The 56,707-nt window shown below is 66.4% G+C and carries 53 protein-coding genes (1 of these 53 cut by a window edge); 32 read left to right on the top strand and 21 right to left on the bottom strand.

The window, feature by feature from the left end; genetic code table 11:
• The 3 genes from CHB99_RS04915 to gcvA all read right to left on the bottom strand — a co-directional run.
• On the bottom strand, positions 1-408 hold the beginning of the coding sequence (locus CHB99_RS04915; protein WP_377697372.1) for a methyl-accepting chemotaxis protein. Its footprint begins 651 nt before the window's first position; the window shows 408 of its 1,059 coding nt (coding positions 1-408); it begins with the start codon at positions 406-408; the stop codon falls past the left edge of the window.
• A 1,335-nt stretch (positions 409-1,743) separates the two neighbouring features.
• Positions 1,744-2,427 (bottom strand): alpha/beta fold hydrolase, encoded by a 684-nt coding sequence (locus CHB99_RS04910; protein ID WP_084703035.1) that lies wholly within the window; start codon positions 2,425-2,427, stop codon positions 1,744-1,746.
• Complete coding sequence (gcvA, locus tag CHB99_RS04905) at positions 2,417-3,322, bottom strand: transcriptional regulator GcvA (RefSeq protein ID WP_042130724.1); 906 nt, start codon at positions 3,320-3,322, stop codon at positions 2,417-2,419. The genes CHB99_RS04910 and gcvA overlap by 11 nt, the downstream gene beginning before the upstream one ends.
• Before the next feature lie 106 nt (positions 3,323-3,428).
• Between gcvA and CHB99_RS04900 the strand changes: the two genes are divergently transcribed.
• Positions 3,429-4,133: an SDR family oxidoreductase gene (locus CHB99_RS04900; RefSeq protein ID WP_042130722.1), complete on the top strand. Its 705-nt coding sequence runs from the start codon at positions 3,429-3,431 to the stop codon at positions 4,131-4,133.
• A 39-nt stretch (positions 4,134-4,172) separates the two neighbouring features.
• Here CHB99_RS04900 and CHB99_RS04895 read toward each other — a convergent pair whose 3' ends face one another.
• Positions 4,173-6,074: a M14 family metallopeptidase gene (locus CHB99_RS04895; RefSeq protein WP_042130720.1), complete on the bottom strand. Its 1,902-nt coding sequence runs from the start codon at positions 6,072-6,074 to the stop codon at positions 4,173-4,175.
• Between the two features lie 73 nt (positions 6,075-6,147).
• Here CHB99_RS04895 and CHB99_RS04890 point away from each other — a divergent pair, with 73 nt between their 5' ends.
• Positions 6,148-6,474, top strand: a complete 327-nt coding sequence (locus CHB99_RS04890; RefSeq protein ID WP_042130718.1) for a cupin domain-containing protein — start codon at positions 6,148-6,150, stop codon at positions 6,472-6,474.
• Between the two features lie 531 nt (positions 6,475-7,005).
• Here the strand turns inward: CHB99_RS04890 and ureG are convergent.
• The 15 genes from ureG to CHB99_RS04815 form a co-directional block, all read right to left on the bottom strand.
• On the bottom strand, positions 7,006-7,626 hold the full coding sequence (ureG, locus tag CHB99_RS04885) for an urease accessory protein UreG (protein WP_042128532.1): 621 nt from the start codon (positions 7,624-7,626) through the stop codon (positions 7,006-7,008).
• A gap of 10 nt (positions 7,627-7,636) precedes the next feature.
• Positions 7,637-8,311 carry an urease accessory protein UreF gene (locus CHB99_RS04880; protein ID WP_042128530.1) on the bottom strand — a complete coding sequence of 225 codons (675 nt, stop codon included), beginning with the start codon at positions 8,309-8,311 and terminating at the stop codon, positions 7,637-7,639.
• The gene (locus CHB99_RS04875; RefSeq protein ID WP_042128528.1) at positions 8,311-8,856 is read right to left on the bottom strand and encodes a HupE/UreJ family protein; all 546 of its coding nucleotides are present in this window, start codon (positions 8,854-8,856) and stop codon (positions 8,311-8,313) included. Before CHB99_RS04875 ends, CHB99_RS04880 begins: the two co-directional genes overlap by 1 nt.
• Before the next feature lie 20 nt (positions 8,857-8,876).
• Positions 8,877-9,362, bottom strand: coding sequence for an urease accessory protein UreE (gene ureE / locus CHB99_RS04870; RefSeq protein WP_042128526.1), 486 nt, complete (start codon positions 9,360-9,362; stop codon positions 8,877-8,879).
• A gap of 15 nt (positions 9,363-9,377) precedes the next feature.
• Positions 9,378-11,081 (bottom strand): urease subunit alpha, encoded by a 1,704-nt coding sequence (gene ureC / locus CHB99_RS04865; protein ID WP_042128524.1) that lies wholly within the window; start codon positions 11,079-11,081, stop codon positions 9,378-9,380.
• Positions 11,078-11,398 (bottom strand): urease subunit beta, encoded by a 321-nt coding sequence (locus CHB99_RS04860; RefSeq protein ID WP_042128523.1) that lies wholly within the window; start codon positions 11,396-11,398, stop codon positions 11,078-11,080. Before CHB99_RS04860 ends, ureC begins: the two co-directional genes overlap by 4 nt.
• 23 nt (positions 11,399-11,421) lie before the next feature.
• Positions 11,422-11,724: an urease subunit gamma gene (locus tag CHB99_RS04855; RefSeq protein WP_042128521.1), complete on the bottom strand. Its 303-nt coding sequence runs from the start codon at positions 11,722-11,724 to the stop codon at positions 11,422-11,424.
• Between the two features lie 10 nt (positions 11,725-11,734).
• Entirely contained in the window at positions 11,735-12,568 is an 834-nt protein-coding gene (locus CHB99_RS04850; protein ID WP_042128519.1) for an urease accessory protein UreD, read from the bottom strand.
• A gap of 361 nt (positions 12,569-12,929) precedes the next feature.
• A complete protein-coding gene (locus tag CHB99_RS04845; RefSeq protein ID WP_042128517.1) occupies positions 12,930-14,720 on the bottom strand; it encodes a dipeptide ABC transporter ATP-binding protein in 1,791 nt (596 codons plus the stop codon).
• Entirely contained in the window at positions 14,717-15,535 is an 819-nt protein-coding gene (locus tag CHB99_RS04840; protein ID WP_042128515.1) for an ABC transporter permease, read from the bottom strand. The genes CHB99_RS04845 and CHB99_RS04840 overlap by 4 nt, the downstream gene beginning before the upstream one ends.
• 13 nt (positions 15,536-15,548) lie before the next feature.
• A complete protein-coding gene (locus tag CHB99_RS04835) occupies positions 15,549-16,607 on the bottom strand; it encodes an ABC transporter permease (RefSeq protein WP_042128513.1) in 1,059 nt (352 codons plus the stop codon).
• The gene (locus CHB99_RS04830) at positions 16,600-18,168 is read right to left on the bottom strand and encodes an ABC transporter substrate-binding protein (RefSeq protein ID WP_042128511.1); all 1,569 of its coding nucleotides are present in this window, start codon (positions 18,166-18,168) and stop codon (positions 16,600-16,602) included. The genes CHB99_RS04835 and CHB99_RS04830 overlap by 8 nt, the downstream gene beginning before the upstream one ends.
• Positions 18,169-18,178: 10 nt before the next feature.
• Entirely contained in the window at positions 18,179-19,354 is a 1,176-nt protein-coding gene (locus CHB99_RS04825) for an LLM class flavin-dependent oxidoreductase (RefSeq protein ID WP_042128509.1), read from the bottom strand.
• 12 nt (positions 19,355-19,366) lie between these two features.
• The gene (locus CHB99_RS04820; RefSeq protein ID WP_042128507.1) at positions 19,367-20,101 is read right to left on the bottom strand and encodes a class II aldolase/adducin family protein; all 735 of its coding nucleotides are present in this window, start codon (positions 20,099-20,101) and stop codon (positions 19,367-19,369) included.
• A gap of 1 nt (position 20,102) precedes the next feature.
• Positions 20,103-21,167: an ABC transporter substrate-binding protein gene (locus tag CHB99_RS04815; protein ID WP_042128505.1), complete on the bottom strand. Its 1,065-nt coding sequence runs from the start codon at positions 21,165-21,167 to the stop codon at positions 20,103-20,105.
• A 307-nt stretch (positions 21,168-21,474) separates the two neighbouring features.
• Between CHB99_RS04815 and CHB99_RS04810 the strand changes: the two genes are divergently transcribed.
• The 30 genes from CHB99_RS04810 (at position 21,475) to CHB99_RS04665 (ending at position 47,878) form a co-directional block, all read left to right on the top strand.
• Positions 21,475-22,692: an acyl-CoA dehydrogenase family protein gene (locus CHB99_RS04810; protein ID WP_042128540.1), complete on the top strand. Its 1,218-nt coding sequence runs from the start codon at positions 21,475-21,477 to the stop codon at positions 22,690-22,692.
• A 50-nt stretch (positions 22,693-22,742) separates the two neighbouring features.
• Entirely contained in the window at positions 22,743-24,509 is a 1,767-nt protein-coding gene (locus CHB99_RS04805) for an ABC transporter ATP-binding protein (RefSeq protein WP_042128503.1), read from the top strand.
• Positions 24,502-26,346, top strand: coding sequence for an ABC transporter ATP-binding protein (locus CHB99_RS04800; RefSeq protein WP_042128501.1), 1,845 nt, complete (start codon positions 24,502-24,504; stop codon positions 26,344-26,346). Before CHB99_RS04805 ends, CHB99_RS04800 begins: the two co-directional genes overlap by 8 nt.
• Before the next feature lie 222 nt (positions 26,347-26,568).
• Positions 26,569-27,717, top strand: a complete 1,149-nt coding sequence (locus CHB99_RS04795) for an LLM class flavin-dependent oxidoreductase (protein WP_042128499.1) — start codon at positions 26,569-26,571, stop codon at positions 27,715-27,717.
• Positions 27,718-27,792: 75 nt separating this feature from the next.
• Positions 27,793-28,851, top strand: a complete 1,059-nt coding sequence (locus CHB99_RS04790) for an ABC transporter substrate-binding protein (RefSeq protein WP_042128497.1) — start codon at positions 27,793-27,795, stop codon at positions 28,849-28,851.
• A 225-nt stretch (positions 28,852-29,076) separates the two neighbouring features.
• Positions 29,077-29,340: a flagellar biosynthetic protein FliQ gene (locus CHB99_RS04785; protein WP_042128495.1), complete on the top strand. Its 264-nt coding sequence runs from the start codon at positions 29,077-29,079 to the stop codon at positions 29,338-29,340.
• Between the two features lie 36 nt (positions 29,341-29,376).
• The gene (locus CHB99_RS04780; RefSeq protein WP_052419527.1) at positions 29,377-30,120 is read left to right on the top strand and encodes a flagellar biosynthetic protein FliR; all 744 of its coding nucleotides are present in this window, start codon (positions 29,377-29,379) and stop codon (positions 30,118-30,120) included.
• Positions 30,117-31,193, top strand: a complete 1,077-nt coding sequence (locus CHB99_RS04775; protein ID WP_042128494.1) for an EscU/YscU/HrcU family type III secretion system export apparatus switch protein — start codon at positions 30,117-30,119, stop codon at positions 31,191-31,193. The genes CHB99_RS04780 and CHB99_RS04775 overlap by 4 nt, the downstream gene beginning before the upstream one ends.
• Entirely contained in the window at positions 31,193-33,277 is a 2,085-nt protein-coding gene (locus tag CHB99_RS04770; protein ID WP_042128492.1) for a flagellar biosynthesis protein FlhA, read from the top strand. Before CHB99_RS04775 ends, CHB99_RS04770 begins: the two co-directional genes overlap by 1 nt.
• The gene (locus CHB99_RS04765) at positions 33,274-33,984 is read left to right on the top strand and encodes a flagellar hook-basal body protein (RefSeq protein WP_042128490.1); all 711 of its coding nucleotides are present in this window, start codon (positions 33,274-33,276) and stop codon (positions 33,982-33,984) included. Before CHB99_RS04770 ends, CHB99_RS04765 begins: the two co-directional genes overlap by 4 nt.
• Positions 33,985-33,991: 7 nt before the next feature.
• Positions 33,992-34,765 carry a flagellar hook-basal body protein gene (locus CHB99_RS04760; RefSeq protein WP_052419525.1) on the top strand — a complete coding sequence of 258 codons (774 nt, stop codon included), beginning with the start codon at positions 33,992-33,994 and terminating at the stop codon, positions 34,763-34,765.
• Between the two features lie 2 nt (positions 34,766-34,767).
• A complete protein-coding gene (flgA, locus tag CHB99_RS04755; RefSeq protein WP_042128488.1) occupies positions 34,768-35,457 on the top strand; it encodes a flagellar basal body P-ring formation chaperone FlgA in 690 nt (229 codons plus the stop codon).
• Positions 35,444-36,022, top strand: a complete 579-nt coding sequence (locus CHB99_RS04750) for a flagellar basal body L-ring protein FlgH (protein ID WP_042128486.1) — start codon at positions 35,444-35,446, stop codon at positions 36,020-36,022. Before flgA ends, CHB99_RS04750 begins: the two co-directional genes overlap by 14 nt.
• Positions 36,019-37,128, top strand: coding sequence for a flagellar basal body P-ring protein FlgI (locus CHB99_RS04745; RefSeq protein ID WP_042128484.1), 1,110 nt, complete (start codon positions 36,019-36,021; stop codon positions 37,126-37,128). Before CHB99_RS04750 ends, CHB99_RS04745 begins: the two co-directional genes overlap by 4 nt.
• 9 nt (positions 37,129-37,137) lie before the next feature.
• The gene (locus tag CHB99_RS04740) at positions 37,138-37,515 is read left to right on the top strand and encodes a flagellar biosynthesis protein FlgB (protein ID WP_042128482.1); all 378 of its coding nucleotides are present in this window, start codon (positions 37,138-37,140) and stop codon (positions 37,513-37,515) included.
• A 2-nt stretch (positions 37,516-37,517) separates the two neighbouring features.
• A complete protein-coding gene (locus tag CHB99_RS04735) occupies positions 37,518-37,913 on the top strand; it encodes a flagellar basal body rod protein FlgC (protein ID WP_042128480.1) in 396 nt (131 codons plus the stop codon).
• Position 37,914: 1 nt separating this feature from the next.
• On the top strand, positions 37,915-38,220 hold the full coding sequence (gene fliE, locus CHB99_RS04730; protein WP_042128479.1) for a flagellar hook-basal body complex protein FliE: 306 nt from the start codon (positions 37,915-37,917) through the stop codon (positions 38,218-38,220).
• 3 nt (positions 38,221-38,223) lie between these two features.
• Positions 38,224-39,618 carry a flagellar basal-body MS-ring/collar protein FliF gene (gene fliF, locus CHB99_RS04725; protein ID WP_042128476.1) on the top strand — a complete coding sequence of 465 codons (1,395 nt, stop codon included), beginning with the start codon at positions 38,224-38,226 and terminating at the stop codon, positions 39,616-39,618.
• 3 nt (positions 39,619-39,621) lie between these two features.
• Positions 39,622-40,071 (top strand): hypothetical protein, encoded by a 450-nt coding sequence (locus CHB99_RS04720; RefSeq protein WP_042128474.1) that lies wholly within the window; start codon positions 39,622-39,624, stop codon positions 40,069-40,071.
• Positions 40,064-40,789: a FliH/SctL family protein gene (locus CHB99_RS04715; RefSeq protein WP_042128472.1), complete on the top strand. Its 726-nt coding sequence runs from the start codon at positions 40,064-40,066 to the stop codon at positions 40,787-40,789. Before CHB99_RS04720 ends, CHB99_RS04715 begins: the two co-directional genes overlap by 8 nt.
• Complete coding sequence (locus CHB99_RS04710; RefSeq protein ID WP_042128470.1) at positions 40,773-42,119, top strand: FliI/YscN family ATPase; 1,347 nt, start codon at positions 40,773-40,775, stop codon at positions 42,117-42,119. Before CHB99_RS04715 ends, CHB99_RS04710 begins: the two co-directional genes overlap by 17 nt.
• Positions 42,109-42,570: a hypothetical protein gene (locus CHB99_RS04705; protein WP_042128468.1), complete on the top strand. Its 462-nt coding sequence runs from the start codon at positions 42,109-42,111 to the stop codon at positions 42,568-42,570. The genes CHB99_RS04710 and CHB99_RS04705 overlap by 11 nt, the downstream gene beginning before the upstream one ends.
• Positions 42,560-43,339: a hypothetical protein gene (locus tag CHB99_RS04700; protein WP_042128467.1), complete on the top strand. Its 780-nt coding sequence runs from the start codon at positions 42,560-42,562 to the stop codon at positions 43,337-43,339. The genes CHB99_RS04705 and CHB99_RS04700 overlap by 11 nt, the downstream gene beginning before the upstream one ends.
• A complete protein-coding gene (locus CHB99_RS04695; protein WP_042128465.1) occupies positions 43,339-43,755 on the top strand; it encodes a flagellar hook assembly protein FlgD in 417 nt (138 codons plus the stop codon). Before CHB99_RS04700 ends, CHB99_RS04695 begins: the two co-directional genes overlap by 1 nt.
• Before the next feature lie 10 nt (positions 43,756-43,765).
• Positions 43,766-44,950, top strand: coding sequence for a flagellar basal-body rod protein FlgF (gene flgF, locus CHB99_RS04690; protein ID WP_042128462.1), 1,185 nt, complete (start codon positions 43,766-43,768; stop codon positions 44,948-44,950).
• A 3-nt stretch (positions 44,951-44,953) separates the two neighbouring features.
• Positions 44,954-45,685 (top strand): FliM/FliN family flagellar motor C-terminal domain-containing protein, encoded by a 732-nt coding sequence (locus CHB99_RS04685; protein ID WP_042128460.1) that lies wholly within the window; start codon positions 44,954-44,956, stop codon positions 45,683-45,685.
• A gap of 19 nt (positions 45,686-45,704) precedes the next feature.
• Positions 45,705-46,010 carry a FliM/FliN family flagellar motor switch protein gene (locus CHB99_RS04680; RefSeq protein ID WP_042128458.1) on the top strand — a complete coding sequence of 102 codons (306 nt, stop codon included), beginning with the start codon at positions 45,705-45,707 and terminating at the stop codon, positions 46,008-46,010.
• Positions 46,007-46,366, top strand: a complete 360-nt coding sequence (locus CHB99_RS04675) for a flagellar biosynthetic protein FliO (RefSeq protein WP_245655653.1) — start codon at positions 46,007-46,009, stop codon at positions 46,364-46,366. Before CHB99_RS04680 ends, CHB99_RS04675 begins: the two co-directional genes overlap by 4 nt.
• 56 nt (positions 46,367-46,422) lie before the next feature.
• Entirely contained in the window at positions 46,423-47,148 is a 726-nt protein-coding gene (gene fliP / locus CHB99_RS04670) for a flagellar type III secretion system pore protein FliP (RefSeq protein WP_042128456.1), read from the top strand.
• Positions 47,149-47,158: 10 nt separating this feature from the next.
• Positions 47,159-47,878 (top strand): sigma-70 family RNA polymerase sigma factor, encoded by a 720-nt coding sequence (locus CHB99_RS04665; protein ID WP_042128453.1) that lies wholly within the window; start codon positions 47,159-47,161, stop codon positions 47,876-47,878.
• 736 nt (positions 47,879-48,614) lie between these two features.
• Here CHB99_RS04665 and CHB99_RS29405 read toward each other — a convergent pair.
• The gene (locus CHB99_RS29405; protein ID WP_141137241.1) at positions 48,615-49,331 is read right to left on the bottom strand and encodes a hypothetical protein; all 717 of its coding nucleotides are present in this window, start codon (positions 49,329-49,331) and stop codon (positions 48,615-48,617) included.
• Complete coding sequence (locus CHB99_RS04655; protein WP_212555903.1) at positions 49,328-56,518, bottom strand: LysM peptidoglycan-binding domain-containing protein; 7,191 nt, start codon at positions 56,516-56,518, stop codon at positions 49,328-49,330. Before CHB99_RS04655 ends, CHB99_RS29405 begins: the two co-directional genes overlap by 4 nt.
• Positions 56,519-56,707 lie beyond the last annotated feature (189 nt).

Raw genomic sequence — 56,707 nt, 5'->3', positions numbered from 1 at the left:
GGCGCTGGCGGCCTCCTCGGAGTTGCGCGCGACTTCCTGCACGGTGGCGGCGATTTCGTTCATCGCCGTGGCCACCATGTCGGTCTCGTTGCGCTGGCTGTCGATGCCTTCGCGGGTGGTGCTGGTGATCGCCGCCAGTTGCGAGGCCGAGGCTGCCAGTTGCTGCGAGCCGCAGCCGATCTGGGAAATCACTTCACGCAGGCTGCTGTTCATGCTGTTCAGCGCACGCAGCAGCACGCCCAGCTCATCGCCGCGCGCGGAGGGGATATCCACGGTCAGGTCGCCATTGGCGATACGCTGCGCGGCCTGCACCGCCTGGCGCAGCGGGTAGACGATCTGCCGGCTGATCAGCAGGGCGACGATGATGCCGCAGACGATCGCCACCAGGGTGATCGCCGCCAGCAGCATATGGGTGCTCTTCACCTGTGCCGAAGCACGCGCCTCTTCGGCGTAGTACAGCGCGTTGGCACCGTCCTGCAACTGCGAGAGCAACTGGTTGGCGGCGGTCAGTTCGGCCACCGAGCGGGCCTGGTCACGCGCCTTGCTGTAAGCCTCAAGGCCGCTCTGGAGCTTCTCCGCGGCCGCCAGATCCTGTGCCGGCCAGCGCCCCTCGCGGGCATCCAGGACCAGTTGGTCGAAGCCTTGCTTGAGTTTTTCGTGGTGTTCCCGGTGCAGCGCCTGGTGGCTGGCGTCGTTGCTCAGGGCGAAGTTGTAGTTGGCCTCGCGGGTGAAGACGATCTCGTCGAACAGGCCACTGATGAAACTGATGCGCGACAACGATGCACTGCTGTTCTGCAGCCCGAAGCCGCCGAGCAGCGACAGCAGCAGGGCGAAAACCAGCAGCAGGCCAAAGCCGAGGCCCAGTTTGCGAGTAACGCTGAGGTTCTTCAGCGTGAATGCCTGTGACATACCTTTCTCCAACCTGTGAATTCGCCCTCGCCGGCCCGCAGGTAACGGTGACCGGCAAGCCCCTGTACATCCGGGAATGCTGTCGTGACGCCGACGCCATTGGGGAACCGAACCGGTGCCGATGGCACAGGCCCTGGTGCACAGGAGTGTTCCGAAGGGGGTTCACGCGCTGGGCATCCATGCGGCTCCCCAAGGGCGGGAAACCTCTATTTGCCCGGGCGTCCACTGCCCGGCATTACCCTACTTAAAGTAAGGGAATGGTACATCCGCAAACGATTGATCTCAATATGACATTAATGTCTGTTTGCCGCTATCGTCCCTCTCGATCAGTTGCACGCGATTCGTAGGAGCTGGCTTGTCCTTTCGCAGCATGGGTATCTACACATCTTCGAAGGCTTGTCGGGGGACCGCATCAAGGCCGCCAGGTGCCTGCCTTGAGTGTTGTAGCGCCTGTGAGATCGAGCGCCGCCCGCGCGGCGCATCGCGAGCGCGCTCGCTCCTACATTTTTTGCAACGTGCCTATGTCTGTCAGGCCATGGTTGACCGCCTTGTGTGTACGACGCGGTATCGCGTCGACCCCAACAGCTTCCCCGCGATAAATCGCCAAGCGCCAAAGGCTGGCAACGCCGCTCTCACAGGCCATGGCACGTTGCAAAAAATGTAGGAGCGAGCGCGCTCGCGATGCGCCGCGCGGGCGGCGCTCGATCTCATAGGCGCTACAACACTCAAGACAGGCACCTGGCGGCCTTGATGCGGTTCCCCGTCAAGCCGTCAAAGATGTGTAGATACCCATGCTCATCGCAGGCAAGCCAGCTCCTACGCGGGCCCAGCCAATCAATCGAAAGCGTGAAACAACCGCTCCAGCAACCGCGGCCGCCATTCCCGGTCGCCCAGCATCCGCTCCAGCAAGCCCTTGTGCGGCGCCCCCGGTACCACCAGCAGCGAGCGCCATTGCGCATTGACCGCCTCGTCGTACAGGCGTCGGGGGATTTCCAGCGGCACGACCTCGTCGCCACCGGCGGCGATGACCAGCAGCCGCCCGCGATAACGCGAGAGGATGCCCCAGGCATCGCTGCCGTCCCAACTGCGCGGCTGACGGATCAGCGCGGAAAACGCCGGACCGAAGGGCACGGCGTGGGCATCGGCGTGATAGATGCCCGGCACCACCAGCACCAGGGCCGACGGCTGGCAGGTTTCGCTCAGGCGCACGGCGTTGTACGCACCCATGCTCGCGCCGATGATCGCCGTGGGCCTGCGCGTGGCCTCGATCACCGCGCGGGCCTGCGCTTCGCGCTCGCGCAGCGACGAGCCCTGCTTGACCCCGCCGGTCACACCATGGCCGATGCAATCGAAGGCGGTGGAACCGATACCGCGTTGCCAGAGTGCCTGGCGAACCCCGGCGAACACCCCCAGATGCCCGTCGCCAGCGCCGTGGATCGCCAGCAGATGGGCGTCGCCGTCACCCGGCCGGTGATCGACATGCAGCCGCTGACCGGCATACCGCACCTCAATACTCATGTGCCCCCTTCGCCGCCTGCGCCAGCAGCCAGTCCTGCACCAGCGCCAGGGTCGCCTCGTTGCGCGCCTTGCGTGGCGCCACCAGATAGAAGCCCGCGTCAGCACGCAGGACCTTGTCGAAAACCCGCAGCAGCCGCCCCGCGTCGATATCGGCCTGCACGAACACGCGACTGGCCAGCGCCAGGCCCTGCCCCGCCACCGCGGCATCGATCGCCAGGCTGGTCTGGTTGAAGCGCAGGTTCTGCGCCGCCACCGGCAGGGCCTGGCCGAACACCTGCTGGCAGAACCACGGCCAGGCGTTGTGGGCATCGTGCAACAGCGCGAAGCGTTGCAGATCCGCAAGCGTAGCCGGCCTGCCCAGGCGCTCCAGCAAGTCCGGACTGGCGACGGCGACGATGCCCTGCTCGAACAGCAAGCGGGTCTCCAGCCCCGGTCCGAACGGCGGCTGGCCGAAACGCACCGCCAGGTCCACCGCATCGGTGTGAAAACTGGACAGGCGCTCGGTGGCCAGCACCCGCAGGTCGATATGCGGCCACGCCGCGGTGAAATCGGGCAAGCGCGGGATCAGCCATTTCGAGGCGAAGGTCGGCGTCACGCTGATGGTCAGGTGCAAGGGCTCCGGGCGCAGCGCGCGGGTGGCCTCGGCGATCAGTTCGAAGGCGCGGCGGATGCTGGCCTGGTAGCCGCGCCCGGCATCGGTCAGCGCCAGGCTGCGCGGCAGACGCTCGAACAGGCGAATTTCCAGGTCCGCCTCCAGCCCGCGGATCTGCTGGGCCACCGCGCCCTGGGTGACCCCCAGCTCCTCGGCGGCGCGACGGAAATTCAGATGGCGCGCGACCACTTCGAACACGCGCAGGGCATTGAGGGACGGCAAGCGTTCGGACGGTTCACTCATGACGATAGATTTTCTACAGGATCGAAGAGGTAAAACTGACTCTCTCGGCCAGCCTGATCGCTGCTAGCCTTGATCCAGCTTAAACCTTCAGACAGGAGAACGCGCAATGACAGTAGAAAAAGTGGCGATCATCACCGCCGGCGGCAGCGGCATGGGCGCGGCGGCGGCGCGGCGCCTGGCGGCGGACGGGTTCAAGGTCGGCATCCTCTCCTCCTCCGGCAAGGGCGAGGCGCTGGCCCAGGAACTGGGCGGAATCGGCGTGACCGGTTCCAACCAGTCCGACGACGACCTGCGCAACCTGGTGGACCAGGTGGTCGCGCGCTGGGGGCGCATCGACGTGCTGGTCAACAGCGCCGGCCACGGCCCGCGCGCGCCGATCCTGGAGATCAGCGACGAAGACTGGCACCGCGGCCTCGACACCTACCTGCTCAACGTGATTCGTCCCACCCGCCTGGTGACCCCGGTGATGCAGCGCCAGCGCGACGGCGTGATCATCAACATCTCCACCGCCTGGGCCTTCGAACCGAGCGAGATGTTCCCCACCTCGGCGGTGTTCCGCGCGGGCCTGGCCTCCTTCAGCAAGATCTTTGCCGACACCTATGCCCGCGACAACCTGCGCATGAACAACATCCTCCCCGGCTGGATCGACAGCCTGCCGGCCACCGAGGAACGACGCGCCAGCGTGCCATTGCAGCGCTACGGCAGCAGCGAGGAAATCGCCGCCACCGTGGCCTTCCTCGCCTCGACGGGGGCGGCGTACATCACCGGGCAGAATCTCCGGGTTGACGGCGGGATCACCCGTTCGGTGTGAGCCTCATTCGCGATGGGCGCCGCCGGCGTCCGTCGCGGCTCAGAACACCGTCCCCACCGGATACACAAACGCATTCACGTCATAGAACGGCGTGCGCTGATAGAACCAGTTCAAGCGCGCCTTGGGATCCGCGGCGAATGCCGGGTCGTCCTTCAGCTTCTTGTCGAACGCGGCCTTCAGCGCCGCATCCTGCTCCAGCATCTTGCGCGCCATCGGCTCCATCACGTACTCCTCCGGCTCTTCGGCGGCGATCAGGGTGGAGTTGAAGAAGCCCCACGACCAGAACGAATCCGGGCTTTCCGGATGCAGCAGGTTCACCGCCAGCACGCCCAGCGGCTGGTCGACATCGATCAGCACCGAACCCGCCGGGAAGGTCTGCAGACGCTGGAACGGCTTGCCCGTGCCGCTGACCAGCAGATGCCCCTCGTAGCCGGGAATCTGGTTGACCGCGGCGCGGTCCGGCTCGAAACCGCCCGCCACCTTCACGTCATCCATGCGGTACAGGGTCACCGCCACGGCCGTGGGTTTGTCGAGGGTGCGCATGGCGATGCCGTGGGCCTTGAGGCGGGTGATGACCTCGCGCCACTGCGCCGGGACGATGTACTGCTTCGGCCGCTTGACCACCAGGTCCGGCTCGGTGTTGCCGGTCACCGGCACGTCGAGCTGCTTGGGCTGGTTGCTCCAGACGATGCTCTTCGCCCCGGTGATCGGCGAGGTTTCGTAGCGGTAGTCGCCCACGGTGAACGGCACGGTCTCGGCCTTGCCGGGTTTCCAGGTGAGGATCACGTCCTGCTGCGCGGCGAGGCGCGCGCGGTCCTGGTCGATGGCCGCGCGCAACGACCCGGCCTGCTCGCCGATGACCTGGAACATGGCCTTGAGCATCACGTAGTTGCCCAGCACCTGGGTGCGGTACGGATGCAGGGCATGCTGCTCGATGAGGATCGAGGGCACGTTGCGGATATCGCCGTACTGGTTGGAGAAACGCGCCAGGTCGCTGCGGTAGGGGTAGTAGCCCTGGGTCGGGTCCTGGTTGTCGTTGAAGCTGATGCATTCGTGGACCACATGGCCCTCGTCCTGCAGCGCCTTGTACACCGGGGCGCGCAGGGTCTGGTCCATCCACGCGCTGCTGGCCGGCGACCAGCCGTTGCCGTTGTGGCAGTACGAGCTGTCGTAGGGGTACATGGCGCCGTCGGTGGAGTGGGTATCGGCGAAGAAGCTCAGCTCGTAGGTGTTGAACACCCAGGCGACGTTGCGGATCTCGGCGCTGTCGAGCTTGGTGAAGTCGCGGTTGAGGTTGTAGTTGAGGCCGTTGACCCGCCAGCCGGCGATGTCCGGGCCGTTCTGGTTGATCCGTCCGTAGGCGCTGCGGCGCACGTCGCCGTCGATGTTGACGGTGGGGATGAAGAGGATATTGACCTGCTCCAGCAGCGCGGCCAGGGGCTTGTCGCCGCTGGTCATGTCACGCAGGAGCATGAACATCGCGTCCTTGCCGTTGGATTCGCCGGGGTGGATCTCGGCTTCGACGAAGATCGTCGGCTTGCCGGTTTTCTTCAGGCCGGCGGGGGATTTGTCGCTGGACAGGGAGACCACGGCGAGGACCATCGGGTAGCCTTCGGCGCTCTTTTCCGGCAGTTCGCTGAGGGCGACCTTGCCACCGGAGGCCGCCGCCAGCTTGCGCAGCCAGGCACGGGTTTCCTCGTAGGTGCTGGTCTGTCTGAAGTCGCTGGCTTCGGCGGTGGTGATCAGCGGGTTGTCGGCCTTGGCGATGTAGCGGGTGCTGGTGAGGTGCTGTTCGAACATCGGCGGCAGGATGCGCTGCTTCGCCGCCGGCGGATAACCGCTGTCGTCGATGTAGGCTGGCGCCGAGGGCAAACTGGCGGCGTGCACGGACTGGCTGGCGCCGAGCAGCAGCGCGGCGAAAAACAGGTTCGGGTGGGGCATGAGGAGTTCCTTCTCGCACAGGAACTGGCAACCTTAGAACACATTGCAAAATCATACGAGGGGCGTTTCAGCCATGTTGAGCAACCTGTTCAGCGGTATTACCGACTCAGCCACGGAAGAACGTTTCGACGATCTGCTGGCCCGGCCCGGCGTGCGCATCGAGCGCATCGTGTCCACCGGCCAGTGCAGTCCGCCGGACTTCTGGTACGACCAGGACGAAGGGGAATGGGTGCTGCTGCTGAGCGGCTCGGCGGGGCTGCGCCTGGAGCATGAAGCAGAGGCGCGGGTCTTGGGGCCGGGGGATTTCCTGGATATCCCGGCGCACTGCCGGCATCGGGTGGAGTGGACGGATGCCGGGCAACCGACCGTGTGGCTGGCGGTGTTCTATGCCATGTCTTGAGGGCCTCATGGCGGCATGGGTATGTACACAACTTTGAGGGTCTGGCGGGGAAACGCATCAAGGCCGCCAGGTGCCTGTCTTGAGTGTTGTAGCGCCTGTGAGATCGAGCGCCGCCCGCGCGGCGCATCGCGGGCAATGCCCGCTCCCACATCGGTTGCAACGTGCCTATGTCTGTCAGGCCATGGTTGACCGCCTTGTTGGTTCGACTCGATACCGAGTCGAACCCAACAGCCTCCCCGCGATGCATCGCCGAAAAACAAAGACTGACAACTCAAATCCAACAGGCCATGGCACGTTGCAAAAGATGTGGGAGCGGGCCGGGCGGCGTTCCGATTGCCCGCGATGCGCCGCGCGGGCGGCGCTCGATCTGGAAGGCGCTGCAAGGCTCAAGACAGGCACCTGGCGGCCTTCATGCGGTTCCCCGCCAGGCCGTCAAAGCTGTGTAGATACCCATGCTCATCGCGGGCAACGCCCGCTCCCACAAGGTCCGAGTACGCCGCAGGGCGTTGCCCGCGATGAGGCCAATGGGCTTCACACCGCCCGCAACATCCCCCGATCGACGATGAAGTCGATCAGCGTCTGCAGACCATGCCCGGTCTTCAGGTTGGTGAACGCCCACGGCCGCTCCGGGCGCATGCGCCGGGTGTCGCTCTCCATCACTTCCAGCGACGCCCCGACATAGGGCGCCAGGTCGATCTTGTTGATCACCAGGAAGTCCGACTTGGTGATCCCCGGCCCACCCTTGCGCGGGATCTTCTCGCCTTCGGCAACGTCGATCACGTACACGGTGAGGTCGGCCAGTTCCGGGCTGAAGGTGGCACTGAGGTTGTCGCCGCCGCTCTCGACGAAGATCACTTCGAGGTTGCCGAACTTGCGCGCCAGTTCTTCCACCGCCGCCAGGTTCATCGAGGCGTCCTCGCGGATCGCCGTGTGCGGGCAGCCACCGGTCTCCACCCCGACAATGCGCTCCGGCGCCAGGGCCCCGGCCTCGGTGAGGATGCGCTGGTCTTCCTTGGTGTAGATGTCGTTGGTCACCACGGCGATTTCGTAGTGGTCGCGCATGGCCTTGCACAGCGCTTCGAGCAGCGCGGTCTTGCCGGAGCCGACCGGGCCGCCGACGCCGACACGCAGGGGTTGCTTGTAGCTTTGCATAGGGAATTCCTCAGGAGCGGAACAATCGGGTGTATTGGGTTTCGTGGCGCGACGAGGCGATCGCCAGCAACGGCAGGCCACCGCCCAGTGCGTCATCGGGCAGCGCCAGGGCACGCTCCAGCACCGCCGGCAGTTCTTCGCAGAGATCACGCAGCAGGCTCTGCGCCGCCTGCTGGCCGAACGGCACCAGCTTGACCCCGGCCATCACCGCGCCCTCCAGCCAGGCGAAGCCATGGCCCAGGGCCAGATCGCGCAGCGGGATGCCCCAGTGCGCGCCGAGCCAGGCCATGCCGCCCAGCTGGCTCAGTTCCAGGCTGGGGCGCCACCGGGGCGCCTGGCCCAGTTGCCAGCCATCCAGCAGGCGGGCCAGGGCCGCGCCGCGCTGGCGCTCCTCGGTGCGCAGTTCGGCGGTTTCGCGGTTGGCCAGGAGGAAGCGGCTCCAGTGGGCGAAGGCTTCCGCGTCATCGGCCTCGCAGGCGCGGTACAGGCGCGCCAGCAGCGGCCAGTCGAGATGGCCGAGGGTGTCGTCGATCTGCTGCCGTTGCCAGGCGCGAAAACCCTCGGCGCCTTGCACCCAGCCCGCCTCCACCGCCCATTCCAGGCCCTGCGAGTAGGTGAAGCCACCCACCGGCAGGCCGGGACTGGCCAGTTGCAACAGGCGCAGCAGTTTCAGCTCGCTGTTCATCAGCCCGCCACGAGCATCGCCGCGCCGGCCAGCAGGCCGCCGCCGAAGGCTTTCTGCAGGCCGGTATGACGACGCAGCAGACAGCCGACGGCGAATCCGGCCACCAGCAACAAGGCGCTGACCGTGACGAAACCGGCGCTGAACAGCCAGAACGCCCCCGGGCTGGCTTCGACGCCATGGGCCCAGCCGTGGAACAGGGCGAACAGCGGCATCAACAGCGACAGCAGCAACTGGCGCTGAGGCAGCAGCAGCGCGGCGGCGGCCACCAGCAGCGAGCCGAGAATCATCTGTTCCATGCCGATCACGCCACCGAACAGATGCCCCAGCAGCGCCCCGCCGAACATCGCCGCCAGGGTCAGTGCCGGCAGCAGCAGGCGGCGACCGGTCAGCGCGGCGAGGATGCCGGTACCGAGCAGCATCAGCAGGTGGTCGGGACCGGTCAGCGGGTGCAGCAGGCCGTCGTGCAGGGGGTTGCTGTCATGCCCGGAGTGGGCCATGGCCGGAACGGCCACCAGCAGCAGGGCGAAGGTCAGAAACGCTTTCATGGATCTCTCCTTGTTGGAATTCACAACGCCGCCTGGGCCGGCAGGCGGACGAACAGGTGGTCGGAATGCGTGTGGCTGTGCGGTGCGCTCTGGTAGGCGCCCGCTTCGGGCTCGAAGGGTGCCTGCTCGACGACGACGTCGAGGCCGAAGCCGCGGACCATCTCGTCCAGTACATGGTCATGCTGGTAACGCAGGAAACCGGCCTCGACCTGCAACGGCACATGGCGGTTGCCCAGGTGATAGGCGGCGCGGGCCAGGGCCAGCGGATCGCTGCAGTACACGCTGGACACCTCTTCCGAGGCGGCCACGACCCGCACCAGCGTCTCGCCCGCGTCGTCCGCCAGCAGCTCGCCGCCGCGGATCAACTGCCCGCGCTCCAGCATCAGGCCGGCATCGCGGCCATCGTCGAGGGTGATGCGCACCCGGCTCTTGATCCGTGTATCCAGGCTCAGCGTGGCCGTGGCGGTGGGCTTGCCGTCGCTCGCCCTGCGGGTCAACAGAATCATCGGGGTCCTCCTTGCTCAGAACAGAAAGTAACGCTGCGCCATCGGCAGCACCGTGGCCGGCTCGCACACCAGCAGCTCGCCGTCGGCGCGCACCTGGTAGGTCTGCGAATCCACTTCGATATTCGGCATCAGGCCGTTGTGGACCATATCGTCCTTGCGCACCGTGCGGCAGCCGTGGGCCAGGCCGATCAGGCTGCGCAGGCCGAGCTGCTCGTGCACCCCGCGATCGAGGGCCTCGCGGGACAGGAAGGTCATCCGCGTGGCATGCCGCGCCGCGCCCAGGGCGCCGAACATCGGCCGGTAATGCACCGGCTGCGGCGTCGGGATCGAGCCATTGATATCGCCCATGGGCGCGGTGGCGATCATTCCGCCCTTGATCACCAGGGCCGGCTTGACGCCGAAGAAAGCCGGCGACCACAGCACGATATCGGCCAGCTTGCCGGCTTCCAGCGAACCCACTTCATGGGCGATGCCATGGGTCAGCGCCGGATTGAGGGTGTACTTGGCGATATAGCGCTTGACCCGCGCGTTGTCGCTGTACGACGAATCGCCCGCCAGCGCGCCGCGCCGCAGCTTCATCTGGTGCGCCACCTGCCAGGTGCGCAGCACCACCTCGCCGACCCGGCCCATGGCCTGGGAGTCGGACGAGGTCATGGAGAAGGCCCCGAGGTCGTGGAGGATGTCCTCGGCGGCGATGGTCTCGCGGCGAATGCGCGACTCGGCGAAGGCCACGTCCTCGGCGATGCTGGTGTCCAGGTGGTGACAGACCATGAGCATGTCGAGGTGCTCGTCCACGGTGTTGACCGTGTACGGCAGGGTCGGGTTGGTCGACGACGGCAGCACGTTGGCGAAACTCGCCGCGCGGATGATGTCCGGGGCATGACCACCGCCCGCGCCTTCAGTGTGGAAGGTGTGGATGGTGCGGTCGCCGATGGCCGCCAGGGTGTCCTCGATGCAGCCGGATTCGTTGAGGGTGTCGGTATGGATCGCCACCTGCACGTCCATCTCCTCGGCCACGTTCAGGCAGCAGTCGATGGCCGCCGGGGTCGAGCCCCAGTCTTCGTGCAGCTTGAGGCCCACCGCGCCAGCGGCGATCTGCTCGCGCAGGGCTTCGGGGCGCGAGGCGTTGCCCTTGCCCAGCAGACCGATATTGATCGGCAACTCGTCCGCCGCCTGGAGCATGCGCGCCAGGTACCAGGGCCCGGAGGTGCAGGTGGTGGCGTTGGTCCCGGTGGCCGGCCCGGTGCCGCCGCCGATGAAGGTGGTGATGCCCGAGGTCAGCGCTTCTTCCACCTGCTGCGGGCAGATGAAATGGATATGCGAGTCGATGCCGCCGGCGGTGACGATCTTGCCTTCGGCGGCGATCACCTCGGTGCCCGGCCCCACGGGCAGGGTCACGCCGGGCTGCACATCGGGGTTGCCGGCCTTGCCGATGCCGAAGATGCGGCCGTTCTTCACGCCGATATCGGCCTTGACGATGCCCCAGTGATCGATGATCAGGGCGTTGGTCAGCACCAGGTCCATGGCCTCGGCGGCGAGCATCTGGCCCTGGCCCATGCCGTCGCGGATCACCTTGCCGCCGCCGAACTTGACCTCCTCGCCGTAGATCGTGAAGTCCTTCTCCACCTCGACCCACAGTTCGGTATCGGCCAGGCGCACGCGGTCGCCGACGGTGGGGCCGAACATGTCGGCATAGGCCCGACGGGAAATCCGGCTCATGCGTCCACCTCCAGCTTGCCCATGACCTTGCCCTGGAAGCCGTAGACCTCACGCTTGCCCGCGTAGGCCACCAGGTTCACGCTGCGCGACTGGCCCGGTTCGAAGCGCACCGCGGTGCCGGCGGGGATGTCCAGGCGATAGCCGCGGGTGGCCTCGCGCTCGAACACCAGGGTGTCGTTGACTTCGAAGAAGTGATAGTGCGAGCCGACCTGCACCGGGCGGTCGCCATGGTTGGCGACGCTGACGCTGATGCTCGCGCGGCCGGCGTTGAGTTCGATATCGCCGCTGGCGGCGACCTGGATTTCTCCGGGAATCATCCTGTTCTCCTCGTTATCCCGACTCAGACGATCGGATCGTGGACGGTGACCAGCTTGGTGCCGTCGGGAAAGGTCGCTTCGACCTGGACGTCGTGGATCATCTGCGCCACGCCGTCCATCACCTGCTCGCGACCCAGGACCTCACGGCCCAGGTTCATCAGTTCGGCCACGGTGCGCCCGTCGCGGGCGCCCTCCATCACCGCCGCGCTGATCAGCGCCACCGCTTCCGGGTAGTTGAGCTTGAGGCCACGGGCCAGGCGGCGCTCGGCAAGCAGCGCGGCGGTGAACAGCAGCAGTTTGTCTTTCTCTCTCGGGGTCAGCTCCATGGTCGTTCTCTCAGGTGGCCCAGATCCGCGGCGGGCAAGGCGCCAGGCCCGTGATGGCCGGGCGCAGCGCCTGCCACAGGCGCAGCAAGGTGGATTGAAGGCGTTGGTTGTCGTGGTCCAGCAGGCGGACCACCAGCAATTGGCCGAGCAGGGTCGCCCCGGCGGGTACGGCGAGGTGCTCGATAAGGGTGCGCGCCTGTTCCAGCAGTTCCGGGTTGGCCGGGGCGGCACAGAACGTGGCTTGCAGCGGATAGCCGGCGAGCTTGTGCAGGCTGTCGCCGTCGATGCGCAGGCGTTCGTGCAGGCCGGGGTCGTCGGGCAGGTCGATGCGCAGCAGGCTGTCCACCGCGCCGTGGCTGAAGCGCTCGTCCATCACCGGGCGGCCCAGGCACAGGGTTTCCCAGGCCAGCAGACGGGCGCCGGGGGCCAGGCTGAAGCGGTTTTCCAGGCGGGCGCGGGCACCGGGGAAGCAGATATTGCCGTGGGGCAGCCACTCCAGGGTGGCGCCTTCGCTCAGGTGGAAATGCTGCTTGAGCACCGAAACGGGGCCGGCGCTGCGGTAGAACTTGGTCGCCCCGGGCATGGTCAGCAGCGCGTGGCTACCGGTTTCCAGGTGCACGTCGAGGGTCAGGCGATCGCCACCGACCACGCCACCCGGGGGATGCAGCACATAGACGTGGCACGGCGCGCCCTCGGGGTAGAAGGGTCGCTGCACCAAAAGAGGTCCGAAGTGACGCCGCGCACCAATACAGGTCCTGCCATCGCGTTGCACGAAGCGCAGCATCAGCTCGGCGCTCCAGCCCGTGGCGTCGTACGCGGGTGGCAGTTGTTCGGGTAGAGACATTCCAACGTATCCGGTGAAACGCCGCGTTTATTGGGTAATCCCATGCTTTCGCGGCGGTAGGAAAATGTCCGCGACGCTTGGTTCTGGCGCGGCGCAGCGGACCTGATCGATCGATCAGCAATCGTTGGAAGGGGTAAAAGCACATTGCGGGCCAGAATGGCGCATGTAGGGGGATTCTGGCTGATGTGTAGCTGTAGGAGCTGGCTTGCCTGCGAAAGGACCGCGTAGCGGTCCCGGTTCCCAATCTTCAACCGGGGGAAGATCATAGGCCTGGCTGTAGATCAGGAACCGGGACCGCTACGCGGTCCTTTCGCAGGCAAGCCAGCTCCTACAGAATCTGCGCAAGATCAGGTGGTTAAGATCACCGCTGGAACTTCGCCTGCGCCACCAGCCCTTTCACATAGTCGCTACCGGGCCGATCCAGCACCTCGGCACTGCCGCCCTCCTCGACGATCCGCCCCTCCTTCACCACCACAATCCGGTCGGCAATCGCCCGCACCACCCCAAGATCATGGGTGACGAACACCAGGGTCATGCCCTCCTCCTGCAGCTCGCGCAGCAACGCCAGGATCGCCGCCTGCACCGACACATCCAGCGCCGAGGTCACTTCGTCGCAGATCAGCACCTCGGGCTCGCACACCAGCGCCCGGGCGATCGCCACGCGCTGGCGCTCGCCGCCGGACAGCTGATGGGGATACTTGCCCGCCGTTTCCACCGGCAACGCCACCCGCGTCAACGCGGCCTCGATCCGCTCACGGCAGGCCGCGCCCTTGAGCCCGAAGAAATGCTCCAGCGGCGCCTGCAGGCACTGGAACACCGACTGCCGCGGGTTCAAGGCACGATAGGGATTCTGGAAGATGTACTGGATGCGGTGCCGGGTCGCCGCCTCGCGCTTGCGCGCCAGCAGGCTCAGCGGCTGACCGGCGAAACGCAGTTGGCCGATCCCGCCATCACCCAGCCCGGCCAGGGTCCGCGCCAGGCTGGTCTTGCCCGACCCGGACTCGCCGACCACCGCCAGGCATTCACCGCGATGAACCTGCAGCGACAGGTCGAACAGCACCTGACGGTCATAACTCAGGTTCAGCTCACGCAGTTCCAGCAAGGGCTCCCGCGCCGACGGCAGCACGCGCAGCGGCACCGTCTCCGCCGCCGGCAAGGCACTCAGTTGCGGCTGCACGCAAGCCACCTGCTGCGTCCCTTCCAGCACCTGCAATGCCGGCTCCACCACCAAGCACGCCGCCGTACGCCGCGAGCAACGCGGCGCGAAGCTGCAGCCGGACGGCCGCTGCCCTGGCGCCGGCGCATGCCCGGCGATCGCCCGCAGCACCCGTTGGCGCCCCACGTCCGGAATCGCCGCGAGCAACCCGAGGGTGTACGGATGCGCCGGGCGCTCGAACAGCCGCTCACGGCTGGCGACTTCGACGATGCGCCCGGCGTACATGACCATCACCCGGTCCACCAGGTCCTTGATCACCCCCAGGTCATGGGACACGTACACCGCCGCCACGCCCTGCTCCTTGCACAGCCGGCGCACGGTTTGCAGGATGTGCGCGCGGGTGCCGACGTCGAGCGCGGTGGTCGGCTCGTCGAGGACGATCAGCTTCGGCCGCAGGACGAAGGCCAGGGCCAGCATCACCCGCTGCTGCTGGCCACCGGACAGTTGATGGGCGAAGCGCCGGAGAAACTCGCGCTCCCCCGGCAGGCCGACATCCGCCAGGGTCTGCCGCAGACGCAGTTCCCGCGCCTGGCGGTCCAGCCCCGGTTCATGGGCCTGCAGGGTTTCCAGCAACAGCTTGCCGATGCGGATCGCCGGGTTCAGGGCCAGCGCCGGGTCCTGCGCGACATAGCCGATCAAACCGCCACGGGCACGGCGCAAGGCCGCGCCATCGAGGGCCAGCAGATCGCGCCCCGCCACCCGCACCCGCCCACCGGCGATGCGCGCGCCACGGCGGGCATGGGCGAGCAGCGCGGTCGCCAGGGTGGTCTTGCCGGAGCCCGACTCCCCCACCAGGCCGAGGATTTCCCCCGGCGCCAGACTGAAGTCGATGTGCTCGATGACATCGGCGCCGCTGTCCAGCTCGACCCGCAGCCGCTCGACCTGCAAGGCCGCGATGCCCGCCTGCGTAGGCGTGGAAAGTACGAATGCATTCATGTGCGCGCTCCCGCGCTGTACCGGGCGACGCCTTCGGCCAGCAGGTTGGTGCCATAGGCGAACACCGCGATCAGCAGCGCCGGGGCCAGCACGGCCCAGGGCTGGATCAGCAGGCCGGCCTGGTTTTCGTTGATCATCAGGCCCCAGTCCGCCGCCGGTGGCGCGACGCCGTAGCCGAGGAAGCTCAGGCCCGAGAGCATGCCGATGCCCCAGGTGAGCATGTTGCCGAAGTGCACCAGCAGCGGGGTCAGCACGTTGGGCAGGATCTCGCGCAAGAGGATGCGCGTGCGCGAAAAGCCCATCATCTGCGCCGCCTCGACGAACTCCTGGCTGGCCACCGCCACCGCGCTGCCGCGGGCCAGGCGGATCACCCCGGGGGTGAAGGCAATGGCCACGGTGAGCACGATCAGCCACGGCTGGCGCCCGAGCATGGAGACGATCAGCAGCACCAGGATCAGGTCGGGAAAGGCCAGCCAGATATCCGCCAGCCAGGTGATCGCCTGGTCCAGGCGCTGCCGCGACAGCCCGGCGAGCATGCCCAGGGCACTGCCCACCAGCAGCGCCAGGGCGGCGGCGGCCACCGACATCCAGAGGATCGACAGGCCACCGGCCAGCAGCCGCGACCAGACATCATGACCAAGAAAATCATGCCCCAGCGGCGCCCCGGCCGCCGGCGCGCCATACACACCGCCGAGCATGTCGGTCGGCGCATGGGGTGCCAGCCAAGGCCCGAACAGGGCCAGCAGGACCACCGCCAGGGTCACCAGGGCGCCACGGCGAATCGAGGGTTCACGCCAGAATCGTGCGCTGAACATAGAACATTCCTTATCAAGGGGCCTTGGCCGCGGGACGCCGCCACCAGCTCTGGATGCCACGGCGACTGCGCTGGATCAGCCCGGCGCGGCGCGCCGTGCGCAGTTTCGGGGTGAGCAGCACGGTGAGCAGGTCGGCCAGCAGGTTGATCGCCACCACCCCGAGGGTGATGACCAGTACCGCGCCCTGGATCAGCGGCAGGTCGCGCATCTGGATCGCGCTGTTGAGCAAGGTGCCGACACCGGGGTAGCTGAACACCACCTCGGCCAGCAGCGCGCCGCCGATCAATACCCGCAGGGTCAGGGCCACGCCCTGGATCGCCGGCACCAGGGCGTTGGGCAAGGTGTGGCACCAGACCAGACGACGTTCCGGGATGCCGCGCAGGCGCGCGGCGCCAACGTAGTCGGAGTCCAGGGTCTCGATCATCGATGCGCGCACCAGCCGCGCCAGGTACGGCAGCGCCGACAGGCTCAAGGCCAGGACCGGCAGCGCCAGGTACTCCAGTTGCCGCCACAGCGGACGGTCCGGGTCGAGCAGCGACACCGCCGGCAGCAGGTCGAAATGCGGCATGGAGAACAGCAGCACCAGGCCGATGGCGATCAGGTAGCCCGGGGTGGCCTTGAGCACGATCAGGCTGGCCAGGCCCCAGCGGTCCAGGCGCGAGTCGCGGCGCAGGGCCAGGCCGACGCCGATCACCAGGGCCAGCGGCACCACCAGCAGCAACACGCCCAGGAGCAGCGCCAGGGTATTGCCGAAGCGGATGAACAGCAGATCGGCCACCGGCTGCGCGGAGTCCAGCGAGACACCAAGATCGCCGCGCAGCACCTGGGCCAGCCAGCTCAGGTATTGCACCAGGATCGGCCGGTCCAGGCCGAGCTGCTGGCGCAGGGTGAGGATGCTCTCCAGCGGCGCCTCGGGTCCGAGGATCACCCGCGCCGGGTCGGACGGCAGCGCCTGGGTGGCGACGAACACCACCAGGCTGATGACCCAGGCGGTGAGCAGGCCATAACCGAGGCGTCCGAGAAACCACGGCAGCCAGGCAGGCAGACGGGACGTGCGGATAGGCTCAGGCATGGTTCAACCACAGGCTGTCGAAGCGCCAGGAGGCGAAGGTGGTCTGTTCGCCGTGCAGGCCGCCGACCTTGTTCGAGGCGGCGTCGAGCACGTCGGTGAAGCCCCAGATCAGCAGGCCGCCGCGCTGGTGCTGGATGGTCTGCGCTTCGTGCACCAGTTCGCGGCGCAGGGCCAGGTCGGGCTGGCCGAGGGCCTGGGTGAACAGCTGGGAGAAACGCTCGTCGCGGAAATTGCTGCGGTTGTAGATCGCCAGCGGCGCGTCGTTGTGCAGGCCGGTGGCGAGGAAGCCGCGGGCCGGGGTCGAGCACGGCGACACCAGCCACTGCTCCTTCTGCGGGCCGTTGAACACCGAGTTGTCCACCGGGGTGACCTTGATCTCGATGCCGGCCTTCTTCGCCTGCTGGGCGAAGACCAGCGCGGCGTTGACTTCATTGGCGGTGGTGGTCAGTTCCAGGCGCAGGTCGCTGGCGCCGGCCTGGCGCAGCAGCGAACGGGCCTGGTCGAGATCGTAGGGACGCTGGGCGATGGCGTGGTTGTAGGTCGGGTCCTGGGGCGAGTACAGGTCGTTGGCAACCCGGCCGAAACCGTTGAGACCACGGCCCACCAGTTCCTGGCGGTCGGCCAGCAGGCGGAAGGCCTGGCGCACCCGTTCGTCCTGGAACGGCGCCTTGGCGGTATTGAGGTTGAAGCCGCTGAACGAGGTGGTCGGCGATGCCACCAGCTGCAGGCGCGGATCGGCCTTGATCAGCGCGCTGTGCTCGGCCTGGATGCCGCTGGCGATATCGATCTGCCCGGCACGCAGGGCCGCGACCCGCGACACCTGGTCCTTGAATTCGATGATTTCCAGCTCGTCGGCATAGGGCTGGTTGGGCTTGAAGTAGTTCTCGAAACGGGTGAACAGCGCCCGCTGGCCCGGCACGAAGCGCTTGAGCCGGTACGGCCCCGCCCCCACCGGGTTGTTCGGGTCGTAATCGGTGGGCACGATGCCGCCGAAGGCGATCAGGGTTTCGTCCAGGGGGAAGAAGCTGCGGCCTTCCTTGAAGCGGATCTCGATGGTCCTGTCGTCGAGCTTGCGCAGCGCCTGGCGATCGATGGCGCCGACCAGCCCGGCATAGGGCGAGGCCAGTTTCGGGTCGGTCAGGCGCAGGATCGAGAACAGCATGTCGTCGGAGGTGATGGTCTTGCCGTTGTGGAACTCCAGGCCCGGACGGATACGGACGGTCCAGGCACTGGCATCGGCATTCGGCTCGGCGAACTCGGCCAGGCCCAGGCGCGTGCTGACGTCGTCGTTCCATTCCCAGAACTTGCTGTACAGCGCCCAGCCGCGAATGATCCCGCCGCCGGACGGCTTGTGCGCGTCGAGGTTGCCGGCCTGGTCGCCGTCGATGATGCCGACCCGCAGGCGTCCGCCACGCACCGGGATACCGGGTACGGCGCTGGACACCACGGCGGCGGGATCACCGCTACCGCAGCCGCTGAGCAGGCTGGAACCGAGGAGCAGGCCGCCGCCGACGGCAAGGCTGTTGCCGAGGAACACCCGGCGGGAAAATTCGTTGCGCATGGGTACTTCCTCAGGCCGGTTCGGCGGCCGTGCGGGCGTTGAGGCGCGGAACCTCGAAGCCGTGGTCCAGATCGAGCAGAGGGAACAGCAGGTCGGCGACCCGGTGCGCTTCATCGATCAGCGGGAAGCCGGAAAGAATGAAGGCGCTGGTGCCCTGGGCCTCGTACTCGCGAATGCGCTCGGCAACCTGCTCGGCACTGCCCACCAGGTAGGTCCCGGCCGCCGGGCCGAGCAGGTTGAAGCCGAACAGGCTCGGGCCGGTCCATACGTTGGGGTAGATCTCCAGGTCACGGGCGCTCGGCAGGCGGCCCTGGCGGATCGCCTCGACGTTGGCCTGGATGCGCGGGTCGTCGCTGTGGAAGCTGTCCAGGGTCTGCCCCGGCGGCAACTGACGCTCGATGGCGGCGCGGGCGGTGGCCAGCGAGGTGTTGTCCAGTAGCTTCTGCGCGTGGGCCCAGGCTTCTTCCTCGGTTTCCCGGACGATGATCTGCAGGCGCGTGCCATAGGTCAGCTCGCGCCCGATCTTCGCCGCCTCGGCGGCCACCTTGCGGAACTTGGCGCCGAGCCTGGGCGGGGTGTCGGCGAAGCTCAGGTAGACGTCGAGCAACTGCACCGAATGGGCCACGCCCGGATCGGACGTACCGGCGCCCCACAACGGAACCGCAAGACGCTTCGGCGGATGCCAGCCCCCCAGCGGATGGCGCGCGGCGGCGGCCGGACGTGGCGCCAGCTTGACGAACTGGCCGTCGTAACCCTCGGTGCTGCCGGCGTAGATGGCCTGGAACGCGCGCCAGTATTCGAGGCTGAACCGGTAGCGCTCGTCATGCGGGTAATGCACGCCCAGCGTGGCCAGCCCGGCATCGCTGCCATTGACCACGTTGAACAGCAGGCGTCCGTTGGAGAACTCGTCGAAGGTCAGCGCCCACTTGGCCAGCACCGCCGGCGAGACTTCGCCCGGGTGCTGCGCCACCAGGAAGCGCAGGCGCTCGGTGGCGTCGATCAACGACGCGGCCACGGTCAGGCTCTCGTTGGGGCTGGTGCCCAGCAGCGAGCCGTAGTAACCCAGGCGATCGGCGCTCGTCGCCAGGTGCTTGAGGTGGTTGAAATCGGTGCTCCAGCGGCCCTTCTCTTCCCACGGATACGGGCCGTCGGGGCTGGTGAGGTACCAGAGAATCTTCACTGCCATGGTCGAATGTCCTTATCCGCGTGGGCTGTCGTTGGCGGGCACCAGGCCCAGTTCACGCGCCTGGTCGAGCAGCTTGCTCATGGACCATTGCTGGGTCAGCACCCCCGGCCCGTAGGGGCGCGAGCCGCCGAGGGATTCGGCGAGCAGTTGCAGTTGCGCGCCCTCCTCCAGCAGCAGGATGAACTCGGCGGTCTGGCGCAGGCCCTGGCTGCCCCACACGGTGGCGCCGCCGTTGGCTTCGAGAATGGCCGGGGTGAAGGGGTTCTCGGCCAGGCGGTCGAGGATGAAGTCCACTTCGTCCTGGCGCCGGTCGATGTACACCGGCAGCTCGCGAGCGAGCTGGAAACGCTGCACCGGCACGTAGTGGAACGGCAGGGTGCGCTGGGTCTGGGCCCAGGCACCGAGGTACGGGCTGTGCACATGGGACACGGTGGTGATCCGCGGCTGCTGCTGGAACAGCCGGGTATAGCGGTTGAGGCCGCCCTTGCCCTGGCCCAGCAGCAGATTGCCGGCGAAGTCGGTGACGCTGGCCTTGAGCGGCTTGTGATGGTTCCACGGGCCCGGGTAGTTGACCGAGACCAGCAGGTCGCGGCCCGGCACGCGCTCGATGAAGCCGACGGTACCGTTGGCGGTGATGGTGTTGGTCTCGCGGTAGACACGGAAGGCCTCGCCGGCCTCACGGGTGACGTCCTCGACGAAGTCTTTCAGCTCGGCGTCGATCAGCGATTCGGTGGTCAGTACGGTCATCTCAGCGGTCCTTGTCTTGGTTGCGTTGCGCGAGCAGTTCGCGGGCGGCTTGCAGCGGGCGGTGGTCGACCCAGTCGGCCAGGTCGAAGTCGGCTTCGAGGAAGCCATGCAGGTTGAGGAAGGTCTTCTGCAGGTCGAGGAAGGCCAGGCGCTGCTCGGACAGGTCCGGGGCCAGGGTGGTGTGGAAGTCGCCGCGGTAGGCCTGGTCGACCCCCGCGGCGCCGGCACGGGTTTCGTCCTGCAGGATGCGCAGCACGCCGTCACGGTTGTCCCGCGCCCAGTCGGCGGCGCGCAGGGTCTGGGCGAGGAAGCGCACCACCAGGTCGAAATGCTCGTCGAGCAGGTTCTGGTGCACGGTGATCGGCCGCGGCGTGCCGTTGTTGATGCGGTAGCGCGGGTCTTCGATCCGGTCGAGGTCGATGCCCACTTCCAGGCCCAGACGGCGCGCCGCGTCGGCGGCGGAGGCGCCCTTGACGTAGACCGCGTCGACCTTGCCGCGCACCAGGTAGTCCAGGCCCGACCACAGGCGTTGCAAACCTTCGTTCGGATTCGGCGCCTGCTCCTGGTCGTGCAGCGGCACTTCCACCAGGGTCACGTCGTCGAAGCCCAGGCCGGCCAGGCTCAACGCGCCCTTGTAGCCATGCAGGCTCATGGCCCGGGCGATGCTGCCAGGACGATTGGCGCCCCAGGCCGGCAGGGCCAGGCGCTTGCCCTTGAGGTCGGCGGCGCTGCGGATGCCGGAGCCGGGACGGACGAGGATGGTCTGCCATTCCTCGATCCAGGTCAGGCCGATCAGCCGGCTCGGCGAACCGGCGGCGCGGGCGGCCAGGGCCGGGACGTTGCCGCCCTCGCGAAACAGCCCGGGCAACTGGTGATCGTAATGGTGATGACCGAGCTGGCGGGCCTCCTGCAGGGTCAGCAGCGGCAGGCCGTCGGCGGCGAATTCCTCGCCGAGCCAGCCGAGGGTGTAGGCGATGCCGGAGGCGGTAGGCACCGGGCAGCGGGTGAACCAGAGTTGCTCCAGGGGCGCCGAGGTGAGCGACGGCAAGGTAGCGGCAAGTGACATGAACGGGCTCCATCAGGGGATCGAACGGGCCGGGTGGCCTTTGCCTGGGGTATTGCAGCGCCCGTGCCAACTCAGTAAATCATTGATTTTATTGAGTTTTATATTCTCGCCAAGTGACGATTGCTGATCTGCCAACACCCGCGCAGCGTCACTGCTGCTGCCTGAGCAACAACCCCCCGCGAACTGCTGCTGGAGCAGCAACGGCTTTCCATGAAATCGCTGCAGGCCACGGCCGGCAAGGCCTGCAGGGCACTGGCACAGAACCTGCTCTGGTCCGCGCACCTGCTCATTCAAGGAAGCGTTGATCGTGACTACCCTGCCCCGCCGCCTGGAAAGCCAAGCCCAGGCCATTACCGTTGCCCATGAAGTGGCCGGCGAGATCGCCGCCATCGCCGCCGATCCGCGGAACAACCGCAGCCTGCCGCGCCGCCAGGCCGAACTGCTGTCCAGCAGCGGCCTGACCGCCATCGGCGTACCCGAGGCCGATGGCGGTCTTGGCGCCTCGGTGGAAACCATCGTCGAGACGGTGCGCATCATTTCCCGCGCCGATGGCGGCGTCGGCCAGTTGCTGCAGATCCACAACGTGATGCTGCGCGGCGTGCTCAGCGGCTACCCGGACGAGGTGCGCCAGCGCCTGCTCGCCGACGTGCTGGCCGGCAAGCGCCTGGGCAATGCCCTGGCCGAAGTCGGCGGGAAGAACAAGTTCGCCCTCAAGACCCGGGTCGAGCGCCGCGAGGACGGCGTGCTGGTGCTCAACGGCAGCAAGTTCTACTCCACCGGCTCGTACCTGGCCGAATGGATTTCCCTCACCGCCGCCAGCGACGACGGTGGCGCCGGTGTGCTGCTGCACCGCGACACCCCGGGCCTGACCCTGGTCGACGACTGGGACGCCTTCGGCCAGCACAACTCGGTGAGCGGCACGGTGCGTTTCGACAATATCGAGCTGGACGAGCGCTACGTGCTGCGCCGCCAGGGGCCGATGAAGCGCACCGGGCTGACCTTCCCGCAGATCCTCCACGCCGCGATCGACACCGGCATCGCCGCCGGCGCCCTGCAGGCCGGCATCGACTACCTCAACCAGCACGCGCGGCCGTGGGTCGAGAGCGAGGTGGAGCGGGCCAGCGACGAGCCGCACATCATCCGCCAGATCGGTGAATACGCCGTGGCCCTGCGCGCCGCCGAATCGCTGCTGCGCGATGCCGCGCGGACCTTCGACGCCCACGAGCGCGATCCGGAAAACAAGGCCCTGCAGGATGAACTGATCCTCGCCGTGGCCACCGCCCGCGCCCACTCCGACGGCGCCTCGCTGAAAATCTCCAGCGACATCTTCTCCCTGCTCGGCGCCAGTGCCTCGCTGAGCAAGTGGAACCTCGACCGCTTCTGGCGCAACGCCCGGGTACACACCACCCACGACCCGATCCGCTGGCGTCTGCACCATGTCGGCAACTACTACCTCAACGGCGTCGACCCGGGCGAATACACCGCGATCCTCACCGCCAAGCAGAAGGCCGGTGCCAGCCGCTGATTCCATCGCGCGGGTCCACCCGCGCTTCTTCGTCCCGTTTCGAGTCCTTCATGAGCCATCGATATCCGCTGCTGCGCAGCCTGGCGATCTACCGCGAAATGCCCTGGCGTTTCGCCCTGGTCGCCGGGCTTTTCGTGCTTATCAACCTGGGCCTGGTCTGGCAGCAATGGCTGATCGGCCACGCCCTCAACGACGTCACCGCCGGGGTCGCGGTCCGCCGTCTCGACGACGGCGGCCTCGATGCCCGGGTGGCCTGGCAGTGGTTCTGGGCCATTCTCGCCGTCGCCTTCGCCCGCGCCGTGCTGCAGTACGCGGCGGCCCTGGGTTCGCTGATCCTCGGTCAGGAACTGCTGACCCGCCTGCGCGAGCGCATCCTCGAACAGGTCCTGCGCCTGCACCTGGGCTACCACTGGCAGCACGGCATGGGCGAGATCGTCACCCGCACCACCCGCGATGCCGACAAGGTTCGCGATGCCCTGGTCAGCTTCTGGCGCCAACTGGTGGAAACCCCGCTGGTGGTGCTGGCCACGGTCGGCCTGCTCGGCTGGTATCACCCGCTGCTGGCCCTCGGCCCGCTGCTGCTGACCCTGCTCGGCCTGTACATCTTCGTGCTGCAGACCGAGCGCCTGGTGGAACTGGACCGGGCCGTCGGTGGCGCCTACGACCGGGTCAACCAGGACCTGGCCGAAGGCATCGGCGCGGTGCGGGTGATCAAGTCGTTCGGCCTGCAGCAGCAGCGCATCGACGGCTTCGCCGCCCAGGTCGGCGAATTCACCGGCCTCGCCCGCCAGGCCCTGCGATGGTCCAGCTCGCGGATTCCACTACCGCAGGCGGTGGTGGCCCTGGGGCACGTGTGGATCCTGGTGATCGGCGCGCAACTGGTGGCCGCCGGGCGCATCGGCATCGGCGAACTGGTCACCTCGCTGTTGATCGCCACCACCCTGGTGTTTCGCATCGAGGGCATCGGCCGGGTCATGCAGACCTTCGCCGACGCCCGCGCCTCGGCTGGCCGCATCTGGCAGTTGCTGGATGCCCCGGCGCTGATCGAGAGCGGCCCGCGGCGCCTGCCACCAGGGCCGCTGGGATTGAAGCTGGACAACGTCAGCGTCGCCGCGCCCGGCAGCGAGCGCGACATCCTGCGCCAGTGCTCGCTGAGCCTGGCGCCGGGGGAAGTGGTCGCGCTGGTCGGCGCCACCGGCACCGGCAAGAGCCTGCTGGCCAGCCTGCTGCCGCGCCTGAGCGACGCCGACAGCGGCCAGGTGCTGATCGGCAATGGCCGTGGCGGCTGGCAGGATGTGCGCGGCGTCGACCTCGCCGACCTGCGCCGGCGCGTGCATGTGCTGCCCCAGGAGAGCTTCCTGTTCGCCGACACCCTGGCCGCCAACCTGCGCCTCGCCGCGCCGGATGCCAGCGATGCGGACCTGCTCGACGCCCTGCACCGGGCCAGCGCCGACGACATCCTCGAACGTCTGCCACAGGGCCTGGACAGCCCGCTGGGCGACCGCGGCGTGACCCTCTCCGGCGGCCAGCGCCAGCGCCTGTGCCTGGCCCGCGCGCTGCTCGCCGCGCCGGACCTGCTGTGCCTGGACGACGCCACCAGCGCCCTCGATGCCATCAGCGAGCGGCATGTCCTGGACAACCTGCGCCGCCCCGGCGGGCCGACCCTGCTGCTGATCGCCAGCAAGGCCTCCACCGTGCAGCGCGCCGACCGCGTGCTGCTGCTCGACCAGGGCCGCATCGTCGACAGCGGCCCGCACCGCGAACTGCTGCGGCGCAACCCGGCCTACCGTGACCTGCTGGGGATCGAGCATGACTAAGAACGCCGGCAACACCGCCATGAGCGATATCGAGATCGAAGAGCGCCTGGCGAAAAAGGCCCTCGACCGCGGCATGCTGCAACGCCTGCTGCCGCTGCTGCAGCCGGTGCGCCGCCAGGTGGCCTGGGTCATCGGCCTGGAACTGCTGCTGGTGTTCACCGTGTTCCTGCGGCCGTGGTTCGTCCGCGAACTGCTCGACCGCGGCCTGATCCACGACGGCAATGCCTGGCTGCTCGACCTGCCGCTAGTGCTCTGGCTGGGCGCCGGGCTGGCCGCCAGCTGGCTCGGGCGCTTCCTCCTCGCCGGGGTGTCGCAGTACCTCGCCGGCAGCGCCGCCATCGAGGTGCTGAACCAGTTGCGGGTGCGCGTGTTCGCCCATGTCCAGGCGCTGAGCATCGGCTACTTCGACCGCACCCGCGCCGGGCGCATCCTGTCCCGTGCCGACCGCGACGTCGACGCCCTCGAACCGCTGCTGATCCAGGGCCCGCCGGAACTGCTCGGGGCCTTGCTGCGCTGCAGCCTGGCGGCGTTGATGCTGTGGCTGATCGAACCGCTGTTCTTCTTCGCCCTGATCGGCAGCGTGCCGCTGCTGTTTCTCGCCACCTGGGCGTTCAAGCGCGTGGCCCAGCGCAACTGGGCCAAGGTCGCCGAGCAGCGCAGCCGCTTCACCGCGCACCTGGTGGAAAGCGTCAGCGGCGTGCGCCTGCTGCAGCAGAGCGGGCGCGAAGGCGATAACCAGCGGCGCTACCGGCAATTGCTCGACGACTTCAACAGTGCCCTGATCACCGGCAGCCTGCGCTCCGGCTGGTTCGCCCCATTCACCGCCCTGCTCGCCGCCGCCGGCATGGCCGTGCTGGTGCTGGTGGGTGGCTACTCGCTGGCCGAGGGCAAGGTGACCGTGGGGCAGATCGGCGAAAGCCTGTTCTACGTGATGCTGTTCCTCGGGCCGTTACAGGAACTGACCGACCTGTTCGAGCGCTATGCCACCGGCTCGGCCTCGGCGCAGCGGATCTTCCTGCTGCTCGATACCGCGCCGCAGATCCTCGACCCGGAACGCCCGCTGCCACTGCCGCGGGTGCAGGGCGAGGTGCATTTCGAGCGGGTGCGCTTTGCCTACCAGCGCGATGCCGCGCGGCCGGTGATCGACGGCCTGGACCTGCGCATTCGCGCCGGCGAGGTGCTGGCCATCGTCGGCCCGTCCGGGCATGGTAAGAGCACCCTGGTGCAGTTGCTGACGCGTTTCTACGAGGTGGATGAAGGCGCGGTGAAGCTGGATGGCGTGGATATCCGCCGGTTGAGCCAGCAGCAACTGCGCCGGCATGTCGGTGTGGTGCTGCAGGACAACGTGCTGTTCGCCGGCAGCATCCTCGACAACCTGCGCCTGGCCGCGCCGGGGGCGGACGACGCCAGCCTGATCGCCGCGGCGCGGGAACTGGGCGCGGACGAAGTGCTGGAGCGCCTGCCGCATCAGTACGCGACGCAGGTCGGCACGCTTGGCAGTCATCTGAGCCACGGGCAGCGCCAGCTGGTCTGCCTGGTCCGCGCCTACCTCGCCAACCCCGCCGTGCTGGTGCTGGACGAAGCCACCTCGGCGGTCGACGTGCATACCGAGCGGCGCATCCAGCGAGCGCTGCGGCGGCTGTGCGAAGGACGCACGGCGATCATCATCGCCCACCGGCTGGCGACCATCCGCGATGCCGACCGCATCGTGGTGATTCGCCAGGGGCAGGTGCAGGAGCAGGGAGCACATGCGCAGTTGCTGGCGGCGGATGGGGCTTATGCGGCGTTGTATCGCAGCTATGAGCGACAGGATGACTTGCTTGCCGTGCATGACTGACGGGGCCGTGTTGCGTCCGCCACAGTGGCTGCTTGCGGGGTGCTGCTCAGGCAGCAGTCTCCATTGACTTCAATGGCCTCATCGCTGGCAACGCCAGCTCCCACAAGGTTCGCGGTGGACTCCAGTCCCTGTGGGAGCTGGCGTTGCCAGCGATGGGGCCCTGACTGACACACCGTGGCATGCCGGTTGCAAAACTGCTTTCAAACTCACAGAGGACCACCCATGGCCACCGAATTCTTCTGGCGTCTGCCCCTGGGCACCGACGGCCCGCAACTCACCACCGACAAGCACAACCGCGGCAGCTTCGCCGCCCGCCACGGGCATATCGCCCCGGGCCTGCTGGCCGACGGCAGCCCTGACGGCTTCACCTACATCGACTACATCGCCCAGGTGGCCAAGGCCGCCGAACTGGCCGGCTTCGAAGGCGCGCTGCTGCCCACCGGCCCCGAGCCGTGGATCGTCGCCGCGGCGCTGGCCCGGGAAACCCGGCGCCTGCGTTTCCTGGTGGCGTTCCAGGCGACCTGGACCCTGCCCGCCTACGCCGCGCAGCAGGCCGCGATCCTCCAGCACCTGAGCCATGGCCGCCTGGACTGGAACATCATCACCGGCGGCAACCCCGCCAGCCAGCGCGCCCAGGGCGACTTCCTCGACCACGACCAGCGCTACCAGCGCACCGGCGAGTTCCTCGACATCATCGACGGCCTGTGGCGCAACGAGCGCTTCAACTACGAGGGCGACATCTACCGCCTGGAGAACGGCGCGCTGCCGCCGGGCCTGGGCAACGAGCGCAAGCCGGCGGTGTACTTCTCCGGCTTCTCCGACGCCGCGCTGGACGTCGCCGCACGCCACGCCGACGTCTACCTGAACTGGGCCGAGCCGGTGGACAAGCTCAGGCCGCATATCGAGCGGGTCCGCGAACTGGCCGACAAGCAAGGCCGCAGCGTGCGTTTCGGCCTGCGCGTCGACCTGTTCGCCCGCGAGACCGAGGAAGCCGCCTGGGCCGACCTGCGTCGCCAGTTCGAGCGCCTGGAAGGCAAGCCCAGCGCGGTCTCGAGCGCCTTCACCCAGGCCAGCGATTCGGTCGGCGGCGCGCGCCAGAGCGCCTACCACCAGAATATCCAGGGCTTCGACGAGCTGATCCTCGGGCCCAACCTCTGGGCCGGCTTCGCCAAGGCCAAGCCCGGGCCCACCGTCGGCCTGGTGGGCAGCCACCAGAACATCGCCGAACGCCTGGCCGAGTACCGCGATGCCGGCTTCTCCACCTTCATCCTCGCCGGCAACCCGCACCTGGAAGAGGCCCTGCGCATCGGTCAGGAAGTCCTGCCGCTGCTGCGCGAACGGCCTGCCCCGGCGCTCAAGGCCAGTGCCTGACATCGGCCCAGCACGGACGGGCCGCCATTTCTGCTGGCCGCACGGACGGCCATCTCTCAAGGACACGATCACCCCATGAGCACCCCCCTCGACACCCTCTGGTACACCCACAGCCCGGTGCCCACCGGCCTCGGCATCGCCGTGCAGAGCGGGCGCCTGGCCGAAGCCTTCGCGCCGCTGGGCACTTCGATCCAGTCGCTGCGCGAGTCCAGCGAACGGGAAGTTCGCGAGGCCCACTACGACCATCACCTGCCCAACTCGGTCCGTCATGGCGGCAATATCCCGGCGATCTGGGCCTATTCCGCCGGCGTGCAGACCCGCGTGCTGGGCCTGAGCTGGGCGGATGAAGTGCAATTGATCCTGACCACCGTCGAGAGCGGCGTGAAGAGCGTCCGCGACCTGAAGAACCGCCGTTTCGGCCTGCCGAAATGGGCCAACGTGCAGATCGACTTCACCCGCGCCCAGGCCCTGCGCGGCCTGGAAAACGCCCTGCGCCTGGAAGGCCTGAGCGTCGCCGACGTCGAGCTGGTGGACTACCCCTACGGCGGCACCCACAGCGACGAGCAGATCACCCAGGTGCATGGCTCCGGGGTCTACCTCGGTGGCACCCGCATCAGCCGGCGCAACAACGAACTGATCGGCCTGCTGCGCGGCGATATCGACGCGATCTTCCTCAAGGGCGCCACGGCGCTGCAACTGGCCTACGAACTGGGCCTGCACGTGGTGATCGACACCGGCTCGCACCCCGACCCGCTGGTGCGCGCCAACAACGGCACACCGCGCACATTGACGGTGGACACCAACCTGCTGAACCACCACTTCGGAGCCTGCAAGCGCATCGTCGACGTGCTCCTGCGCACCGAGCAATGGGCCTGGGCCAACCCCGACGAAACCCGCCGCTACCTGGCCCGGGAACTGAACACCAGCGAGTACTGGGTGGCGGCGGCCTACGGCGAGGACGCCCATCGACGGCTGCGCACGACACTGGACAGCCGCTCGATCGGCGCACTGCAGGACTTCACCGATTTTCTCTATCGCTGGCAGTTCATTCCGAGGCATTTCGATGTGCGCGAGTGGATCGACTTCAGGGTGCTGGAGGCGGTGATCGGGTCGACGTCGCGGGTGGCGACCTGAAGCGGGCACCGGGAAAACCACGCACGGCTGCGAGCGAAAGGACGCTCGCAGCCGACGCGCCGCACACCTATCCGAATGAATGGAAAAAGATTCACTAGCCCCCCTTGCGCAGTCCACCGGGAACTCTATAGCATGCCGCCCGTTCAGGTAGTGGCTATAAGCCATAAAGGCTGTGATTTCAGCCAAGGAGCGCCTACGGGCGTCTGGCCTTAGCCGGGGAAGGGAATGACGCAGGATTTCGTGCTACAAGCGCTCAAAGAAGCGTTGCTGACGGCCGCCATGGTGGCCGCGCCTCTTCTGCTGGCGGTTCTCATCGTCGGTCTGCTGATCAGCATTCTGCAGGTCGCCACGCAGATCCAGGAAATGACCCTCACTTTCGTACCCAAGCTGATCGTCAGCGTGATCATGCTTCTGGTCTTCGGTGGCTGGATGCTGAGCATGCTCAAGCAGTTCGCCCTCAGCGTGATCACCCGCGCCGCCACCCTCTAGCGACATCACTCATACGCAATACGGACGTTGCTCATCGTGTCGACCCTGTTTTTCCTCAACACGCTGCTGTTGTCGGTGCGCCTGCTGCCCCTGATGGTGGCTTCGCCGATCCTGTTCTTCAGCCGCATTCCGTTGACGGTGCGCCTGCTCCTGGCCCTGGCCCTGGCCGCGGTCATGGCCAGTGCCCTGCCCGCCTCGGCAACGCCCGCGCTGACCCCGGTGGTGCTCGCCGGTGAACTGCTGCTGGGTGCGATGATGGCATTCGCCTTCCATGCCGCCCATGCCGGGCTGGACATGGCGGGCAAGCTGGTGGACACCCAAGTCGGCCTGAACGCTGCCGGTGTCTTCGATCCCGGTACGGCGAACATCACCGGCCTGGTTGCCGAACTGCTGACCCTGACCCTGGCCATCCTCTTCGTCACCCTCGACCTGCACCACGACCTGCTGCGGGTATTCAGCAGCCTCGCCACCCTGGTACCGCCAGGCAGTGTCTCGGTCCTGCTGCTCAACGTGTCCCTGGCCGGCGTGCTGACCCAGCAGTTCCTCCTCGCTTTCCTGCTGGCGGCACCGATCATCGTCGGCCTGTGGCTGACCGACGCCGCCTTCGCCTTTCTCTCGCGCTCCATGCCCCAGGCCAACGTGTACTTCCTCGCCCTGCCGGTGAAGCTGGCCATGGGCATGCTCCTGGTCCTGCTGGCCCTGCCGGCGATCGTCCAGCGCCTGCCGCTGCTGGTGGACGCCGCGCTGCGCTTCATCGCTTCCCTGGGAGGTGCGGCGTGAGCGGCAACGATCAGCAGGAGAAGAGCGAACAGGCGACGCCGTTCAAGCTGGAAGAGGCGCGCAAGAAGGGTCAGGTCGCGCGCAGTCAGGAACTGCTGTCGTTCATGATGTTGCTGGCCTTCCTCCTGGTGCTGTCGGCCACGGTGCATTCAGTGGCCAACGTGATCGCCGGACACAGCCACTGGTGGCTGGGCAACGCCGCGTGGCTGAGCGGCGACTGGGGCAACCTGCTCGCCCAGGGCAGTCACAGCCTGCGCCAGCTCGCCGACGCGCTGATGCCATTGATCGGCGCGCTGATCCTGATGGCGATCCTGACCAACCTGGTGTTCAGCGGCCCGGTGTTCTCCCTCGCCGCGCTCAAGCCCGATTTCAAGCGCCTGCACCCGATCCAGGGACTGAAGAAGATCTTTTCCCGGCGCATGCTGGTGGAACTGTTGAAGGTGCTGGTCAAGGGCGTGCTGTTCTCCCTGGTGCTGTTCTACCTGTTCCAGGGTCTGCTCCCGGACCTGCTCGACCTGATGACCCTGGCGCCCATGGCCTTGCCGGGAGCCACCGAACAACTGCTGATGCAGGTCGGCTTCGCCGTGCTGATGGTGATGGCGGCGGCGATGCTCTTCGATATCTGGTATTCGCGCCGGGAGTTCGCCCGGCAGATGCGCATGAGCCGCCGTGAACTGAAGGACGAGCATCGCCGCCGTGAAGGCGATCCGGAAATCCGCTCGCGGCGCCGCGCGACCCAGCAGGAAATGCTGGAAAAAGCCGCCGCCCTCGGCCGGGTCAAGGATGCCGACGTGATCGTCACCAACCCGACCCATTACGCCATCGCCCTGCAGTACCGCCCAGGCAGCATGCGCGCCCCCGTGGTTCTGGCCATGGGCCGCGGCCTGCTGGCCCTGCGTATCCGCGCCCTGGCGCGCAAACATGCGGTGCCGGTACTGCGCCGCCCCGCACTGGCCCGTACGCTGCACGCCCTGGCGCGCATCGACGCGCCGATTCCCGACATCACCCAGAACGATGTGGCCCAGGTCTACCGCTGGGTCATTTCGCTGCCCGGCAACAAGGTCATGATCTGATGAAAGCGCTCTGGTCCCGGTTCATGACGGAAGGCAGCGACCTGCTCCTGGCCATCGGTGTCATCGGCATCCTGCTGGTGCTGTTCACCCCGATTCCCACCGCGCTGCTGGACCTGCTCCTGCTGACCAACTTCGCCGTGGCCCTGCTGGTGCTGCTGGTGACCTTCGACACCGACAAGCCGCTGAGTTTCTCCACCTTCCCCTCGCTGCTGCTGATGACCACGCTGTTCCGCCTGTCGCTGAACATCGCCGCGACCCGCCTGATCCTCACCGACGGCGATGCCGGCAAGGTGATCGGGGCGATCGGCAGCCATGTGGTGGGCGGCAACTATGTGATCGGTTTCGTGGTGTTCCTGATCCTCGTGGTGGTGCAGTACGTGGTGGTCACCAGTGGCGCGCAGCGGGTTGCCGAGGTCGCCGCGCGCTTCACCCTGGACTCGCTGCCGGGCAAGCAGATGAGCATCGACGCCGACCTCAACATGGGCCTGATCGACCAGGACGAAGCGAAGAAGCGCCGCGGCCAGCTGGAGCGCGAGTCGAACTTCTACGGCGCGATGGATGGCGCCTCGAAGTTCGTCAAGGGCGATGCCGTGGCCGGGATCATCATCATCGCCATCAACATCATCGGCGGCCTGGCGGTGGGTCTGCTGCAGAAAGGCATGAGCTGGGGCGACGCGCTGCACCACTACACCCTGCTGACCGTGGGCGACGGCATCGTCACCCAGATCCCTTCGCTGATCATCGCCGTGGGCGCCGGCATCATCATCACCCGCGCCGCCACCGACGCCCGCCTCGGCCAGGAACTCGGCCGCCAGGTCTCGGCCTATCCGAAGATGCTTCTGGTGGTGGCGCTGGTCACCCTGTTCCTCATGCTGCTGCCGGGGCTGCCGATCCTGCCGCTGCTTCTGCTGTTCGTGGTATTCGCCGCGGCCGCCTGGTTTTCCTGGCGCAAACGCCGCAACGCCGGCGAGACCGCCAGCGCCGGCGAAAGCGACGGCGGCCTGCTCGACGAGGCCGAGAGCGACGATCTCTACGACATGATGAGCAGCCAGCCGTTCGAGCTGCGCCTGAGCGCCGACCTGGCCAGCCAGGTGCTCTCGGCCAGCGGCACCCTGAGCCTGCGCATCGAGAACCTGCGCAAGCAGTTCGCCCGCGACTACGGCTTCGCCCTGCCGCAACTGCATGTGCACCTGGAAAAGAAACTCGCCGCCGGCACCTATCAGGTCTGCGTACAGGGTGCGGTGATCGCCAACGGCGAACTGGAGTTCGACAAGCTGCTGGCGATCAACCCGGGCAACGCCACCCTGACCCTGGAAGGCCGCGCCACCCGCGAGCCGACCTACGGCCTGGCGGCGCTGTGGATCGACCCGGCCCAGCGCAACCAGGCGCGTATCGCCGGACACACCCTGGTGGAGCCCGACACTGTCCTGCTCACCCACCTTTCCGAACTGGCGCGGCGCTACGCCCCGGACTTCCTCACCCGCGCCGAAACCGAACGGCTGGTGGAAAAGAAGCGCGCGGCCCTCGGCAGCCTGGTGGACGAGCTGATTCCGCAGGTGCTCAGTTACTCGGATATTCAGCGCGTACTGCAGTTGCTGCTGCGCGAACAGGTGCCGATCCGCAACCTGGAAACCATCCTCGAAGTGCTGGTGGACGCCGGGCGCACCCAGAAAAACGCCGAAGAGCTCGCCGAGAAGGTCCGCGAGCGGCTCGGCGCGGCGCTGTACGAGCGCCTGGTGGACAAGAACGGCGAGCTCAACGTGCTCACCCTCGCCCCACAGCTGGAGGGCTACATGCTCGCCGCCAGCCGTCCGCGCGACGGCGTGCAGGGTGCGCTGCTGCCGGCGCGGGAGCTGGAACAGTTCGTCAGCACCATGGCCCGCGAGGCCGAACGCCAGCTGAGCGGCAACAAACAACCGGTGCTGCTCTGCGCCGCCCCGCTGCGGCGCATCCTGCGTGCCTTCATGGCCCGCGCGGTGCCGCACCTGGCCGTGCTTTCGGTCAATGAGGTCGGCCAGCATGCGCGGGTGGTTTCCGCCGGCATGGTCGACCTGCCCGACTTCCCCCGTCAGGAGACGCCATGAGCGATCTGATCATGCAACTGGCCGGCGTTATCCAGCGTGACATCGACAGCCTCAAGGCGGTCTCGCAGAACGTCGCCAACGCCAACACCAGCGGCTATCGCGCCAGCCGCGCCTTCAATGTCATGGCCACCCCCGAGGCGGCGATCGGAACCTCCCAGGGACTCGACGGCATCGAGACACAGACCAGCCTCGACCTGCGGGGCGGCGCCCTGCAGCTCACCGGCAAGGCCACCGACCTGGCCCTGAGCGGCGACGCCTGGTTCACCGTGCAGGGGCCGCGCGGCACGCTGCTGACCCGCGACGGCCGCTTCCACGTGGACAACGCCGGCTACCTGGTCAATGCCGGCGGCCAGCGCGTGCTCGGTGATGGCGGCGCCCTGCAGATCGGCAACGGCACCCTGAAAGTGGAGCGCGGCGGGCAGGTCCTGGTGGACGACCAGCCTGTCGCCAGCCTGCACCTGCTGCGGGTCAGCGACCCGACGCGGCTGAGCGCGGTCGGCAATGGCCTCTACCAGCATGCGGGCCGGGCACTGCCGGCGCAGGATTACCAGGTGCACCAGGGTATGCAGGAAGGCTCCAACGTCGCCCTGGGCACCGACATGGTGAAGATCATGGAAGTCTCTCGTCATGTGGAAAGCATGCAGCGCGCCCTGTCGGCGTACGACGGCATGCTCAACAGCGGAATCAACCAATTGGGCAAGGATTGACACAGTCATGATCGATGCATTGAGTATTGCCAGCTCCGGCCTGACCGCCAACCAGACCTGGATCGATACCATCTCCAACAACGTCGCCAACATGCAGACCCTGGGCTACAAGCGCAGCCAGGTGGAGTTCCACGACCGCGTGCGCGAAGTGGCGGTACGCGACGAAAGCGGCGCCACCCAGCAGATGCTCACCGCCGGCGCCGGCATCCAGGCCGCGCCGGCGACCCAGGTGTTCAGCCCCGGCACCCTGCGCCAGAGCGGCGCCGAACTGGACCTGGCGATCCAGGGCGACGGTTTCTTCGAAGTCGCCCTGCCCACCGGCGAGCTGGCCTACACCCGCGCCGGGCGCTTCCACCGCGACGCCGACGGCCAACTGGCCCTGAGCAGCGGCCAGGTGCTGACCTCCGACCTGCGCGTGCCGCCGGATGCCGGCAAGCTGGTGATCAACCAGGCCGGCCAGGTCCAGGCGACCATCACCGAGACCGGTGAAGTGATCACTGTCGGCCAGCTCCAGCTGGCCCGCTTCGCCAGCGCGGAAAACCTCAGCAAGCTCAGCGACGGCCTCTACCGCCCCACCGCCGCCAGCGGCGAAGCGCTCTACGGCGAGCCAGGGCATGACGGCCAGGGCGTGCTGTTGCAGGGCTACGTGGAGCTGTCCAACGTCAACCTGATCGATGAAATGTCCAGCCTGGTGCTGGCCCAGCGCGCCTACCAGATGAATGCGCGACTGCTGCAGGCCAGCGACCAGATCCTCGAAACCATCAACAACCTGCGGCGCTGAGCATGAAGCTGCGGCGACTGACCTGGCTCGGCCTGCTGCTGAGCAGCCCCGCGTGGGCCAGCGGCCCCTGCCCCGCCGAGGCCCAGGCACGCCTGCTCGCCGAGGTCGATGCCCAGGCCCGCGCGGCCCTGGCGCTGGACGGCACGCAACTGGAGCTGAGCCCCATCGGCGAGCTGCCGGCGCTGGCGGCGGTGCAGGTGCGTGTGCTCGGCCAGAGTCTGCGCAGCCGCCTGGCGGTGGAGCTCAAGGGCACCCGCTGCAGCGACGGCAAGGCGCAGACCAGCACCGTCTGGTTCAAGGCCCGCGCCTGGCGCGAGGCCTGGGTCTACGGACGCAACGCCCGCGCCGAACAGCCGGTGAGCGAGACCGACCCGCGCCGCGAGCGCATCGATATCGCCGCCCTGCAGTTGCTGGCCGACGACCTGCCCGCACGCCTCGACGGCCTGTGGCTGAACCAGTCGGCCAACGCCGGCATGCCCGTGCTCAAGCGCCACCTGCAGAGCGAACCGCTGGTGCGGCGTAATGCCCCGGTCGCGGTGATCGTGCAGGGCCCGGGGCTGCAATTGCGCACCCAGGGCAAAGCCATGCGCCAGGGCCTGCTGGGCGACAACATACCGGTACTGGTGGACGGCGCCGAATCGAGCCTGATGGCCGTGGTAGCCGGCAAAGGAGAAGTGCATGTGCAACATTGAACGCGCCGTCGGGGTCCTGCTGTGCCTGGCCCTGCTGCCACTGGCCAGCGCCCAGAGCCTGATCGACCCGGACGGCTACCGCTCGCTGACCGGCGACCGCCGCGGCCACCATATCGGCGAAATGCTCACCGTGCTGGTGGTCGAGTCGACCAATGCGCAGAGCGCCGCCGGCACCGGTGCCGACAGCTCCACCAGCATCTCCGGCACGGCCGGCGTCAACAGCCATTCGAGCAAGGCCTCGCTGGGCCTGCAGGGCGACACCAACGGCGTCGGCCAGACCAGCCGCAGCGGCCAGGTGCGAACCAATGTCTCGGTGCGCATCATCGACGAACTGCCCGGCGGCCTGCTGCGGGTCAGCGGCGAGCAGATGGTCACGGTCAACGACGAGAAGCAGCAGATCCGCATCAGCGGTCTCGTGCGTCCCGACGACATCAACTACAACAACACGGTCCTCTCCTATCGCCTGGCGGATGCGCAGATCGACATCCTCGGCGACGGCGTGGTGGCCGATTCGCAGAAACAGAACATCGTGTTCCGGGTCCTCAAGTGGTTGCGCATCCTATGAAATCGATAACGGCCGCCCTGACCGGCCTGCTCCTGTGCCTGTCCGCCACCCAGGTCCTGGCCGCCGAGGTGCGGATCAAGGAACTGACACGCATCCAGGGCGTGCGCGACTACTCGGTGATCGGCTACGGCCTGGTCGTGGGCCTGGCCGGCAGCGGTGACAGCGAGCGCAACCGCGCGACCCGCCAGGCGCTGGTCAACACCCTGAAGAACTTCAACGTCAACGTCGCCGACAACGACCTCAACACGCGCAACACCGCGGCGGTGATGATCACCGGCAGCCTGCGCTCGTTCAGCGAGACCGGCGACAAGATCGACGTCGAGGTGTCGTCCCTGGGCGATGCCCGCAGCCTGCTCGGCGGCACCCTGCTGATGACCCCGTTGTACGGCCCGGACGAGAAGCTCTATGCCCTGGCCCAGGGCCCGGTGTCGGTAGGCGGCTTCGCCTTCGAGGCGAATGCCAACTCGGTGCAGAAGAACCACCCCACGGTGGGCCGCATTCCCCGCGGCGCCAGCGTCGAGCGCTCGGCCTTCAGCGAGGAAAGCACGCCGAACCGCCTGGTGCTGATCCTCAACGAGCCGGACTACACCACCGCCCAGCGCATCGCCGACACCCTGACCAGCCAGGGTGGTCTGTCCGGGGTGCGCGTGGCCCATGCGGCCAAGGTGGAGATCCCGGTCACCCCCGGCACTACCCTGCCGCGCCTGATCTCGCGCATCGAAAACCTCTCGGTGGCGCCGGACTACGCCGCCCGCGTGGTGGTCAACGAGCGCACCGGCACCGTGGTCGCCGGGGCCAACGTGCGCCTCGGCGAGGTGAACATCTCCCAGGGCAACCTCAACGTGGTGATCAGCACCAAGTTCCAGGTGTCGCAGCCAGTGGCGCTGATCCGTCCGGGAGCCAACGTCAGCACCGTGGTGGTCCCGGATACCGAGATCGATGTGCGCGAGGAGCAGTTCCCGCCGGTGCAACTGGCCGAGGGCGCCAAGGTCGGCGATCTGGTCCAGGCGCTGAACCGGATCAAGCTGAGCACCCGCGAGATCATCACCGTACTGCAAGCCATCAAACAGGCCGGCGCCCTGCACGCCGAGCTGATCATTCAATAAGGAGTCGCGATGTCAGCGGATATGGGCCTGGCGGTGGACGCCGTGCGTCTGGCCATGAACCTCGAACAACTGCGCGCCCGGGCAACGGCGCAGAACATCGCCATGGCCAACGTGCCTGGTGCTGCGGTCCTGCGCGTGGATGTCGGCGGGGCCCTGGCGGCCGTGCGCGGCAGCCTGCATGACGACAACCTGTTCGCGCAGAACCTCGATGCCCTGGCCCGCCAGGACCTCGCCGGCTACCTGCGTGAAATCCCCACCAGCGCGCCACTGGCGCTGGACGGCGAAGTGGCGGAAATGTCCGCCGCCAGCGGCCGCTACCAGGCCCTGGCCGATGGCGTGTCGCGCCAGTTCGGCCTGATGCAGCTGGCAATCAAGGGAGGTCGTTGAGCATGCCACTGGACAACATCAGCGAAGTGCTGCGCGGCAGCCTGGCCTATGAGCGTACCCGCGCCGAGGTGGCCAGCTACAACCTGGCGATCGCCAATGTGGCGATCCGTCCCGGCGACGCCTCGCCGTTGCTGCGGGTCGCGCCGCCGACGCCCTTCGCCGAGCAGATCGGCCTTGCCGCGCCGACGGTGCAGGCCCAGCCCGGCGACGACACGCGGGTCGAGCAGGACCCCAGCCACCCCCTCGCCGACAGCCAGGGCATGGTCCACTACCCGCGTCTGGAACCGGCCATGGAAATGGCCACGCTGGTCTCGGCGACCCGTGCCTATGAAGCCAATATCCGCGCCTACAACACCTTGCGGGCGATGAACCTGAAAGCCTTCGAAATCGGAAAGTGACATGACCAGCGCAATTGCCCCCATCGACTGGCTGCCGCACGCCAGCCAGCCCATCGCCGCGCCGGACAGCGCCGCGCAGGCCGACGCCGCCGACTTCAGCGCCCGGCTCATGTCCGGCGCCGCCAGCCTCGGCGCCCAGACCAGCCACGCCAGCGAACTGCTCTCGGCCTACGCCGTGGGCGAGAACATCGCCCCGCACGAACTGGTCATGGCCATGGAGCAGGCCAAGCTGTCCCTGCAACTGGCCGTGGAAGTCCGTAACCGTCTGGTGGATGCCTACCAGGAACTGACCCGGCTGCAGATCTGAATCATGGAAAACAATACTCAGGCTTCTCCTCTGGCCGGACGCTCCGGTCTGTTCCTCGCCGGTGCCGCGGTAATCGTCGTGTGCTTCGCCGCCGCCGTATGGTGGCTGTTCAAGCCGAGCTGGACGGCGCTGTACAAGGACACCAGCGAGGCCAACCAGGCCGCGATCCTCGCGACCCTCGGCCAATGGCAACTGCCCTACCGCATCCGCGAGGGCACGATCGAAGTGCCAGAAGGCACCGTCGCCGCCGCGCGCATGCACCTGGCCGACGCCGGCATCCCCGGGCGTGGCAGTGTCGGCTTCGAGCTGTTCGACCAGGCCGACTACGGCATGTCCGAGTTCAGCCAGAAGATCAACTACCAGCGCGCGCTGGAAGGCGAACTGGCGCGGACCATGATGAGCACCTCCGAGGTGCAGTCCGCCCGGGTCCATCTGACCTTCAAGAAGACCGGCCTGTACCAGCACGCCGAGGAACAGGCCAAGGCCTCGGTGGTCCTGCGTCTGCGCCCGGACGCCGTGCTCGACAGCCAGCGCGTGCGCGGCATCCAGCAACTGGTGGCCTCGGCCGTGGAAGGCATGAGCGCCGAGCGCGTGGTGGTACTGGACGAGAACGGCCAGCTGCTCAGCGTCGCCGACGGCAGCGCCGCGCAGCCCGAACACCTGCGCCTGACCGCGCAGATCGAACAGGACCTGCGGCGCAAGGCGGAAACGCTGCTGACCCGCTCCCTGGGCTACAACGCCGCCGAAGTGTCGGTGCGCGTGCAGATGAACTTCGATCGGGTCAAGTCGGTGCGCGAGACCCCGCTGGGCGGCAAGGATTCCCTGCGTCACTCCAGGGAAATCAGCTCCAGCGAGAGCAGCAGCGGCAGCAACGACAGCAAGCGCAGCCAGAGCACGCGCGAGAGCGACTTCATGCTCGGCAAGGAGCGCGCCGAGATCGATCACGCCGCCGGCCGCATCGAGCGCATCAGCACCGGCGTGGTCCTGGCCGCGCCACTGGCGGAAAGCAACCTGAAGGAAATGCGCAACCTGCTGCAGGCCACCCTGGGGCTGGACAGCGAGCGCGGCGACCAGTTGGTGATCGCCTACCTGCCACGTTCGCCGGCCAGCACGCCAACCCCGGCACCCGCGGCCGTCGTCGCCGCCGCACCCGCGGTGGCAGCCGCGCCTGTGGCCACAACGAGCGAAGCCCCAGTCGCCAGTGACAACGACGCCCCGTGGCTGCGCTGGAGCGTTGCCACCGCCGCCGCCCTGCTCTCGCTGGTCCTGCTGGTGCTCTGGCTGAGCGCGCGCAGCCGCGCCCGCCGGGTGGTCGTCGCCAGCCAGCCGCGGTTGTCCTCGGTGGAGCGCGAGCAACTGCTGCTGGACCTGCGCCGCTGGCTGGCGGAGGTACGCTGAGCCATGACCCCGTCTCCCTTGCGCAAACTGGCGATCCGCCTGGCCTGCATCCATGCCGAGGACCGCGACTGGATCCTCGGCCAGCTGGCTGCCGACGAGGCCCGGCAGGTCAATGAACTCCTGCAGGAAATCGAAACCCTGGGCCTGGCCAGCGATCCCTCGGTGGTCAATGCGGTGATGGCCGAACTGACCAGCCAGGGCGCGGCGCGTCCCGTGCAGCCGCCCATGGCCGACGAAGGCGTGGCGGCCCTGGGCAGGGCCGGGCATCCGGCCTGGGCGGCCCTGGCCCTGCAACTGCGGGAAAAGGACCAGCGCCGCAAGCTCATCGATGGGCTGCCCAATGCGGCCACGGTACGCCGCTGGGACAGCCTGTTCAGCGCCGGCACGGTGCCACCGGCCCTGGCCCAGTGCATGAGCCGCCACCTCGGCGAACGGGAGCCTGGCCATGACTGAACGCGAAGCGCCATCCAGCAGCATCCTGCGCCAGCCGGAACAACGCTCCGCCGGCCGGCGCCTGCCCGGCCTGCACACTCCGCAGGCCGCGGCACCCAGCGTAGCGCAGCCGAGCGAAAGCCGGGAGCAGACCCTCGCCGGCCTGCGTCAGGCCTTTGCCGCGGAGCTGGCCCAACTGGAAGAACAAGCCCGCCAGCGTGGCCTGGCCGCCGCCCGCGAAGACAGCGCCAAGGCCCTCGCGCAACGCGAACAGGAGCTGACGCGACGGGCGAAGGAACAGGAAGCCGCCCTCGACAAGCGCCTGGAGCAGCATGGCCAGCAACTGGGCGAGCTGACCCGCGCACTGGACCAGGAACGGCAACAGCTGCTCCAGGCCCTGGAGCCGGTGGCCGCGCGCCTGGCGCTGTCGGTGGTCACCCGCCTGCTCGGCCAGCACGCCGCTTCCCGGCCTCTGGTCGCCGACCTGGCGGCCCAGGCCATCGACGAATACCGCCTCGGCGAGCCGCTGCGCATCCGCGTCAGCGCCAGCGACCATGCCCGCCTGCGCGGCCTGCTCGACGACGAACAGGCCCTGGCTGCCTTCCAGCTCGACCCGCAGGCCAAGGTCGGCAGTTGCCTGATCGATCACGGCCTGGGCCGCCTGGATGCCGGGCTGGACACACAACTGGACGCGATCCGCGCCGCGCTGCTGGGAGACGACCGTGTGGCAGGGCTTTGAACAGCGCGCCCTGGCGCGCCTGGCCGAGACCCGCAGTTGCCGGCGCACCGGGCGCCTGAGCGCGATCCGCGGCATGGTCCTGGAAGCCTCCGGCCTCGACGTGCATCTCGGCGAACTGGTGGACATCCTCCCGCTGCAGGGCGGCACGCCGCTGGTCGCGGAGGTGGTCGGCCTGCAGCAGGAACATGCCCTGCTGATGCCCTATGGCAGCGTGGACGGCCTGAGCCTGGCCAGCGAGGCGGTAGCCCGCGGCGAAGCCTACAGCGTGCCGGTGGGCGACGCCCTGCTCGGTCGGGTGCTGGATGCCACCTGCCAACCGCTCGACGACCGCCCGCTGGCGGACGACCTGCAACGCCTGCCGCGCCTGGTGGCGCCCATCAACCCGCTGCACCGCGCGCCCATCGATACCGCGCTGGCCACCGGGGTCAAGGCGGTGGACCTGTTCATGCCGCTGGGCCGTGGCCAGCGCATGGGTATCTTCGCCGGCAGCGGCGTGGGCAAGAGCACCCTGCTGGGGATGATGAGCCAGCACACCGAAGCCGACGTGATCGTCATCGCCCTGATCGGCGAGCGCGGGCGTGAAGTCGGCGACTTCATTCGCGACAGCCTCGGCACGCGCGGCCTGGAAAAGGCCGTGGTGATCGCCGCCGCAGCCGAACAGCCGGCGGTACTGCGGCGCCAGGCGGCCTATACCGCCACCACCATCGCCGAGTGGTTCCGCGCCCAGGGCAAGCAGGTGCTGCTGATCATGGACTCGATCACCCGCTTCGCCCTGGCGCAACGGGAGATCGGCCTGGCTACCGGCGAGCCCATGGGCAGCCGCGGCTATCCGCCGTCGGTGCTGGCCCTGCTGCCGCCACTGATGGAACGGGCCGGCAACCTGCGCGGCCAGGGTTCGATCACCGGGGTCTACACCGTGCTGGTGGAGGGCGACGACATGAACGAACCGGTGGCCGACCATATGCGCGCCATCCTCGACGGCCATATCGTCCTCGACCGCAACATCGGCGCCCGCGGCCACTGGCCGGCGATCGACGTGCTCAACAGCATCAGTCGCCTGGCCGGGGCCCTGCGCAACGCCGAGCAGAAGCGCACGGTCGACAGCGTGCGCAGCGCCATGGGGGTGTACCGCAACAGCGAAGACCTGATCGAACTGGGCGCCTACGAAAAAGGCAGCCAGCGGGTCATCGACCTGATGATCGAACTCAAGCCCGAACTGGATGCCCTGCTGCAGCAGACACCGGACGAACACTGCCCGACCGAAAAGGCCTGGCAGGCCCTGCAGCGTCTGGCCCAGCGCCTGACCCGAGGCAACGCCCATGCAGCCTGATCCACGCACCCTGCACCAGCTTCAGGCCGCCCGGCGCCTGCGGGTCATGCAGCGGGAAAAGGCCGATCGGCTCCATGAACGCAGCCGCGAAGCCCTGCGCCAGGCACAGGAGCGGTTCGACCTGGAGCAGGCCGACTACCACGAGATCCTCGAACGCCTGGGGCAGCACGCCCGTGCCGGTGCGCGCTTCGATCCGGCGCAGCACGAACAGCGCCTGCTGGCGCAACAGGCCGCCCATGCGCGGATCGAAGCGCGGCGTCGGGACCTGGTCGAGGCGCAGACCGTGCAGCAGCAGGCCCTGGCCGAATTGCTCAAGTGCAAGGTCAACCAGGACGTGGCCGACAAGGCCTGCCAGCGGATCGCCGAAGCCCTGCGCCAGGTCCGCGAGCACCGGGAAAGCATCGACGTATTCGACAGCCAACAGGCACGGAGGGCCGCCCATGGACTTTAAGGTCGCGGTATCGCTGTGGAACCTGCCGCGGAATCAGACCACGCCCACGCCGGAGCCGGCCATGGGCAGCAACGACTTCAGCAACCGGCTGGGCCTGGATCGCCAGCAGGATGCCCCGCATGAACAGCCAGGCGAACGCCAGCCGTCCGCCAACGACAACGTCCCGCGCGAGGACAGCGCGGCGCACGATCGGCTCGCCGCGCAGCAGTCTTCCCTCCCGCCCCGCGACCCGCGGCGCAACCACGGGCAACGCCCGCAGCACAACCCGGGCCTGGAGCTGTACGAGCTGGGCCTGCGCGCCGGCAGCCACCTGTCCCATGTCCCGTCGGCGCTGCGGGCCAGTGCCGAAGCGGCGTACAAGGCCCATGGCACGGTGTTCGCCGCCCTGCCGACGAACCAGGCTGAGCCACGGCCGCAGGCGCCCGCCCCCGTTGCGCCGGCCGACGTTGCCGAAAGCAGCGTCGTATCGCTGCCGGTGGCGACCAACACCGCGGAGGGCAGCGACGCCCTCGCCGCGCTGGACGAACAGATGAACGCCTGGACCGCGCGCCAGTGGCCGGAGCGCAACTGCCTGCTGCTGCCCCGGGGCAACGGGATGGAACTGCTGATTCGCGACCATCACCTGGACGCGGACGAACAACGCACGCTGCTCGCCGAACTGCTGCGGCGCCTGCCCGGCAGCGGCGTCGACGCACAACGGATCTGGATCAACGGACAACCCGTGTGGCAACGGGAGCCTCTTTCACGCCTTCAGGGAGATGCCTGGTAATGGCCATCGACGCAATCGGCAATGCACTGAACTCCACCACCTCCGAGCTGAGCCAGAGTCGCCTGGGGCAGGAGGACTTCATCAAGCTGTTCCTCACCGAACTGACCTTCCAGGACCCGCTGGAACCGATCAACAACCGCGAGTTCCTGGCGCAGATGGCGCAGTTCGCCAACCTCGAACAGACCCGCGTGACCAACGAGAACACCGAGAACCTGGTGACCATGAACGCCACCGCGCAGTCCCTCGGCCTGCTCGGACGCCAGGTGGAAGTCACCACCGAGTCCGGCGAGTCGGTGGTCGGCTCGGTCTCGGCCATTTCCTTTTCCCTGTCCGGGCCCGTGCTGACCATCAAGGACAGCAACGGCAACGTCCTGCCGGACGTGCGCATGGCCCAGGTCAAACTGGTCCGCGTCTGAGGAGGCGACAATGCTGCAAGCATTCTTCAATGGCATCAGCGGTCTGCTGGCGTTCTCCAAGGGTCTGGACAACGTCTCCAACAACGTGTCGAACATGAACACCCCGGGCTACCGCGGCAGCGACACCTTCTTCCGCAGCGTCAACGGCCAGGACGGCCAGGGCCTGGGTGCCGGCGTCGCCGGGACCGAAGTGCGGACCAAGGCCGGCGACACCCGGCAGACCGGCAACGACACCAACGCGGCGATCACCGGGGCCGGCTACTTCGTGCTCCAGGGCGACAACAAGGAAACCTTCTACACCCGCGCCGGGCAGTTCCAGATCGACAAGGACGGCTACCTGGTCGACACCATCAGCCAGTTCCGCGTGCAGGGCATCGATGCCGCCGGCAACCGTGGCGACATCAATATCAAGGAGCGCCGTACCCTGCCGCCGACGCCGACCACCAAGGTCGAGATGATCGGCACCCTGGCCCGCAGCGGCGCCACCGAGGCCACTCACCAGATCAAGGATGTGGTGGTCTACGACGCCTCCGGCGCCAGCCAGAAGCTGACCATCAAGTTCACCCCGCAGTCCACGGCCGTTTCCAGCAACAGCTGGCAGGTGGACGTGAGCAACGCCGCCGGCTCGCTGCTGAGCACCGGCACCATCGCCTTCGGCATCGATGGCAGCCCGGAGGTGGGCTACAACACCCTGACCGTACCGCTGCTGAACAGCGGCAGCGGCCAGGCCGTGGTCCTCGACTTCGGCAACCCGGGCAGCTACAACCTGGCGTCCCAGGTCGCCAGCGGCCCCAGCCACACCCTGACCGCCAAGGTGGTTGACGGCAGCGCGGTCTCCGGCCTGAGCAGCTACGCCTTCGACGAGAAAGGCGTGATGAACCTTACCTACGCCAGTGGCCAGAAGCGTGAAGGCAGCCAGCTGGTCCTCGCCGACTTCGACGACAACGCCGCGCTGATCGCCGGCGAGAAGTCGCTGTACCGCGCCCCGGATTCACTGCACCCGCAGTTCGGCCGCGCCACCGAGGGCCGTTTCGGGCGGATCCAGGGCGGTTACCTGGAACTGTCCAACGTCGACCTGGCCCAGGAATTCGGCGACATCCTGATCATCCAGCGCGGCTACCAGGCCAGTTCGCGGGTGATGACCGTGTCCAACGAAATGATCGAACAACTCTACAACGGCACCCGCGGAGGCTGAGCCATGCGACTTCTCGGATTTCTCGGCGCCAGCCGCCTGGCCGCCGCACGCGACACCCTGCCGGCGCAGGTCGAGGCCTGGCGCGAGCAATGGTGCTTCGCTGATGACGCCTGGAGCATCGAGTGCCAGGCGGAACAGGCCCTCGACCCTGCCCCTCTGCACTGGTTGCGCGCCACCAGCCCCCATGGCGCCCTGCACATCGCCGGACGGCATGCCGACAGCTGGCGCCGCGCGGTGTTCGGCACCCATGCCGGACAGTTGCCGGAGGACGCCAGCGCCACGCACCTGCTGGAGCAAGCTCGTCTGGCGCTGGTCAACATCCTGCTCCAGGCCCTCGGCCAGGCGCCGGTGCAGGACCTGAGCGCGGCCGCTCCCGAGGCCCCCGGCGCGGCCCTGGGCCCCCGCGCGCTGCTGCGCATCGAGTTGGGCGACAACGCCCTGTACTGCCTGCTGGATGCTGCACTGTTCGATGCCGCCCTGCCGCCGCTGGCGGCACCGCCTGCCCTGGTCGAGCGCAAGCAGGCCATCGGCGGCGCCCGTGTGCGCCTGACCCTGCAACTGCCGCTGACCGAACTGGCCCTGGGCGATATCGACGACCTCAGCCCCGGCGACGTCCTGCGCGCCCAGGCCCGCCTCGACCAGCCACTGACACTCGCCAGCGAGCCCGGCGACGTCCTCGCCAAGGGCTACCTGGCCCGCCAGCAGGACCGCCTGGCCCTGCAACTGACTAAATGACTTTACGGAGAACACAAGCATGACGACCGTCGTCGACCCCATCGAACTGGAAGAGAGCCACCCGGTGGACAACCGTACCCTGGCGCCGCTGATCAAGCGCGACCTGGGCCTGATCAAGCATGTCCGGGTCGAACTGACCGTGGAACTGGGCAGCGCCGAGATGACCGTGGACGAACTGTTCGCCCTCAAGTCCGGCGACGTGGTCAAGCTGCTGCAGCAGGTCAACGAGCCGGCACGCCTGTGCCTCGACGGCAAGGCCGTGGCCCGTGGCAACCTGGTGGCGGTGGATGACAACTTCGGCCTGCAGCTGACGGAAATCCTGTGAGCGCCGGCACCGCCTCCGCCGAGCCGCTGATCGCCAGCGCGGCGGCCCTGCCGCTGCGCCAGGACGACCCGATCTCGCTGCTGCTGATCATCAAGGTCATGGCCCTCACCGCCCTGCTGCTGGCGGCGGTGTACCTGGTACTGCGCTGGTACAGCCGGCGTGGCGGCGGCGCCATGACGGCCCGCGGCGAGCGCGCCGAACTGCACTGCAGCGCGGCCTTGCGCCTGTCGCCACGTACCCGGGTGTACCTGGTCGAGGCCGCCGACGAACGCCTGCTGATCACCGAGACCCCGACCGGGGCGACGGTCACCCGGCTCGGCGCCGAGGCGCCGACAGCACCCGCATCCACGCCATGAGCCTCCGCCATGTCGCGTGCAGCACTTTCCGATCACCTTGCCACCAGCGATTCGCCATGCTCAGCCGCCGCCTTCTGATTGCCCTGCTCTGCCTCGTTTCCGGCCCGACCCTCGCTGCTGGCGAAACCGCCGCCTGGGACAGCTTCGCCGCCACCTCCCTGGGTTCGCCGGTGAGCGTGTTCAGCCTGCTGACCCTGCTGTCGCTGCTGCCGTTCGGGGTCATTGCCCTGACCACCTTCACCCGCAATATCGTGGTCCTGTCGCTGGTGCGGCATGCCCTTGGCCTGCAGACCACGCCGCCGAACATCGTGCTGATCGTGCTGGCCATGTTCCTCACCCTGTTCGTCATGACCCCGACCCTGCAGAGCGCCTACGAAGCCGGGGCCAAACCCTTCATGGCCGGCCAGGCCACCCTGGAGCAGGCGGCCACCGAGGGCTGGGTGCCGCTGCGCGACTTCATGGTGCGGCAGACCCACGAGTCCGACCTGCGCCTGATCCACGAACTGGCCAAAGCGCCCCTACCCGCCACGGTCGAACAGCTGAACCCGGTGCACCTGGTGCCGGCGTTCATGCTCAGCGAACTGAAGATCGCCTTCCAGATCGGCTTCATGATCTTCCTGCCGTTCCTGATCATCGACATCATCGTCTCGTCGATCCTCATGTCACTGGGCATGATCATGGTGCCGCCGATCACCATTTCGCTGCCGTTGAAGATCATGTTGTTCCTGCTGATCGATGGCTGGGGGCTGATCACCCAGACCCTGGTTCGCAGCGTCGCCTGACTGTCGCCACATGGACCCGATGCAAGCGCCGTTCACCCCGGCGAACGACGAAGAACAGGCGCTGTGGCGCGAATGGCAGGCGCTGCGCTCGGCGGATGCCCGGGCGCGGCTGTTCTTCCACCACGCGCCCTGGGCGCGCACCGTCGCCGGTTATTTCTACAACCGCTACCCGCACCCGCTGGCGGAGTGGAACGACTACCTCAGCCTCACGTCGCAGGGGTTGCTGCAGGCCATCGATGGCTTCGACCCGCTGCGCCAGGTGCGCTTCCGCACCTATGCCGAGCCCTTTCTCAAGGGCGCGGTGATCAAGGGACTGGCGGCGTACATCAAGGACCAGCGGCCCGTCAGCCGCGATCGCCTGGCCGCGCTCAGCAGTGAAGACCGCTTCAGCGATACCGACAGCGACCTGGAACTGGTGGTCAACAGCGCCGTGGACCTGGCCTTCGGTTACTTCCTCGAACTGGGGGTGATCGATGAAACGCCACCGGACAACAACCCGCTCAACGCCTATGTACAGCAGGACAATGACCTGAGCCTGAGCCTGCTGGTGGAACGCCTGCCGGAGCGGGAGCGGCAGATCATTGTGGGGCACTACTATCAGCAGTTGAGTTTTGTGCAGTTGGCGGAGTTGCTGGGGGTGGGGAAATCACGGGTGTCGCAGTTGCATGGGCAGGCGTTGAAGAGGATTCGGCAGGGGGTTGAGGGTATGGGGGCGGGATGGGAATGGTGAGGGTTGACCGAATTGCGCTGGCAGCGCCCTCGCTCAAAACCTGAAAGTCATACATTTCCCGATCCATGTTCGCCCCTTTAAAAAGTTGAGCGAGCGAGAGCGTAGCTGTATATTTCCGAGCCCGGCACAACCCCATCTTCTGGAACGCCGCCTTTGCAGGAAACAACCTGCGCCCGCACCAAAATCATATAAATGAAGTTGGATCATTCATGACCGAATCATACATAAACTCACAAGCACTGGCTTCATACGGAAAAACACCAAGAGTTGACCTACCACCTCGCTCAAAGTAAAAAACCTCCCACCCTCCCCCAACTTCTTCCATGCACAACGCCAAATCCCTTTCCCCATCAACACTAAACACGGCAGGCCTAACGCCAGCACTCAAAAGAGCGGCAGCCAAGTCGAATCTATTACTTATATTCACTAGACTTACCCCTACAGACAACCTTCAACTCACTAGAAATAAGGCATTTAACCTTATTCCCCTAGTAGTAAGCGCTTCAACTCCAATCACCGGAAGACCTATCGAGGCGTCAAGCACCCGTTCAGCACCACTCGACTCCAATAAGTCTCCTGCCGCTGCGAAAGCACTAGACGTCACATTTAAGGGTATGGCAGCGGTATTGCTAGTAGGCAGCCGCCCGGTCCAGGCTAGCGGCAATGTCCATACTCATCTCTTACAGCAATTTAGTGCCTGACCGCGCAACATAGCAATCAGCAGCATACATCAGGCTCACCGTCTAAAATCAAAACCATCTGGTGATTGAAACTCAAGGCAGTGAGCTAAATATCCATCCAATATCACCCCAGGGTTTTCAATCACAAAATAATTTTCAAAGTCGTTATGCCTCACATGATAGACTTTTTTGTCACATCGCTGCTCATCAAGAAAAAGTGCATCGCCAGCACTCGTCAACAACCAGCAAGTCAGCTGCGACGAGCCAACGTCATCCCTAAACTTTCTGACTTTAGATTTCTGCAAGCTGAAGTTCTGCCTGTATTCCTCCAGAGGTAGCCTGGTCTCGCTGCTGAACGGAGTATCAATCCATGTCAACGGCATCAGTCCCCTATCGGAAACGACAAAAGAGTTAAAATATCGATAATTCTCCACCCACTGCTCAGGAAGCATGTTTCGATACTTCTCAAAAAGTGGTCCGTCGATTTCCTGCTCGGCCAGATTCATATTGAAGAAAAGGTTTCCATCCTGGCGAAAAGCTACAAGATATGAAAACCAAACGGTTCTAGGCCTTCTAAATGCCGCAACCGGACTTGGCCACAATTTCTCCATAATCTGGACCGTGAGGGGAAAGGCATTCGCAAATGCGGGAAACAAATCACTTACTGACTTTCCCAACCCTCGTGCCAGTTCGGGGCGAAGCAATTTTTTCACTACACTATTCAACTCCGCCCCTGAAGAGCAGACAAAGTCATAATCATCAATACTTGTCATTGCCCAAGCCTGTAATTTTGCGAGTTATATTCACGAATCTGCTTGATAATCCTAAGCATGATATCTTTCTGCTCATCCGCCAGATCCCGAATATAATCCTCATTGAGGCGCTGGCCTTTATAGTGCTGCCAATCAAGACTCCTGCCTTTTGACTGATTCAGATTTTGCGGCATGCCACGCAAATTCCCAAGCCCGATTTTGTCCTGAATAATATTTGTCATCTGTTCCTTGGTCAACAGATCAAAGCCATCGAGGGCCTTTATCCGGTTAACCGGAAAAGTATGGTCAACCGCCAATACGACTCCTTTCTCGGGAAGCGTCCACTCATTATTCAGGGGGTTAAGATACGGTTTACCCTGAACACTTTCGCTCATCTCGCTGGTGACGGTCTTTATCCATTTCCCGATGCTAGGGATGTAGACTCCGCCGCCAAGCGTACTTCGAGCCACCGCAGGAGGCACGTAGACCGAATGACGATATTGCTTCACCCCAGCACGCACTACCGAGCCAGCCACATCGGTGGTCGCTCGCATGGCTACACCACCCACCAGTGTGGCAGTCAGGAAACGCACACTGTCTTCAGCGATCTGCGCTCCATCCGTCTCCCTGAGATAGAGCTCTGTCGCAGTAACAGTGTTCTCAAGCACACCGCCAGGGTTGTTCCAGATCTCGCTGCCAAGTTGCGACAGACCTTCCAGCGCCTGCCCACGAAGCTGCGTATCGGTCATCAGCCCGGCCACGACCGCAGAACTGTCAACCAGATCAAACGCCGCATTTGAAATACCGCGGGCGACTCGCAAGGACATCACTCCCACCCCGCTATCCGCAGTTTTCACAAGCGGGTCAAGCACGGAACGCATAGAGGCCCTCGCACCACCAGACCATTCCAGAACACTCTTGTAGCTGGAAACCGTCACCGCTTCGGGCAGTACATCGAGAACATCCGGGCCTGTATTGCCACCAGCCACAAACCATGGATAGCTACCGGCATCAAAATCGAACACCGGCTCATCAGGCTCGGGGGTAATGAGGGTTGCAGGCAGTTCCAGCGCCTCTCCTCCCTGGAGCGATGAAGTCAGGTAACGGGAGTTAGTCGCGGCCAACCGCCGGAAGGTGTCCGCAGCGCCAAAAGCGAAATTGGCCAGCACATTACCGAAAGCATCCGCAGCCACACTGGAATAGTCCGGTTTGTCACCACCGAACCATTTGTCCTTGATAAAGGCATTGGCATGGGCCGCTACCTGCCCCCGGAGAATCAACCCTCCTACTCCGGGCTGGACAATCCGCCCACTGATATTGGCGGCCAGCGCCGATGCGGCCACCCCTCCCCAACTAAATGAGGCATCCAGACCTACGATACGACTCGCAACCTGGCTCGTCGCATAATTGAAGATCCCGAGCGTGGAGTAACCAACAGCATCCTTGGCCCGCATAACGTCAGACGCTGTTTTGGCCCAGGAGCCAGCTTCGGCAGTTGCCGCCAGTGCTCCCGCCCCTGAGGCAATTCCCGCCGTCACCCCACTGGCCGCTACCTGTCGCCATGAGAATTTGTCAACGGAGCCCATCGCCATACCGGCCAACTGCGAGGCAGCGCTGCCAACAGCAGCGCCGACTATCGCTCCGCCGATCAGCGCCCCCGTACTGATGCCCGCAACAGCAGTACCTGTAAGCGCTGCGGTACCAATTGCGGCATATCCTCCAGCCGCACCCACAGTTGCGGACGAAGCGGAGGCGAACGCCGCAGCTCCCGCGCCAGCCGTGTAGACCGCAACGACCACTGCGACCACGACCATCACTACGGCGGCGATACCGCTGCACTTCTTTTTCTTCGGCTTCGGCGGCGGCGGGAACACCGGGGTCGGCGTGGTATCGCCAATCACATCACCGGAGTTGTAGGGCTTGAAGGTGGTCGCGTCGTTGTGGGTGCTGCTGACGACGTTGGGAATCCGGATGCTGTCGCCAGCGACCAGCGCCTTGGACGGATCGATACCGTTGGCGTCGGCGATCAGGTACCACATCTTCGAGTCGCCCCAGACCGTCTGGGCGATGCTGGCCAGGGTGTCGCCCTGGCTGACCACATAGTTACCCGGAGTACGGCCTGGATATTCCTCGGATACCGGGGCCAGAGTGTCGGTAATCTGCGCGGCACTGAGGTTACCGACGTTTGCAAGCGCCGCGCCCTGGTAGTACAGGTAGCTCTGTGCCCGATTATTGGTAGTGTCCGAACGGACAGTCAGCTGATTTTCTTTATTGGCGGCAAACCCCTGATTGAGGATGGAGCTGTTGTAACTCATTATCCAGTTGGCATTTCCACGCTCGTCGGAAATGGTCGACGTCCATCCGGGCGTGCTGGAAATGCTGGTGGTCACCTCGATGTTCATTTCCTTGTAAACATCATAGCCAGCGAAAGTTCTGACGTACTTTCCGCGATAGCTGACAGTCACGCCATTGGCGCCATAGACCACATATCGATAGCTGCGCTGATTACCAGCAGCATCGATCATTCCGGCTTCGCCGAAATAGTTGGCCTGCGACTTTCGTTCGACACCATTGGATATTTTATAAACCAGCTGGCTGATCAACTGCCCATCGCCACGGAAGCTGTAGGTCGTGCGCTCTGTCGGGCTGTTGTTGCTGTAGGTCATCTGACTGGTACGGTTGCCCAGATCGTCATAGGCCGTTCTGAACAGAATCTTCTCCGCGTCCACGGCGGTGACTGCCGCGGAAGCATCAGCTCCAGCAGCCCGGGTTGTCATCGCGGTCCGGGCCTCCAGTACCTGGCCGAGATCGTTGTAGCTGTAGGTACTGCGCATGTACCGCTCGCCGCCGGTGATCGAACTGCTCCACTCCTCCGAGGCAAGCCTTCTCCCAGCGGCATCGTAGGCCGTCAGATAACCCTTCGCCTTGCCCGCGGACTTTCCGGCGACGACGGTTCCGCCGGCAATGAACCCCTTGCCCACCAGTACCCGCCCTTCCAGGTCGTACTTGTACCAGTCATCGATTACCGTCCGGCCGCCTGACTGGTTGGTCGTATCGAGATAGACACGACGTCTGTTACCGAACTCGTCATAGTCATACCTCAACATATCGACCCGCGCGGTCACTGCGGAGGCATTGAATCCCCCAACGATTTCCTTTCCAGCAGGCGATTTGACTTCCCTGAGCCTGCCACCCTCATCCAGCTTGTAGCGAACCTCCGTGCGGCCCGACAATTCACCGCCCAGGAAGTAACTGGTTTTCTGATAGGACTGGGTGTAGTCCCGCACTTTCTGGCCTGACTGGTCATATTCGTAATTGCCGACCGACCAGATGGAATCGCCGCTGGCCACTATCAGCGAATCGTCACGGACGCTCTTGACCAGGCCATTGGCAAAGTAGGTGTAGGTACGATTGCTGATACCGAGGCTGTTACCTTCCGAGACGGCCGTGATCATTTCCTTCACGACCTGGCCGAACCCGTTGTACGTATAGTTGAACAACTGGTCGGAGAGATACTTGCGCACCTTCAACCGCCCGTAATTCGCCTCGTCATAGGTCCACGTCAGGCTGGCCCCCAGCCCATCGGTCTCCGCCACCTTGCGGTTGGCCTCGTTGAACGTGAAGGTCCTCTGGATATTCGACTCATTGCGGGTCTGCACGATATTCCCGCGCTCGTCGAACACGGTGAACCGGGTATTCCCGGCCACCCCGGCAATAGCGCTGGAACCATCGGCACTGGCCGTGCTGGTCAGGCTTTCGGTGACCGTAGTGGTGCCGTTGATCTGCGCATACAGCCTCCCCGCCTGGTCATATCGATTGGTCAACTGCGTGATCCGCTGGCCATTGCGCACGATGCCATGGCTGGTATGCCGGTCCATGGCGTCGTAGCCGTCGAACGTGACAACGCCCAACGCATCGCGAGTACCGACCCGATTGCCATTGGCATCCATGGCGTAATACCGCGAAGCCCCCAGCGCATCGATATCCCGCACCAGCTCTCCGGCCTGGTTGTAGACATGCTGACGGGTGCGCAGCAGCGTACTGCCGACAACTCCACTGTACGGCCCGAGCAGATCCGCCTCCTCGATCAGTTGCCCCAGCGCGTCATAGCGTTTCTCGTGGATGAGACTGGCCCGGTAGCTGCTGCCGTTCTCGCGCAGAATGTCGGTTACCGGCAGGGTCTCGGTGAGCACCTGATTGTTCTGGTCGTAGCTGTAGAGGGTGACATAGCCACGCGGATCGATACGGCTCAGCACATTGCCCCAGCGGTCGCTGGTCTGACGGATGATCGGCGTGGTCAGGGTCAGGGTCAGGTTGACGGCGTTCAGGGTGTCGACGTTGACATTGGCCACGAACGCCGGCAGGTGCTGCTCCAGCACACGGCCCAGCAGGTCGTTGCGCACGTAGGTGATGCGGTCATCGGCGACACTGTTGAGATCGCCAAGCTGTGTACTGCGGCTGACCTTGCCGGTCAGGTCATAGGCAAGGCTGGTCACCCCTTGGGCATTGGTCTGCTGGATGGCATTGCCGAGCTGGTTGTAGACATAGCTCGCCTTGTAGTTGCCGTTGAGCAGCTCGGCGGTGACCTCGCCGAAGCGGTTGTAGAGCACCGAGTTGGTGGTGCTCCTGGTGCCGTTGTCGTACCAGTCACTGGTGCTCAGTTGCTGGCCGAGGCTGTCGTAGGCAAAGGTGCGGCGCAATGTCTGGTTGTTGGAGCGCCAGCCGGTGAGTTCGGTCTGGATCTGCCGGGTCTCCTCGATCCGCCGCCCCGCGACATCCACCTTGAAGCTCTGCGCCGACCCGGCCGCATCGAACTCCCTGATCATGTGCCCGGCAGCATCGAACGCCGTCAGCGTGAGCTGCGTCAGACCCGCCTGGCCGGCTCCTGCATCACGCCGTTCATAGACCACCTGGCCAAAGGCGTTGACGCCATAGACGGTGGTCGGCGACTCGTACACGGCGTTGTCGAACGGACTGGCGGCGCCGGCACGGGCGGCATGGCGCGCCGGCTCGGTGACCTGTACCACCTGGCCGAGGGCGTTGTAGGTGGTCGTGGTGACGTTGCCCTGGGCATCGGTCAGGGTCAGTGCATTGCCGACGCCATCGTAAGTGTTGCGACTGACCGCCACATCACCGGTAACCTGGGTCATGGTCGCCCGGGCGGCGTTGGGGGCAAAGCTCTGCTGCCAGTAAGTGGCGTTCTCCCGCACCGTCTGCAGCAGCCGGTCGGCGGCGTCGTAGACGAAACGCACGCTGCGGTCCCTGGCGCTGGTCGCTGCCGACGGGATCGCCGCTTCGCTCCAGCCACTCAGCGCCGTGGCGTATTCCACCTGACGACTGACCTTGCCACTGCCGCTGTACTCCAGGCGGGTGTAGTAACCCAGGGCATCGACCGTACCAATGCGTTGGCCAGCCTGGTCGTAGTAGTTGACGGTGCTGATCTGCTCCATCACCGAGTTACCGCCACTATCTCGTGCCAGCAGGGTTTCCCGGATGGCCTGGCCGAAGGCGTTGTAGCTGTAGACCTTGACGGGTGCAACGTTCTTCACGCTGGAGTTGGCGACGTTGCCGGTGAAGGCATAGAGACTGACCAGGTCCTGCTGCACTTCGGTCTTGCGCCCGAGGCGGTCGTAGCGGGTGATGATCGTGCGGTCATTGCCGGGGCTGGACGGTGAGCTGCTGGCGTTGAAGTCACCCACCTGGTAGTAACCGCTGGCGGGCACCCCCGCATTCAGCGGCAAGGCATTGCGCCGGGTCAGCACGGACTGGCCGAAGCCGTCGTACTCGTAGGCGGTCACGCCCTTGAGCGCATCGACCTCGTAGCGCACCTGGCCCAGCACATCGTAGGCCTTGAAGCTGTCGACGAAATCTGTGGCCGCGACACCCGTGTTGTTGACCCGCACGCGGTTGCGCACGGCATTGCCGAGGGCGTCGTAGGTGACTTCGGTGGTGACCTGGAAGCTGCCGGCGCCGCTGTTCTGCTGGTACTGCCCGCTGGCCTTGTCGTACCAGCCCGGGCTGGTAATACGGACCTGGCGACCCAGGGCGTCATAGCCGAAGGTGCTGGTCCGCGCCTGGCTCACATCATCCAGGGCCGGGTCGCTGTCGACGGTGGCGCGCAGACGGCCCTCGCTGCGGCTGATGACACTGCCGAAGGCGTCGTAGCCATAGCGGGTGACCAGCGATACCGACTGGCCAGTGCCATGGCCGTTGCTGTCCATCCTGGAAAGCCAGAGCGTCGGGGTGATCTCTTCGAGCAACCGCCCGGCCTGGTCATAGCGGTAGTTCCAGGTCTGGCCATTCTTGTTGGTCAGGCTGGTACGGTTTCCGGCCACGTCGTAGGTGTAGGACTCGCTGTAACCCAAAGGATCGGTGGTGCGTCTCAACTGACCGATGGCGTCGTAGGTATGGCGGGTCACCCGGTCATCCGAGCTCGCCACGACCGGTACCGCCTCGAAGCGTGGACGCAAAGCCAGCAAGCTCGATTCGCTCAGCCCGGCCTGGGTGTTGCTCTTGCGAATCAGTACCTGCGCCGTCGCCGCGCCTGGCGGCGCCGTCCCTTCGGCGACGATACGCTTGTAGTCAGCCAGGCTCTGACCGCCCTTCGCCTCGGCCTGGTTCAGGCTCGCCGGATCCAGGCCGGTCCAGCCCAGGGATTTGCCGTCGGCATCGAACCAGCTGATGATCGCCCAGGCCGTGGCGCCCTGAACGGCGGTATACGCCGAGAAGGCGTAGCGCTGACCCGGTGTGATCCGACCCACCGACTGGCTGAGCTCGCTGTAGGCATCCTCCGTCGCGCTACGACCCGCTTGATACAACCAGGCCATATTGTCGCTGCCCGCATCCTGGGGCCGCAGCGCCTCCAGTTGTGCCGGGTTAACCTGGGCCTGTGCGTTGGCCTGCCAGTTGAACAGCCCCCAGCCTGCCGGCAACCCATTGCTGCCAGGGTTGCCGAAGGAAGCGTTGTTCAGCTGGTTGATGCCCAGCTTCCGCAGCGCCGCCACATCGCGCGAGCCCTGCAGCTTGTTGGCGTAGCGGGTTTCCTCGATGACATTGCCCGCCGCGTCGTACTTGCGTTCGCTGACATAGCCCAGCGCATCGACGCTGAAACGCTGGCGACCCAGGGCGTCATAGACGTAGCGGGTCACCCGGTCGTCCGCACTCGACGTGACCGGCACCGCCTCGAAGCGTGGACGCACCGCCAGCAAGCTCGATTCGCCCAGCCCGGCCTGGGTGTTGTTCTTGCGAATCAGTACCTGCGCCGTCGCCGCGCCTGGCGGTGCCGTCCCCTCGGCGACGATGCGCTTGTAGTCAGCCAGGCTCTGACCGCCCTTCGCCTCGGCCTGGTTCAGGCTCGCCGGATCCAGGCCGGTCCAGCCCAGGGATTTGCCGGCGGC

It is taken from the genome of Pseudomonas japonica (assembly GCF_900188455.1).
Classification (GTDB): domain Bacteria; phylum Pseudomonadota; class Gammaproteobacteria; order Pseudomonadales; family Pseudomonadaceae; genus Aquipseudomonas; species Aquipseudomonas japonica.
Note: the sequence above shows the minus strand (reverse complement) of the source record. Positions and strands in the feature narration are given on the sequence as shown.

Excerpts from the sequence above, each read along its gene's own strand:
- CHB99_RS04910 (WP_084703035.1), bottom strand. The coding sequence starts at position 2,427 with ATGAGTATTGAGGTGCGGTATGCCGGTCAGCGGCTGCATGTCGATCAC.
- gcvA (WP_042130724.1), bottom strand. The coding sequence starts at position 3,322 with ATGAGTGAACCGTCCGAACGCTTGCCGTCCCTCAATGCCCTGCGCGTG.
- CHB99_RS04900 (WP_042130722.1), top strand. The coding sequence starts at position 3,429 with ATGACAGTAGAAAAAGTGGCGATCATCACCGCCGGCGGCAGCGGCATG.
- CHB99_RS04895 (WP_042130720.1), bottom strand. The coding sequence starts at position 6,074 with ATGCCCCACCCGAACCTGTTTTTCGCCGCGCTGCTGCTCGGCGCCAGC.
- CHB99_RS04890 (WP_042130718.1), top strand. The coding sequence starts at position 6,148 with ATGTTGAGCAACCTGTTCAGCGGTATTACCGACTCAGCCACGGAAGAA.
- ureG (WP_042128532.1), bottom strand. The coding sequence starts at position 7,626 with ATGCAAAGCTACAAGCAACCCCTGCGTGTCGGCGTCGGCGGCCCGGTC.
- CHB99_RS04880 (WP_042128530.1), bottom strand. The coding sequence starts at position 8,311 with ATGAACAGCGAGCTGAAACTGCTGCGCCTGTTGCAACTGGCCAGTCCC.
- CHB99_RS04875 (WP_042128528.1), bottom strand. The coding sequence starts at position 8,856 with ATGAAAGCGTTTCTGACCTTCGCCCTGCTGCTGGTGGCCGTTCCGGCC.
- ureE (WP_042128526.1), bottom strand. The coding sequence starts at position 9,362 with ATGATTCTGTTGACCCGCAGGGCGAGCGACGGCAAGCCCACCGCCACG.
- ureC (WP_042128524.1), bottom strand. The coding sequence starts at position 11,081 with ATGAGCCGGATTTCCCGTCGGGCCTATGCCGACATGTTCGGCCCCACC.
- CHB99_RS04860 (WP_042128523.1), bottom strand. The coding sequence starts at position 11,398 with ATGATTCCCGGAGAAATCCAGGTCGCCGCCAGCGGCGATATCGAACTC.
- CHB99_RS04855 (WP_042128521.1), bottom strand. The coding sequence starts at position 11,724 with ATGGAGCTGACCCCGAGAGAGAAAGACAAACTGCTGCTGTTCACCGCC.
- CHB99_RS04850 (WP_042128519.1), bottom strand. The coding sequence starts at position 12,568 with ATGTCTCTACCCGAACAACTGCCACCCGCGTACGACGCCACGGGCTGG.
- CHB99_RS04845 (WP_042128517.1), bottom strand. The coding sequence starts at position 14,720 with ATGAATGCATTCGTACTTTCCACGCCTACGCAGGCGGGCATCGCGGCC.
- CHB99_RS04840 (WP_042128515.1), bottom strand. The coding sequence starts at position 15,535 with ATGTTCAGCGCACGATTCTGGCGTGAACCCTCGATTCGCCGTGGCGCC.
- CHB99_RS04835 (WP_042128513.1), bottom strand. The coding sequence starts at position 16,607 with ATGCCTGAGCCTATCCGCACGTCCCGTCTGCCTGCCTGGCTGCCGTGG.
- CHB99_RS04830 (WP_042128511.1), bottom strand. The coding sequence starts at position 18,168 with ATGCGCAACGAATTTTCCCGCCGGGTGTTCCTCGGCAACAGCCTTGCC.
- CHB99_RS04825 (WP_042128509.1), bottom strand. The coding sequence starts at position 19,354 with ATGGCAGTGAAGATTCTCTGGTACCTCACCAGCCCCGACGGCCCGTAT.
- CHB99_RS04820 (WP_042128507.1), bottom strand. The coding sequence starts at position 20,101 with ATGACCGTACTGACCACCGAATCGCTGATCGACGCCGAGCTGAAAGAC.
- CHB99_RS04815 (WP_042128505.1), bottom strand. The coding sequence starts at position 21,167 with ATGTCACTTGCCGCTACCTTGCCGTCGCTCACCTCGGCGCCCCTGGAG.
- CHB99_RS04805 (WP_042128503.1), top strand. The coding sequence starts at position 22,743 with ATGAGCCATCGATATCCGCTGCTGCGCAGCCTGGCGATCTACCGCGAA.
- CHB99_RS04800 (WP_042128501.1), top strand. The coding sequence starts at position 24,502 with ATGACTAAGAACGCCGGCAACACCGCCATGAGCGATATCGAGATCGAA.
- CHB99_RS04795 (WP_042128499.1), top strand. The coding sequence starts at position 26,569 with ATGGCCACCGAATTCTTCTGGCGTCTGCCCCTGGGCACCGACGGCCCG.
- CHB99_RS04790 (WP_042128497.1), top strand. The coding sequence starts at position 27,793 with ATGAGCACCCCCCTCGACACCCTCTGGTACACCCACAGCCCGGTGCCC.
- CHB99_RS04785 (WP_042128495.1), top strand. The coding sequence starts at position 29,077 with ATGACGCAGGATTTCGTGCTACAAGCGCTCAAAGAAGCGTTGCTGACG.
- CHB99_RS04770 (WP_042128492.1), top strand. The coding sequence starts at position 31,193 with ATGAAAGCGCTCTGGTCCCGGTTCATGACGGAAGGCAGCGACCTGCTC.
- CHB99_RS04765 (WP_042128490.1), top strand. The coding sequence starts at position 33,274 with ATGAGCGATCTGATCATGCAACTGGCCGGCGTTATCCAGCGTGACATC.
- CHB99_RS04760 (WP_052419525.1), top strand. The coding sequence starts at position 33,992 with ATGATCGATGCATTGAGTATTGCCAGCTCCGGCCTGACCGCCAACCAG.
- flgA (WP_042128488.1), top strand. The coding sequence starts at position 34,768 with ATGAAGCTGCGGCGACTGACCTGGCTCGGCCTGCTGCTGAGCAGCCCC.
- CHB99_RS04750 (WP_042128486.1), top strand. The coding sequence starts at position 35,444 with ATGTGCAACATTGAACGCGCCGTCGGGGTCCTGCTGTGCCTGGCCCTG.
- CHB99_RS04745 (WP_042128484.1), top strand. The coding sequence starts at position 36,019 with ATGAAATCGATAACGGCCGCCCTGACCGGCCTGCTCCTGTGCCTGTCC.
- CHB99_RS04740 (WP_042128482.1), top strand. The coding sequence starts at position 37,138 with ATGTCAGCGGATATGGGCCTGGCGGTGGACGCCGTGCGTCTGGCCATG.
- CHB99_RS04735 (WP_042128480.1), top strand. The coding sequence starts at position 37,518 with ATGCCACTGGACAACATCAGCGAAGTGCTGCGCGGCAGCCTGGCCTAT.
- fliE (WP_042128479.1), top strand. The coding sequence starts at position 37,915 with ATGACCAGCGCAATTGCCCCCATCGACTGGCTGCCGCACGCCAGCCAG.
- fliF (WP_042128476.1), top strand. The coding sequence starts at position 38,224 with ATGGAAAACAATACTCAGGCTTCTCCTCTGGCCGGACGCTCCGGTCTG.
- CHB99_RS04720 (WP_042128474.1), top strand. The coding sequence starts at position 39,622 with ATGACCCCGTCTCCCTTGCGCAAACTGGCGATCCGCCTGGCCTGCATC.
- CHB99_RS04715 (WP_042128472.1), top strand. The coding sequence starts at position 40,064 with ATGACTGAACGCGAAGCGCCATCCAGCAGCATCCTGCGCCAGCCGGAA.
- CHB99_RS04705 (WP_042128468.1), top strand. The coding sequence starts at position 42,109 with ATGCAGCCTGATCCACGCACCCTGCACCAGCTTCAGGCCGCCCGGCGC.
- CHB99_RS04700 (WP_042128467.1), top strand. The coding sequence starts at position 42,560 with ATGGACTTTAAGGTCGCGGTATCGCTGTGGAACCTGCCGCGGAATCAG.
- CHB99_RS04695 (WP_042128465.1), top strand. The coding sequence starts at position 43,339 with ATGGCCATCGACGCAATCGGCAATGCACTGAACTCCACCACCTCCGAG.
- flgF (WP_042128462.1), top strand. The coding sequence starts at position 43,766 with ATGCTGCAAGCATTCTTCAATGGCATCAGCGGTCTGCTGGCGTTCTCC.
- CHB99_RS04685 (WP_042128460.1), top strand. The coding sequence starts at position 44,954 with ATGCGACTTCTCGGATTTCTCGGCGCCAGCCGCCTGGCCGCCGCACGC.
- CHB99_RS04680 (WP_042128458.1), top strand. The coding sequence starts at position 45,705 with ATGACGACCGTCGTCGACCCCATCGAACTGGAAGAGAGCCACCCGGTG.
- fliP (WP_042128456.1), top strand. The coding sequence starts at position 46,423 with ATGCTCAGCCGCCGCCTTCTGATTGCCCTGCTCTGCCTCGTTTCCGGC.
- CHB99_RS04665 (WP_042128453.1), top strand. The coding sequence starts at position 47,159 with ATGGACCCGATGCAAGCGCCGTTCACCCCGGCGAACGACGAAGAACAG.
- CHB99_RS29405 (WP_141137241.1), bottom strand. The coding sequence starts at position 49,331 with ATGACAAGTATTGATGATTATGACTTTGTCTGCTCTTCAGGGGCGGAG.